A 57,671-nucleotide genomic window follows, 5' to 3' on the forward strand; every position below is an offset into this window, starting at 1 on the left:
ATCCAGAAGCTCATCATAGACCGTCTCGCCTTCTCCCATATAGAACAGGTCGAAGAACTCCGCTAACGGCTCCGGATTATACGTACACGGACCGCCGCCGATCACGATCGGATCTTCGTCCGTTCTTTCCTCTGCTGCCAGTGGGATGCCGCTCAGATCCAAAACCTGCAGGATATTGGTATAACACATCTCATACTGCAGCGTGATTCCAAGAAAATCGAATTCCTTTACCGGATCCTGGGACTCCAGTGCAAATAACGGAATCTTTCTCTCTCGCATAATCTGATCCAGATCGGTCCACGGCGAATAGACACGTTCACACCACACATCATCCCGGCGGTTGAACATGTCATAAAGGATCTGTATTCCCAGATGCGACATTCCTATTTCGTAGACATCCGGGAAGCACATGGCAAATCTAATAGACACCTTTTCAGGGTCTTTCATGACCGAGTTTACTTCATTCCCGATATAACGTGCCGGTTTCTCTATTTTTAGTAATATTTCATCATTTAACGCAAGCTTTCTCATTAAATCTCCTTGTATTTTTGTACATGTTGCACAATAATTTTCTTATTGTTTTTTTCGTAAATCTTTAATTATTTTCTTTTTTTGGGGCTTTTTTTCTGCCTGTTTTTTTACTGTTTTTCGTCGCATTTTGGGGTCAAAATCGCGAATTACTACAAAACCTGTAAAACACTAAATGCTGACTAACGTTTTGCAATGTTCAGCAATGTTTACCAATATATAATAATATATGGTAATCAGTTAGGAGTCAATCCTATTTACAAGCATCTTTTTTTGTTCTTTTTTTTAATAACTATTCCTTTGATTTCTGGTCAAAAATCACCTCAAAGATTGTTCCACCTGCAGGGTTTGACTTAATGCTGATACTGCCATCGTGCACTCTCACGATCTCATGAACCAGAGCAAGTCCAAGTCCTACACCACCAAGCTCTCGGCTTCTGGATTTATCCACGCGAAAGAATGGTTCAAATACACGTTCCCTGAGTTCTTTCGGAATTCCGCTTCCGGTATCCTCTACTGACAGGTAAATATGTTTTTGGTTTTTGTATGCATTTACTGTAACCTGTCCATCTGAATGATTGTATTTTATAGCATTCTCAACAAGATTGTATACCAGCCTATAAATAAGGATATCACTTCCAATCATCGTTATATTCTTATATTTTCCAATAAGTTTTATATTCTTTTCCTGTGCAAGAGGTTCCAAATCTTCCAATACCTCGTCAACGAGATCATTAAGGATAATTTTTTCATCCCGTCCTACAGTCTGAAGCTCACTCATGTCAAGAAGTGTTTTTACCATCTTGCCAAGCCTGTCATTTTGTTCCGTCAACATCTTTATCATCTGTACGGTGTCTGCATCACTGCCCGGATGCTGAGTGGAATGATACAAGTCAAGCTGTACCTGCATTAACGATAATGGAGTTCGAAGCTCATGTGCTGCACTCGCAGTAAATTGTCTCTGTATCTCAAATGCATCCGAAAGGCGTTCAAGCATCTTGTTATACGAAACACTAAGCTGATTCAGTTCTTTAATCTTACATTCTTCTATTCCCGAATCTGCCAGATTTTGAGCCTGCACTTCTTCAATTTTATCAGAAAACTCACGAATTGGTTTAAGCGCATGTCCACTTATAAAATATGCGGCCACTCCACCAAGGAGAGCCAATAAAGCCGAAACTATCAGACTGTTTCTTTTGTAGTCTTCTTTATTATTGTACACTTGAACAGAAAAATCATTTGAGAACTCATCCCACTTGTCCTCTGGTATGCTGATGTATATTTCTTCCGAATCACCTCCGCTGTCATCTCCCTGAGCGTCAACAGCCTTTTGCAGGGAATCCATATAATACACACCATTTTTATAGACAAACATTGTCAGGCACCCACATATAATCGCAATACACAATGTAGTTATACAAGTAAGTCTCCACTGCAGTGACATTTTTTTCATCAATCAGACTCCTCTCGTATTTTATATCCTTCTCCCACCTTATTCATAATTGCATCATATCCAAGCACTGCCTTAAGCTTTCTCCTTAGCGAAGACATATGCACCCGGATGGCTCCACTGAAGCTATCCACAGATGCATCCCAGACATGCTCCATCAATTCCTCCTGACTTACCGGTCTTCCCAGGTTAAGAAGCAAATATTCCAAAATTCCTTTTTCTTTTCTTGTCAGGGAAATCTTTGTTTCCTTTGCATATGCCTCACGTTTTATCGTGTCGAACATGATATCACCGCTTTCCAGACATACATCCTTTTGTACAAATTTCCTTCTTGTCAGACTTCTGATACGAGCCTCAAGTTCCTGTAGATGAAACGGCTTTTCCATATAATCATTCGCACCAGCATCCAACCCTTCGACTTTATCTGCAATCTGCCCTCTTGCCGATAATATAAGAACCTTTGTCTCCTCATTGCTCTGTCTGAGTTCTTTTAGAATTTCCATCCCATCCATGCCGGGCAGATTCAGATCCAGAACAATCAAATCATAATTTTCTGTCAGGATGTATTCCAATGCCTCTTCCCCATCATAACAGGTATCCACCTCGTACCCGGCATCATACAGACTTTTCGCAACCGCATCACATATTTGTTTTTCATCTTCAACTATTAATAATCTCAAAATCATTCCACCCGCTTCTTAACGAAAATTTCACACTAACTATTGTATAATACCGAAGTCAGCTGGTCAACAAATACAACCAACGAAAGGAGTAACAAAATCTTGAAGTGCAAAAAAATATTTCAATTTGTAATATTCATCACAGGTACAGCCATGATTGGCTATGGTGTGATCCGAGGTGAAGCTGCTGCCGTCTTTGGCAAAGCAATAAAATTATGTCTGGAGTGTGTTGGAATTGGATAAAAAAACGAAATTACTATCAAAAAAAGTTGCCAGAATACGGGGATGGATACAGGCAATTGCCACATTACTTACCAATATCCATATTCCCAATTTACTTAAAGGCAAAATATATCAGGGCAAGATTAAAACAGTATGTGTGCCAGGATTAAACTGCTATTCCTGTCCTGCTGCAACAGGCGCCTGCCCCATTGGAGCTTTTCAGGCGGTTATCGGATCCTCCCGATTTAAATTTTCATATTACATAACCGGGTTTTTCATTCTACTCGGTATGATACTCGGAAGATTTATCTGTGGTTTTTTATGTCCGTTTGGCTGGTTTCAGGATTTACTTCATAAAATCCCCGGAAAAAAATTTTCCACAGCCCGTCTGAAGCTGCTAAGATACTTGAAATATATGATCCTCATTGTTTTCGTTATCCTTCTGCCAATGTTTGTAACGAACTCTGTAGGAATGGGGGATCCGTTCTTCTGTAAATACATTTGCCCACAAGGTGTTTTGGAAGGAGCCATACCACTGTCACTTGGAAATACCGCTATAAGGTCTGCACTTGGAACACTTTTTTCTTTTAAATGTCTTATTTTAATTACAGTTGTTTTGTTGAGTATTTTGTTTTACAGGCCGTTCTGTAAATGGATCTGTCCTCTTGGAGCGATCTATTCATTATTTAATAAGATCAGCTTTCTTAATATTAAGGTTGAAGGCAGCAAATGTGTCGGATGCAATCAATGTTCAAAGGCATGTAAAATGGATATTGATGTGTGCAAGACTCCAAATCATCCAGAATGTATACGATGCGGGGCTTGCATCAAGGCTTGTCCAAAAGATGCGATCCAATATCAGTTTCTGGGAAAAACATGCCCCAAAAAAGAACAGCAGCAATCAACCATAACCAACCGGTAACTATTAATTTTATTACTATTATTTTAAGGAGCAATTATTTATGAAAACAAAAAGAACATTTCTCTCTATTTTAACACTTTGCATAGCATTATTATTTACAGCATGTAGCGGGAAAGGAACTGCAGACACAGAAAAATCTCAGAATACCAAGACTGAATCCGGCTCAGAATCTGCAGACGATTCCAACTCTAAACTGAATGATTTATATCAGCAGGAAAATCAGATCTTCGCAGATCACGAAGATGTATGGAACAAAGCATTTGGCATGATGAGCAAAAGTGCTGCAGATCAAAATGGAAACTATGCGGATTATCTGGCTGACACTGTTGAATCAAACAAAGACTCTTTTACAGATGACGAGCTGAAAACACTTACCGCTGATATTGAAATTATCCGAAAAATCGAGGAACAGATCGCTGAGATTGAAAAGAAAAATACAGGATCTGATAACACCGATCAGAAAAACAGTTCCAACGACACATCTCCTTTCAAGAATTTTTCTGGTCAGGATTATGATGGGAATTCTGTTGATGAAAGCCTGTTTTCCAAAAATGCAGTAACTGTCATCAATTTCTGGTTCACCGGATGCAAGCCTTGTGTTGCCGAGTTATCTAAACTTAACGAATTAAACGATGCAATCAAATCAATGGGCGGCGAAGTCGTAGGCATCAATACAGAAACCTTCGATGGAAATAAAACTGCCATAAAAGAAGCAAAGACTCTTCTCAAGAGCCAGGGTGCTAAATATCGCAATCTTTCCATTGACTCTTCTTCAGATGCAGGGAAATACGCATCCGATATCATGGCATTTCCTACAACAATACTGGTCGATAGAAATGGTAATATTGTAGGTGATCCGATGCTCGGCGGGATTGATAATCAAGACAATTATGATACTCTGATGAAACAGATTCAGTCTGTCATCGATGCTGATAGCACAAAAAAATAAAAATATGCAAAAGGCTCCCTGTGTATTCCACAGAGAGCTCTTTTGCTGCAATGAAACGATTTCGTTTAAAAGTCTGCCAACTATTGTCATACTTTTATTTATTTTTCTCTCTTCAGAATTCTTGTCTTCAGGGGTTCAAGAATCTCATTTTTCTCGCCATAAATCTCTTTTTAGGTATGGGAAGTCTTAGTAATCTTATTTTTTCTCGCTGATATTATGATAGATTTCCTTTGTTGCCGGATCATTTTCACCATTAACAACTAATATTTTTCCACCTATGTTCATCACTACATATGAATGACAAGATGAATGCGTATAACGGATATAATTTCCATAAACATCATTTCTAAAATTTCCCATAGCATATTTAAAATTCCCTAATCCATTGGTCCTATAATCATTCGAGTTCTGAAATAAATTTTCTTCATACGAGATACTGTCAATCTTCGTATAGTCTACGGTATAATCACTCCATCCCTGAGCCTTGATAGTAAAACTGTTATCTTGGAACTGAATATCAATACTTCCCCAAAACAAACTTCCTATAATGAATATAATAGTTAAAATTGTTACGATTCCGTATCTCACAATTGCCTTTTTTTTATATTGAATTTTTAATTTTTCTCCGGTTTCTATCTTTTTCTTATAAAAGAAATAGGAATAAAGAACACTGATGATTACTGCTGCCATAATGCTTACAACATACAAAACAAGTGCAGCTATGCTTTCTGCAAAAAGACCGCAAAGCATGCACAGAATACCTGATGCCACCCATATTTTCCCACTGAATCTATGCGTTGCACTCCAATTTTCTTCATCCTGCAATGTCCATACGACCCTGATTCCTATCGTATTGTTCTGTTTTACCTTTGGCAGATAATTTCCTATAACCATGAACATTAAACCTGTCCCATAATAAATGAATGCCATAAATAAATTCTCTATATCTGCTCCCATATCAACCAATCTGACAATACCATTATAAAGCAATGTAATAACAGGTATGATCCATATAGTCATCCCTATAACCTTGCGATTCTGTTGTCTGTTCCTGTTATCATAAAATATGATTGCAACAAACACACATTGCATCACTACAAAAAATAGATTTATCCACTTACCTTGTATACTCGTAAAACCCACCAGGACTCCTGCAAGAATTACCAATGCAGAGCTAATTAATGTACCTCTATATTTTCTTATCATTTCCTTCATCGTCCGCTGCTCCTTTCAAGTCTGTTATCCACAACATGACATCTTCCAGTACGGAAGTGTTTAATTCATAATAAATAAACTTTCCTTCTCTTTGATTTCGAATCAAATCAGCTTCCCTCAATATTGCCAGATGTCTTGATATAGATGCTCCCGTTACCGAAAAATGCTCACATATTTCTCCGGCTGAAAGCCGCCCTTTTTTCAACAGGTTCAAAATCTCACGTCGTATTGGATCAGCCAGTGCTTTTAATGTATCTTGTATACCCAAAAATTCATCACGACCTTTCATTTAACATTTAGCCTAATCGTTAAATGAATTGTAATCCAAGATATGCTATATGTCAAGATACTACGCTCAGAAAAGTATCCGTGTTTCCGATAATGGCTAGTCTGGTACATATTCTTTATTTTGATATTGTTAAATTTCAAATTCTTTCAATAACTTTTCCTGATATACTATTTCTGTTTTCAATATGTAATTTAGAAATGCTCAATTTTTGTGAATCTTTTACAACTCTTTCATTTTCTCAAGAATCTCCTGATAAAATGCCTCCTGATCCCCACTGTTCTTCAGATCTTCCAGTATCACACCATCTTTCAACAGGATCAACCGGCTGCAATAGCTTGCCATCTGCGGATCATGTGTGACCATAATAATCGTCTTTCCCATATGTTCATTAATGTCCTTCAATGCATCAATCACGATCTTCCCGGACTTGGAATCGAGGTTTCCGGTCGGTTCGTCCGCTAGGATCAGATCTGGATTATTGATCAGCGCACGGCAAATCGCAACTCTCTGTTTTTCTCCGCCGGATACTTCATATGGCTGCTTCTCGAGAAGGTGTGATAAACCAAATTTTTCGGCATATGTTTCTACATTCTTATAACACTTATCAACCGGTGCCTTGTCCAACACCATTGGTAGCATGATGTTCTCCTTTACAGACAGACTATTTAACAGATAAAAATCCTGAAACACGAATCCAATCTCTCTTCTGCGTATATCTGCCAGTTCATCACTCCATAATTCAGATGCATCTTTTCCAGTGAAAAATATCTTTCCGGAAGTTGGCTTATCGATCAGACCAAGCACTTTTAAAAGCGTTGTCTTACCGCATCCTGATTTTCCCATGATCCCGACAAATTCCTGTTCTTCAATGGTAAAATCCAGCCCTTTTAAAACTTTAATTTCTTCTTCACCCTGTCTGTCAGAATAGACCATTTTATAATTCCGAACAAGGTTCTCCACTTTCATAACTTCCCGTTTATTCATCTTTTCCTTCCACCTTTCGAATGATAAATCTTCCTAATATCCATGCAAATCCCCACTGTACTGCCAGATACATAAGCCATATCCAGACAGCATGTTTCAGCCATGCAATTCTGACGGCATGCGTATACATCCGAGCATGAAACGTTGCTGCTGTAAAGATACTGGTCACGACTATCGTTATCAGCTCCGGCAGCCAGTAAAAGTAATACAGTTCTCTTTTCAGGAGTGATACTCGTTCTTTCTTTCGCATTCCCATACATTTCAAAAAGTCAGCCCTTGCTTTCTTATCACTCATTTCTGATAACGATTTAATATACATCAGGAAAAGGCCGGAGATGGTCATTGTAAGCAATACGAATGTATTTATGATCAGTTTCATCATATATTCTGTCTTCAGATCATTGACTGCCGTCTTTTTTGAATACCAGCAATGTACTTCGAAATCATACTGCGCTTCATATGTATGATTCTTTTCCAGCTTTTTCATTTTCTTTTCAATTGCTTTCTGGTATTTTGGGTCTGCCTGAATCAGTACAAGCTTCGTCGGACCCTGCTTAATTGTGACACCATCTATTCGCAAGGCCTTTTCTTCTATCTTATCTCCGGTTAATATGTTCGTGTATTTCCACATTCCCTGTGCTTTTTTGAAATATGCATCCGAGAATACAACGATATTTTCCAGTTTTCCCTGACGGAAACATCCAATCAGACTTCCAATTTCTTCCCCTTCTATTGTTCTTTTCGGATATGCTTTGCTCGGCGAATATAAGGTATAATATTCACACGGAAGACCGATATGCAAAAATGGTTTCTTCTTTCCAAATGTCCAATCCACCGGCTGTGCCTTCACGGAGCAATCCTGTTGGTGCACCAGATATATCTTCTTTCCATTTCGATCAAGATGCATTGCTTCTTCCTTATACGATGGATCTACATATTTTTTCAATTGTTTGTATGTCGATTCAGAAATCCCGATCTGTTGTCCCTGCGGTCTTTTTCCTTGTTGCACGCCTTCGTTTTGTTCTGTCTTATCTGCATTTGCCACACGCACCATCGGATATTCTATGATTTTTGCCTGATAACCGTTCTTTATCCTATCAAAAATCGCATCATCTCCATCATCTGCAATACAGACAAAATCATACGGATACAGACTTTCCGGCTTCTCTGCAATCGTTACCGAAACTACCTGAAACAGAAAGTAAAACACTGCGCATACGTTCAATATTGTAAGTGCCAGCACATACCTTGCAGTTGTCTTTGATTTATAATACAAATGATTCCGGTTCAGCATCTGTGGCAGATATGCCGGTGTCTTTTTTGCACGTCTCAAATATCCGGCTCCTACAAAACGAATCAGTAAAAATATACCTGCAAAGAATGCAAAGAGCAGATACATACTTTCATGATTTCTCAACTGCCGGTATTCGAATATAGCGATCATACAGATTATGATTCCGGCTGTTATGAATAACTTTGTCCTCCTCTGCGGCATAGGTTCTTTTGCAATGTTTCTGATCGATGCCCTGACCAGATTGAAATCCGATACGATATCCCTGGTCGCCATCAATGCAATTATATACACTGCCAACACCACCAACGTACCTTTCACATAAGTAAGCCACGTCACCTTTGACAGAACAATTCCTTTTGCCAGCATTGAGAAAATCACTTTCCGGAACAGAAACATGATCATATTTCCCAATAGACCGCCGGCAATCAGCGAACACAAAAAAGCGACTGCGATCTCTATCCCAATAATCGTATACAACGCTTTTTTTCGAATTCCCAGCGTCACGAATACACTGTAATTCTGCGTCCATTTTTTCATGTAAAATACGAGAACAAACACCATCAAAAAGATGGCACATACCGCCATCGGAAGCATTGCATTCAGCAATATCCTTCCAAGTCCTTCACCCAGCAGGAAATTCTCTGCCCGGTGAGCCTTCGCCATCATCTGATATATTCCAAGTCCTGCAAAGGAGAATGCAGAAACGATTACACCACAGAACAGCAAGAGGCCGTAATCTTTCCAGTCATATTTAAAATTGTGCCAGACCATCTGATAAAAAAGTTTGGTATAATTTCCCGGAAAATATAATCTCCTGCGTTCTTCTTCTTTTTCTTCCCGTTCCTTTTCCGCAAATATTTCTGCTGATTCCTTGGCATCTTTCCATACATCAAGCATTTTACTGATCAACACTTCTGCCATAACAAATATCATGATGATTGCAGGAATCAGAATCGTTTTTGTTGAATTATCCGCAAGCATTCCAAATCCGGATTCATTCACCACAATATATACACCTAGAACAACTAACGCAGCGATATTCAGATAATATTCCTTATGCAGCCACTGCGTCACTATATGTAATACAATCACGATCTGAAATACAATAAGCAGTATTAACTGTATCCGGATTATCGTAATATTCCCATCCCAGACAGACGCTGCCATCTCCGAAAGCGCTTTTATTCCTTTTGCTTTGATTCGGAAATATGCTGCATATATACTGTAATTTTTCCCTTTCAAAACCACCCACGGAAGCTGAATAAAAATCAAAATCATACCGTACATAATTGTCGATACAATATATCTTCTTTTCTTTGTTTCTTTCATATTCACCTGCCTCCTATCCGTAAATAGTAATCACAACCTCAAACCGATCCTCCTGGCTTTTACACTGAAACATTCCATTGTATTGTTCTACAATATCCCGGATATTTTTCATTCCATAACCATGTAACACTCCATCCTTTTTTTTTGATACAAAATTTTCATCTGTCTGTATTCCCGTATTTTTAGCCGCATTTACAATCTCGATGTATAAGAGCTGATTCTTCTTTTTCATTTTTATATGTATCCAGCGTTCTCCTTCTTTGATCTGCTCACACGCTTCCAACGCATTGTCCAAAAGATTTCCAAAAAGTGAAATGATCTCTCTGTCAGAAAACGGAAGCGTTGTGAATACTTCCGTGCTGATCTGCATCTGCGTCTTTTGCTTCTCTGCCTCCTTCTCTTTCTGGTTAAGAATCATATCCAGCATATGGTTTCCTGTCCAGATCTGGTAATTGTAATCCAACATGTCCCGGCTGAGTTCGTTCAGATATTCTTCCAATCCCTTCCAGTCCTGTTCCTGCGTATATTTCTTTAATGCAAGCAAATGATTCTTCATATCATGAACAATCTTCCGGCTCTTTAACATTTCCCTATATTGTTCTTCCATCGCCTTTACTTTCATCTGGAGCATCTTCTTATCCTGCTCTTCCAGTTCAGCTCTGTGCTGTTCTGTCTCAACGTCCCATGCTTCTGCCTGAATATCAAGAAATATCCAGATTCCTATGACAGCCAGAAACAGCATCATATAACAAAACATCGGCATAGAATAAAATTCTGCAAATCCGGTAGATGCTATAGCCATAAAGATGTAAAATGCTGCAAGATAAGTAATCCAAACAAATATATGATAATTTGTTGATTGATTCCCGTTTTTTATGCACTGGTATAATTCATACAATTCTATACTCTGAAGCAAAATCAGGAATATTAACATCAGTAAAAATATAAACGCAACTACCTGTGAATGTTTCCATTTCCACATATGCTGTTTTAAAAATGTATGATTATACATCTTGATGTAATCATTTTCCTGAAAGGTCTTAATTACATACATGTGAATCGTATTCCATTTTCTATTTATGCGCATCCACGGGAAGAAACAGTACACTTGCAATAAAATCCCCATAAAAGTATCTACTTTTCTCTTTTTTGTCCATCCATTCATTTTATCGGTCTCCATCTTATTTTCACATGAAATCTTTATAGTTATTGTACCATGCCTTTTCTTCTTCCGCCTTATAATGGCCATGAATAGCGGGTTTTCTGACCATGAAATTTTAAAAATATGGATCTACCGTGGTAATTACACACAGAAAAACCGCATGTTTTCTTTCATCCCCTGCTATACGAAGAACGGTCAGACATGTCTTGATAAACATATCTGACCGTTCTTATAATATGACCATGCATTAGTATAAAGCTGCTACCCACAGAACCTGCCACTAACAATTTCTTACAGATACTTTTCGTTCTGTATCTCTTTCATAATATTCTTTAATTCTGAAATATCGATCTCTAACATTTCTGAAATTTGCTCAATCGAAAATTTATCAGACAATTTTTCTAAGAGTTCGCTTTTTCCTCTTAATTGTCCAATTTTCTCGCCTTCTATTCTTCCCTCAGTAATTCCCTCCTGCTTTATCATTATCTGTTCTTCCCATGTCTGCATATACTTCACCTCTGTCTTTTCACTTGCTTTGATCTGACAAACTCGTCTATGCATCTCTTGAATCCGCTTACTTTTACACTTCCCTGATACTTCATCCGTACTACGTTCCATATACTTCAACAATTCTATCAATTCTGGTGACACCAGCTCGGGATGTTTGCCCCTGGTATTCAGAAGTATGATATCCAACATCGTCTTTACATTTTCCGGATCATCCATCGCTTCATCGAGCAGAAATTTATCCAGCAAGTTTAATTCTTTTAATGATTTTCTTTGGTTCATAAGCAGTTCTCCTCTCTTGTACAGATATAATACCTGCAAAGAAGAACTGTTTAGCTTTATGCATATGATAACACAGAATTTATATATATACCAGTATATACCGTTATCTTCTTTTATCAGACATGTATTTATCTGTTTTTTATGATTTTCATCTTGGATTCTTACCCGATTGTTTGGGCTTGAAATAAATGAATTGGTAAATATAGATGCGTTGCAGATATTAGAATTCATCTGCGTGTTGATAGGATAACATGCTCTATTCATGCTTTCAATATATATTTTAGAAATGCTCAATTTTTGTAAATCTTCTACAAATTATCCCCGGGCAATTTTACTCCACAGACATATATTATATTGTAGACACATATATGAAAGGAAGGTTAAAAATATGGCTCAATTTACGAACCAGGCACAACTCCGTTACGGAAATTCTGTTACTAATTCAAATATTGCCGTCGGTGAGATTCTCGAAGTATTGTCAATCTCGAAAACTGCAGTAAAAAATACCTATCATCCGGGAGGGACCGTCACCTATATTATAAGTATTATTAACTCCGGTACCGCTCCGATTACAGGACTTACACTCACAGATGACCTTGGTGCGTATGCATTTTCTACTACTTCACTGACACCGTTAACGTATCTGGATAACACGGTAAAATACTATACAAACGGAACGTTACAGGCTGCACCTGCTGTAACCGCAGGTCCTCCGCTTATCTTCTCTGGATTAACTGTTCCCGCAAATGGCAATCTGACACTGGTCTATGAAACAGCTGTAAATCAATACGCTCCTCTCACCAATGAATCATTCATTACCAACACGGTCACTGCAAGTGGAGACGGCATTACTTCTATCACCGCTAAGGAAACGGTAAATGCAGAAGCCTTGCCACTCTTAGGTATCACAAAATCTATCAGTCCGGTACCTGTTACTGAAAACGGAAGCCTGACCTACACGTTCCTGATTCAGAATGAAGGAAACGTTCCTGCAAATGAATCCACGGCCGTAATCGTTACCGATACGTTTAATCCAATACTTTCTAATCTGACTGTCACCTTTAACGGAAGCACATGGACAGAAGGTGAAGACTACACTTATGATAAAACTACCGGTACTTTTGCTACTGGTGCCGGAAAAGTTACTGTTCCTGCAGCAACATTTACCGTCAACGAGACTACCGGTGAATGGAGTTCTAATCCGGGATTCAGCACTCTGACAATTACCGGAACAGTATAACCATAAAGAAATGGCAGAAGAGACCATCCGAATAATGTCAGATGGTCTCTCCCGTTGCGATTATTTTCCGATTTAATCTTCTGTATCATATTGTTCCTCAATGATATGTTTCACCTCTGAAACATCCATATCCAATACATCTGCAATTTCCTCAATGGACATCTTATGATTCATTTTTCTGAGCAATTCTCTTTTTTCTTTTTGTCTTTCCAGCAATTTTTCTTCCCATGCCTGCATATACTTCACCTCTGTTTTTTCACTTGCTTTAATCCGACAAACTCGTCTATGCATCTTTTGAATCCGTTCACTTTTGCACTGTTCTGACACTTCATCTGTACTGTGTTCCATATATTTCAAAAGTTCTATCAGTTCTTGGGATACCACCCGGCGGCAGCAGTTTACTGTCGATGATTCCCTGATACAAACGACTTCTTTTCGGAAGATTATGCGTATTTTCTTTCCGCGCCTCCACTTCGTATATCACATCATCTTCATCCATAGTATAGACATCTAACCGGATCTACCGATTATCCGTAGACGTTCTCTGTTCCTTCTCTGTCTGCGGTGGATGCTTCAGATTCGTCTTTTGACTTAATATGATGTCTAACATCGTCTTTACATTTTCGGGGTCATCCATTGCTTCATCGAATAGAAATTTGTCCAGCAAGTTTAATTCTTTTAATGATTTTCTTTTGTTCATAAACAGCTCTCCTTTCTTATACAGATATAACTCCTTTAAAAGAAAAACTGCTTATTTTTATGAATATCATAGCATACATTTTATATATATACCAGTATATATGAACAACTTTCTTTATCAGGCATGTATTTATCTGTTTTCTGTGGTTTTCATTTTTGATTAATGCCCGAATATCTGGGCTTGAAGTAAATGAATTGATAAATATAGATACGTTGCAGATGCTAGAATTTATCTGCGTGCCGCTAGAATAACATGCCTGATTTTTATTTTCAATGCAATTTCTAGAAATACTGATTTTTTGTGAACTTTCTACAACTCCTTCATCTTCCCAAGAATCTCCTGATAAAACGCTTCCTGATCCCCGCCATTTCTCATATCTTCCAGAATCATTCCATCTTTCAGAAGAATCAGCCTGCTGCAATAACTTGCCATCTTCGGATCATGTGTTACCATAACAATTGTCTTGCCAAGTTCCCGATTGATATGACTCAGTGTATGGATTACCACATCACCGGACTTAGAGTCGAGGTTTCCGGTCGGCTCATCCGCAAGTATCAGATCCGGATTGTTGATCAATGCTCTGGATATCGCCACTCGCTGCTTTTCACCTCCGGATAATTCATACGGCTTCTTGTTCATCAGATGTGTAATTCCGAACTGTTCTGCATATTTCTGCGATTCTTCCATACACTCTTTCGCACTCTTCTTATCCAGGATCTTCGGAAGCATGATATTTTCCCTGACGGACAGACTGTCCATCAAATAGAAGTCCTGGAACACGAATCCGATCTTTCTCCGTCGTATGTCCGCAAATTCATCCTTCCACAAATCTTCCGTATCATGTTCTTCAAAGAACAGCTTTCCTCCGGTCTGACGGTCTATCATACCCAATAGTTTCAAAAATGTCGTCTTTCCACATCCGGATCTTCCCATAATTCCGACAAACTCCTGTCTCTGGATAGAAAAATTTAATCCCTTCAGGACATGGATCTCTTTCTTCTTTTCACCATCTTCTCCATACTGCACATAATCACGGACCAGATTCTCTGCTCTTAATACGTCTGCCGTTTTTTTATTTTCATTCTTTTCTAATTTTTCATTCATTACAAATCTGCTCCCTTTTCAATCTTTTTCACAATCGTATCTTCCAGCCACTTCAGATTCAGCCACTGTAATATGAAATATATAATCCAAAGTACACCTGCATTTATCACATAATTCTTCACATCATTCAGATGATAATCCCTGAGTCCAAATACAATTCCAGAATACAGTACCGTAACTATAACGGCAATAACAGATGGGATCGTCACAAACCGGCTGATTTCCTTTTTCTCGATGCAGATCCGTTCCCTGCGATTCATTCCCAGACGGTTCATGAACTGATACCGTTTCCGCATATCCGGCAGTTCCATCTGAACCTTCATATGAAGTAGGAGCATACTGATCACAGATAAAATAATAAGCACAAATCCATTCATCACACATTCAAGGATTCGCTCCATCTGCCGCTTTTTCGCTGCTTCTGTCTTCGTATATGTACTTTTTACAAGCGAATCAAATGACTCATCATATGCATGTTGCTTTGCAAAATCTATTGTCAACTGATCTGCTTTTTTCTGGTATTTTTCCGGTACATTTGCAAGGACAAGTTTCGTCGGCCATTCATGGATATTTTCTTCCAATACCGCATCCGACGTTTTTATTTTTTCTCCCGTATTCATGTCTGTCGTTTTCCAATAGTCTTTTATTTTGTCAAAATATGCATCAGCAAATACAATAAGATTCTCGTATTTTCCCTGTTTGAATGCACCGATCAGACTCGAAGTCTCGGAACCTGTAATCGTCCGTACCGGATAATAAGTCTGGTGCTCCATTGTATCAAAGCCAAACAATGGCTGTCCGATATGCAGATTCGGATGTATCATCAACTGATAGTGATCAATTGGTTTCGCCTTTGTTCCCTGATCTTGCTGATACACGACATAAATTTTCTTTCCGTTCTTGTCAAGATTCAGATGCTTTTTCGGTTTTTCTCCGACTGCCTTCTTTAACTTTCGATAACTGCTCTCTGATATACCGATATTCTGGCCTTGCTGCCAGACAAGATCAAATGGTCCTTCCAGACGTTCTGTATTATCAATCGTTGTTGCCCGGACCATCGGAATACTGGTCACTTCTGCTTTGCATTCTTGCTTAAGCTTTTCGATAATCCCTGTATCATTACTATTCGCAAGCCATACATAGTCGTATGGGTACAGCGTATCCGTCTTATCTGCAATTCTGTTAGATACAACTTTTACCGAGAAAAAGGACATCACACATACATGTATCACGATCATAAGTGTCAGATACTTTACAGTTGTCTGGTATCTGTGTCGTATCATATGTTCTTCCGGAAGGGTTCGCAGGTATTGATCCATAGACGTTTCTTTTTTACGCAGGATCATGGCACCTATATTATACAGAAAAACATACAAACACAGGAAGAACCCACACAAAAGAAAGATACTCTCTGAAAATCTTCTCTGTGTATACAGATACAGGACGATTACTCCCAGCAGCCCGCTGATCAACGCCCCTGCTTTTCTGTATATTCCCGGAATCTTCTCACTTTTCACCGCTGCATTTCTGGCATCGGCGGAACGTTCTCCTGCATGGATATCCCCAGAGATACCAAAAGCAAACAAACAGATAACAGCTATCACGATTGCCGTGATCAGATACACCTTCCACGATACCTCTGATTTCATATCGATTTTAGGAAAATGCTGTATAACAGCGGCATATATGCCAAACAAAATGGCTCTTCCAATCACAAATGCCGTCACCAGTGCCACCGCAAATCCGGCAAGTAATTCTCCGATCCAGGACCAGAACACGGCATTGCTCCGCATGCCAAGTGTCCGGAAAATCCCATCATCCGCCATCCGTTTTTTCCGGTAGAATACCATGACAACCGTAATCAAAAACAATGATATCAGTACGATCACGATCAGGCAGTCCTTCATAATCTCAGTCAGCCCAAGCCCTAGTAATTCATTATCATATCCATAGCTTCCGGAAAATGCCTCTCTCATTCCAAATCCAATGAACAGAAATGCTGCCGATAACAGAACCGATACAAATAAAAAAGAAAAATCTCTCCAGTGATATTTAAAATTCTCCCACAGCACATGGTAATAAAGCTTCGAATATTTCCCTGGAAAATATAATCTTCTTTTCCGTTCCTGTTTATAATGCTTATCATTTTCCTGAGTTTTCAGGATCTGTTCACCGGATTCTTCCCATTCTTCCATGGATTTATGCATCAGTAACCGTATCCCCGTCCATATCGGAAATACTGCCAGATACCCAAGTAGATACATCGGGAACACCTGTATCGTACCCGCACTGCTCCATGAACTGTTAAGTCCAATCTCGGCCACTACCGACAGCATTGCAAATAATCCGATAAGTTCTATGATAGATAAAAATTTTATTTCCCATCCCTTGATATTACAGATAAGCCGTATTGTTTCGATTACTTCAAGAACGACATACAGCATAACACATACCGTGAATGTTTTTGCCAGTGTATGAATATCCAGTGGTAATGCATCTGCTGCTCCGTCTAAAAACGTCGTGTTATATGTATCTGCACAACTGTGATTTCTCAACACAGCAATTACATACATAATAAAATTCTTCCGTTCTCCCGTTATATTCATCCACGGAAACAGAAAATATATCTGAAGTATGATCCCCAGAATAATATTCATCCGTCTCTTTTTCTCTTCCATTCTCATTCCTCTTCCGCCCCTCTTATATCATATATCGAGATGATACAGACCAGATACTCCCCGTAAATTTTATATCGGAATATGCCGTCATATTTTCTGACAATATCCTGTATGTTCTTCATTCCATATCCATGAAGTATCTCATCTTCTTTTACTGATACAAATTCCTTCTGATTCTGCACCGGCATTTCTTTAATTGCATTTGAGGTCTCAATATATAATAAATGATTCTTCTTTTTTATCTTAATTTTTATCCAGCGCTTTTTATCTTGGATCCGTTCACAGGCTTCCAGCGCATTATCTAGAACGTTTCCAAAAAGTGAAATAATCTCCCTGTCTGAAAACGGAAGGGTTGCAAATACTTCTGTCTCAATCTGCATATCCGTCTCTTTCTCTTTTGCATCTTTCGTCTTTTGATTGAGGATCATATCCAGCATGCGGTTACCCGTCCAGATCTGATAGCTGTCATCCAGCATATCATCACTTAATTCATTCAGATACTGGTGCAGTCCTTCCCAGTCTCTCTCCTGATCGTATTTTTTCAATGCAAGCAGGTGATTTTTCATATCATGTACAACCTTCCGGCTCTTTAACATTTCCTGATATTTTTCTTCCAGCGCTTTCACTTTTACCTGCAGCAACTGTTCGTCCCGCTCTTTCAGTTCTGTCTTATGCTTTGCTGTCTCCGTATCCCATGCAGCCGCCTCGATATCCAGAAACATCCAGATTCCAATAATACCTATGAATATCACCATATACATATAGATTCTAAGCTTGAACAGCGCACTGTCATCCAGATAGATGTATGAAGCATCAAGATATAAGAAAAAAAGAACGATGGCAAGAACCCAGACATACCTGTGTATATCAAACGTTTTGATCCCTTTCATATGTCTGTACAATTGCCATAGTTCGATCATCTGCATCACAATCATAAATGCTATGATCATGGTAAATGTCACTGCCGCAAAACCGGAATATTTCCATAAGATTGGATGCCCAGATAAGAAAATATAATTATATGCCTTGATGCAGCTTTCTTTCCGGAATATCTCGATCAGATACACGTGAATCGTGTGATACCCTCCGTCTATACGGATCCATGGAAAGAAGAAATATATTTGCAGCAGAATCCCCATACAAACATCTGCTTTTCGCTTTCTCGTCCATTCTTTCATTCTACATTTCTCCAATATTCCATGATCCGTGTCTTCACATCCTGAATAGTCTCTGCCCCTGCCTGAATCTTAATCCCGTCTTCCAGATAGACTGCATCCGTCGTGATCCGATCCACATGATCGATATTGATAATATAACTTCTTCCGGCAAATATAAAAGCCGGGCTTTTCAAATCTTCAAAAATCTGATGCAGTGCCAGACGTTCTTTGTATGCGCCATTTACCATTACAAATTCAACATACTTCTGCCCTTTGACCTTGCGGATACAGATAATGTCTTTATGATATAATTTTCTCTGGTCCGTCACCCCACCGATCCAGAAGAAATTCTGGCTCTCTTTTTGCTTTTCCTGATAAATTTTCTGTAATACTGCCGGCAAACGTTCTTTCATATCTCTTTTCAAAATATACTGATATGCCTCGAGGACATAACTATCCACTGCAAATTCGGCGTACGATGTCAGGAATACCAGGCAGATATCTTTTTGTTCTGCCTTTAAAATTCTTCCCAAATCGATCCCGCTTTTCCCCGGAAGATCAATATCTGAGATAACTACATCGTAGTGCTTCTTAACTTCCAGAAATTCTTCGGCTGTTTTATATATTTCGGTGGTTATATCCTGCACCTTAAGTTTCTCGAACTCCCGGCTAATAAGTCTTTCCACTTCCTGTCTTGTATGTTCTTCATCTTCTATCATTGCTATCTGAAACATTTATATTTTCTCCGTATTTATTCACATAATTATTGCATTCATTGTACCACGATAGTTACAAATATTGTTATAACTGGCCATGAATTCCGGGATTTGTGGCCATGAATTCTTGAAAAAACGTCTGCTGATACAGAAAACTTACCATTGGCAAAGCTCCTTACAGATGTTTTGGCAGCCAAGCAACTCCTTACGAACACATGGCAACACAAAAGAACTGCTATTTTAAGACTTTACTCCTAAAACAGCAGTTCTTATTTTTTCAATCATTTACTTCTAATATTTTCAACCAGCAGCTCGTACTTTTCTCATTTCCGATAGATATTCTATCTATTCCGCTTTATTCAGTCCCATGTTCTCACTCGCTTTTGTCACAGGAACTTCCACCATCACAGAGTTGTCATCAATCTCTACCGAATATGTCTTATGGATCAGGCAGTTCACCGGATCTTCTGTTGCAACAACTACTGCAAGTCTGTGTCCCGGCTCTACGGTATATCTTGTCGCATTGAGATATACGCTGTAATCATGATATTCGCCTTTTTTAAGTTCGATACTGTTCTGTGCTGTCTCCGGCGCATAACCTGCTTCCGGATTACACAGATCGGCAAATGCACGTGTGATCACGCGGTATTTTTTATGTACAGTATTGAATTCTGCCTCATCAAATGCCGGAAGATCTCCGCCATTAATGATTCCGCCTTCTTTCACCGTTGTTACCGGAACGATATTTCTTTCCGGATCTACGGTCTGGATACTGTCGAATTCTTCGTCACATACATCACAGAGAAGCACTGCAATCTCTACATCATCCATTTTACCGGATACTTTGGAATTACCAAGCTGCATGGTCAATGTATCCACATCGTTTCTGTTTTCCGGATCGAAATCTGTTTCGATATTTCCGTCTTTTAATGCTGCCTTTAAGTTCAGGCATACCGTTCCCTGTACAGTCACTGCCTCTTCAAATGGATCTGTCACATAGCGCTGTGCCATATTCGTAGACTTCTGTGCCATCACATCATCGAAGTTTTCTGCACTGACACCGGCTTTCTCCCAATCCGTGTCGATGACGGTCTTACTCTCCTCTTTAGATGCGAGCTTCATGGTATGCTCTGTTTCCCATGCAGATTCTACTTCCCATTTTTTCTGGTCATAGTTTGTCTGCGCAAGTACTTCCGGCATCTTTTCGGCACCATTTTCTACTCCGTACAGATAATGGGATATCCATTCATTTACGATATCATCATAGAATTTTCCATCGATCAGGATTCCGTAATTCTTATTCGCCATGGTCGGTGTGATATGTGGACCCTGATGAAGGATCAGTTTCACTGTCTGTCCTGCCTGTTCGAATGCGGTATGCATCATTTCGAACTGTTTTGTAGATACATTTTCATCATTGAATCCATGTACGATCAGCGCACTGCACTTGATCTGGTCTGCATGCAGACGGTAGTTTCCGGCTCCCCAAAATTCCGGATCATAGTCGAATCCGCATTTTAACTGCTGAAGACTTAATTCATGATGGAATGCTGCAATATCATCCAACTGTTTCTCAGATAATGTCTCATCGTTATAACGGCTGGAACAGAAATATGCCAGGAAACTGTTCAGCATCTCTTTCGGCCAGTAGCGCTGTGCACCCTGCATATTCTGCTGTGTATACCAGTCTGCGATACCTGCAACCGGAACAATTGTTTTCAGGCCTTCTACGCCTGTGGTTGCAACTGCAAACGGCATGGTTCCGGCATAAGATCTTCCGGTCATGGCAACATTCCCATTCGCCCAGTCTGCCTTCGTCTCGATCTTTCCTTCACGGTCTGCGTAAGCCACTCTGTCGCCATGCAGCCATTCTACAACAGATTTGAATGCATCTCTTTCATACTCTGAACCGACATAGTTGAATCCATCTGAGCCAAGCGCTCCGAATCCGGCACTTACAACCACTGCAAAGCCGCGCACCAGATAATAATTGAAGTTATCCAGATTTTCATATACCATGCTGTTATTGTTCCCTTTATCCGGATAATACCAGTCTGCCGGATCTGCCTTTAATGCAAGATCCATGGCACTGATCATTCCTTCCGGGATACGTGCAGGCACTTCTTTGTCAAGATCTGCAAAATCAATTTTGCGGTATTCTTTGCTTTCCACTTCTTTCATATGATCGTATCCGTCTGCCTGTACACCGGCACAATACGGACGTGCCTCATATAACGTTGCCGCCTTATAATTGCCTTCTACGGCACTTCTTGGAACCTGAATGAATGCTTTAACGAGATCTCTCTTTCCGTCTCCATCCATGTCATAGTCAGATTCCACATATACACAGTATCTTACGATACTTGATGTCGCAGGATCGTATTTTTCTCCTGTCTTTCCGTCTGTGAATTTGAAAACAGGCTGTGCAAGTCCATTTTCGAATACCGGTACTTTACTGTAATTCTTTTCTTCCATTGTAAAAACCTCTCTGATTCAATATTTTACCTAAGGAATATTGTACCACGCATTTCGGAACCGGGCAAATTTTCTTTCTGAAAATATCTGGAAATGACTGATACAGAAAAATGCGTAAAAACAGTTCTTTATCTGTTTTTACGCATCTATAATATATCCAAAATCGTATCATACACTGACGGATTGTCTTTGATCACAATCGCCAGTTTTTCTTTTGCCTGATTCAGCTGATGAAAAAGAAGTCTCACATTTGATTTTCTGCCTTCACTCGTTGTTATACGGGTTATTTCATAAGAAGCTTCACTAATCTTTCCCGCACGGAGATAACCGTCCTTATCATAATAATACTGTTCATCCAGTACGGCTACCAGGCGGTTCACATCCCGCATTGCCGAATTCTGATAGCGATATCCCCGTCTCGCATAGCCTTGCATCAAACATACTGCTTCTGTATCATCATTCGCATACACCACTTCAATATTAGGATAGCCCTTCTGCCCTTTTCTCCGCGACAGATCCAGCATGTTCTGAATAAAGGAAGAAAGTTCTGCATTTGTACGGATACGGTTCGTCATATGAAAGCTCTGCACATCCGGCAGGCTCGCAAGTCTTTGCGATATTTCACGATCCAGTTCTTTAGGCGAGATCATGTCTTCCGTATCACTGGAGAAGATTATCGGAATCTGCTTTTTACATTCTTCTAATATCTTTAATTGCTCCACAGAAAGCAGATGTGCCTCATCCACCAGAATAGCACTGTATGGCTTTAAGAATGTGTCAAACGCTTCTTCCGCACACACATTTTCTGTCATCGTCTGCTTTGCTGCCTGAAGTGATAACTGACGATCCGACAGAAAATCAATCCGGCGCAGACGTTTATGTAAAATTCTCCAGTCCTCTCCTGATTCTCCGCAATGAATCATGCAGACTCTCTGACGTACCGACAACTTCATCGCAAGATCATACAGAAGCAATGTCTTTCCCGTCCCCGGAAGTCCGCTGAACCAGTAATAGTCGGAATATTTTGCTCGGATTCCTTTCAGGATCTGTCGTTCGATATCTCTTTGCTGTGCCGTCAGAAAATATTCTTTCTGTAAAAAGCGTTCCGGCTCTCTGAGCGGTGAGATCAGATAGAGTTCTGCGCGGAACAGTTCTTCGATATTCCCGTCATAATCCGGACTTTCTCTTTTCAAAGCTCTGCATAATTCGTCCCAGTCTGCCTCTGCGATATGATCATGATTCGTCAGTCTTACCAGACGGTTCTGGCTGCTGATATAAGTATACGAATGAATCGTTCTTCCAAGCACCGACAGATAATATCGATTCTGCAGAAGCTGTCTGCAGATAGCCTCATCTGATACCACACCACTTTTTAACTCAATATTTACAATCTGGTCTTCTTTGATCTGAAGAAGATCAAATTCTTTTCCCAGTCTCGGAATCTGAAACGAATAAAAGAAACGAAGTGCATATACATCCTCCATACAGGTTTCCAATTCGGCTGTCAGTGCTTTCATACTTTCCAGTTCCCATTCCCGCATTTTCAGAAAATAGTCTCTTCCGGATAACTGACGTTCCAGTTTTTGCAGCTGTTCGATATTCTGATTTCTTGTGATCGTATAAATGGATATGGATTTCATTTTTTAATCTTTAACCCTCTTAGATATTCTTTCTGCTCTGGCGTGATCCGGTAACTTTCGATAGCTTTCTGGATCGTCTTATTATGCGTCCAGACATCTAATTTTTGCTTTTCGATAAACGGGAGAATCTTATCATACTGCTTTGCAAGCGCCGTCGCAAAATACCATGCACACATCATATTTACATAATATTCTTCCGAACGGATCTGTGCCACTTTCTCCGGGTACTCCATCTGAAATGCATCTTCCAGATAATAGCGCATCAGCATACTGATACCGAACCGGATGGTATATGCATGGTCGGATTCCATCCATCGGTATACTTCATCTATAAATGTATCCAGATGTTTCTTCACTACCTTGACCGCAAGCATATCGCAGGTCGCCCAGTTATCAATATACGGAAGAAAACGTTCCAGTTCTTCCAGACATATGTCATAGTCTTTAATCTGTTCGATCAAAAGTCCGTGCAAATTATTTTCTTCGTAGTACTGATGTGGCAGTATCTGCAGATATTCTTTTGCTTCATCCGTTTTTCCATACTTCTTCGCAAATACACGAAGTGCCGGCGTCCGAACACCGATGATCTTTTCTTTGTTGACTGTCGGCATTAGTTTTGCATGGAAGTCGCGGTATTTTAAGTCTTGCAACTCAAAAAGACGGGTTTGTACGTTGGTTATGATTGTTGTTTTATTCATATTTTCATCCTTGATTCTTATATTTCCCATGTCAGGCATATGATCTTTTTATTTATTATATCGCTGTTGCGATACAATTTCTATTGTTTTAAACGCATTAAACAGCACTTCTCCTCTTTTTTCTTGCCAAAAAAACTCTCACACAAACCCCCACAATCAATCCAACAACAATTGTCGCCCAAAGCGACATCTGTTCCGACATCGGCAATGTTCCCCATTCATCTTTGCGCAAAAAGAACCATAACATATAACACAGGAAATAAATCACTGAAAACACCCCTTCGATCCAGGGATTCGAATATCTCAGCTTCCTTTCCGGGATTTTCTTATCCAGATAATATGCAGCAAAGAACAGTGCACCCCATACAGCCCAGCATATAATATTCACACACATAGGTCCGTGTGAAAAAAGAGGAACCTGCAATACCGCAACCGCTGCAATTCCTAATATATATATGATCATCTGAATTTTATACAATAACGGCTCATCCAGCGATGCAATCCAGGCTTTTTCTGTCTCTTCCTGATAGTGTTCCGGTTCAATCCTTTTTCCAAGCATGAATTCACTGACACTGATATCCAGTATCTGACACAGTGGCTCGATCAGACTGATGTCCGGGAATGATTTTCCGGTATCACATAGTTAAAGATATTGGTGTCATTTAATCAATTTTGCCGATAAAGCGGTAGAAGATTTCTACCTCCTGTTCCCGGCTTCCGTCCTCACCTTTGACCGCTTCATGGACAACGATTTTTTCAATCAGCGTATTCAAAAGTTCGGCGGTCAGTTCTGTTGGATTGACGCACTCTTTCATCAAGGCAATCCATTTTTCTGCGTCTGCGGCGTTCTGGCTTTCAGTGGCGATAGCGGATTGAAGCTGTTCAATCTTTGTGTCCAGTTCAGCCTGTTCGCTCTGGTACTTCCCGGACAGCATAGAGAAGTTGTATTCTGTGATACGCCCCGCCGCCCAGTCCTCATACATCCGGGCAAACAGGGTATCGACTTCGGCTTTCCGCTTCTCCGCTTTGTTCAACTCTGCGGCTTGCTTCTTTCTTGCGGCGGCCTGTCCCTTGTCATTGGCATTTAACAGCCGCTTCAAAAGCCGTTCTTCATCATGCTGTACCAGCCTCGACCAGTATTGCAGACGGGAGAGGACATAGGCGTAAAGCACATCATAGCGGATATAATGCATGGAGCATTGGCGTGTGCCCTGTCCGTACTTGCTACAATGATAATGGCCGTAAGGCTTGCTGTTCTGCCTGTTCTCCCCATAGGACAGCGACCAGCCGCAATCCGCACATTTTACCAATCCGGAAAAAATCTGCGTCGTACCATCCTTGCACTTCCTGCGGCGGTTTGCTATCTGCTCCTGTACCTGCCGGAAAACCTGTTCGCTGATAATCGGCTCCTGCGTGTCCTCCACCCGCACCCATTCACTTTGGGGCTTGCGTATCCTCCGCTTGTTCTTAAAAGAAATGTTTGTTTCCCGGTAGTGGATGGTATGACCGATATAGGTTTCGTCTTTCATAATGCTCTTGACCTGCGCTATCGTCCATGCGTAGCTTTTTTCCTCCGGCGCACCCGCATAGATGTTTGCGAAAGTCCCGTCACGCTGGAAGTTGATAAATCCCGGCGTAGGAACCTTTTCCTCAATCAGTATTCTTGTGATACTGGCCGCCCCTCTGCCATGAAAGGCAAGGTCAAAAATCTTCTCCACTATCCAGCGGGTTTCCTCGTCGATTATCAGCTTGTTTTTGATTTCCGGGTGTTTCCTGTACCCGATGGGAGCATAGGCGCCGATACGCTGTCCTGTGGCAAACTTTGCTTTGAAAGCGGCCTTTACCTTGCGGCTTGTATCTTTCGCAAACCATTCATTGAACAGGTTTTTGAACGGGACAAAATCGGAAAGCCCTTTCTCTGTGTCCTCATTCTCCGCAACGGCGATGTAGCGCACCCGTTTTTCCGGGAACAGAAATTCCAGATAGTAGTCCATCATCACATGTTCCCGCCCGAAACGGGAAAGGTCTTTCGTGACAATGCAGTTTACTTTTCCGGCTTCCACATCGTCCATCATGCGCTGAAAATCCGGGCGTTCAAAGTTCGTCCCCGACCAGCCATCGTCCACATATTCACCGACTACATGAAGCCCCTGTTCCTTTGCGTACTGTTGCAGGATTGTCCGCTGTGTTTCAATGCTTACGCTGTCACCATAGTTTTCATCGTCCCGGCTCAATCTCATATAAAGCGCCGTGTTGTAAATCGTAGTATTGTAAGGTTGTTTCACCGTAAAAATCCTCCTTCTAAAGAAACAACCCACGCTTACAATACTTTTGCTCTATGGCAATTATATCATAAGCGTGGGCGTGTTATCAATGATGGGCTATCAGGTTGAAGCGGCTTTTTCTGCGGTATGCCGCACCACATCTACAATCAGATCACCGAGGGGCTTCCCGCCTGCGGCGAAGTGTTCGGAGATTTTTATACGGTTGTTCCCACATACAAAATACTGCGTGCCGTTCTCTGCTTGTATGACCTGCCCTGTCCGGGGTGTAAAAATATCGCTTTCGCTTTTTGCCATCCAGTGTCCTCCATATTCAGTTTTCAAGGTACAATGCCGCACAAAGGCGGCGAAAATTTCTGCTTATATCTATCACCTTTCCTTTACCGTGTGCCGCTGCTGACGTTTCAGTTCCGCCAGTATATCCGGCGGGATACGGTCAACCAGCCGCTGTAAATTGTCCAGTTCGCTTTTCAGCTTTGCCCGTTCCATCGTATCTTTCATCTTTCCTTTTTCGCTGGCCTTTGCCCTTGCTTCCAACTTCTCATTCTCCGCCAACAGGTCATTGATTGTGACCTTGTACTTTTTCAACTGCCCGGAGAAGTTCTCCATCTGCGGGAACCACTTTTTCAGCATGGAGAGGGCTTCCTCTTTTTTCTTTCCGGCGTTCAGCGGGTTAATGCCGTCAAGGGCGGCTTCAATGGCTCTGGCCTGTTTGGAGAGGGAAACCGCCTGTTTGAAAAGCCGGGTGGGGATATGCTTCCGGCCTGTCTTGCTGGCGCTTTCCCCACGCTCCAAGTCAGGATATTTCTCCACCATATAGGCGTGAAAATCGTCCTGCCACTTCGTCAGGTTTGCCCGGTTGCCGATAATCTCCTTTGCACACAGGCGGTTGTCCTTTGTCAGCGGAACAAAGGTCAAATGCAGGTGGGGCGTTTTCTCGTCCATGTGTACCACCGCCGACACGATATTTTCCCGTCCTACCCGGCCAATGAGGAAAGCCGCCGCCCTCTGGAAAAACGCCTGTATCTCCTTTGGGGATTTCCCCTTGAAAAACTCCGGGCTGGCAGTTACCAGTGTATCGACAAACCGTGTGCTGTCTTTCCTTGTCCGGCATCCGGCCTGCTCGATACGGCTCTGAATGAAGTGGTAATAGCGTCCCTCCGGCTTGACGATATGGAAGTTGTATTTACTCCGGCTTGTGTCAATGTCGGGGTTGCTGGCGTATTGTTCTTTCTGTCTTTCGTGATGGGCTTCCAGCGGCCTTGCCGGGTTGCCCTTGTGCTTCTCAAACCGCAAAATTGCGTGTTGTGCCATTCTGCTCCTTTCCCCATTCCTTTCCTATCCGGGGTTTTCCACAGGGAAAATCCCGCCGGAATTATCTCTGATACGATAGGAATGGAATGGATATAAATAAATCATTTTAATCTTTGTATTTCTATATACCGTCCGGTTTTCGTACTTCTCAAGATTGATTTCCGTACTTCAAGGGTACGGTTTTCAGTCCTCCGGCGTACCAGAACGGGATTTCTTGAAGTCGGTGTTTGGAACCGCTTCATAGGATTTTGGGAAAATGCGGTTGGGTTTTCCACAGCCCTGCTTCTGGATCTCCACCAGTCCGGCGTATTGCAGTTCCCGCAGGGTGTTCACCGCTTTCTGCCGCCCACAGTGGAGCAGGTCAACCACTTCGCAGATAGGGTAATACAGGAAAATCCGTCCGCAGTCATCCGCCCACCCATTCTTGCGGGACAACTCTGTCCGGCGCAGGATAAAGGCGTACAGAACCTTTGCCTCGTTGGACAGGGGCCTGAATGTGGGGGCTTCAAAGAGGAAATTCGGGAGCCGGGTGAAGCTGAACGCCTTTTCCGGCTGATGGATATAGATGGTATTTGTCATAGTGCGTTTTGTGGACGGTTAGAAGCCCGTTTTCCGGGGCGGGCGATACTTTATACCACCTGCCCCGGTTTGGGGCTTGCGGAGCCTGATAAATCAAGGCTTTTTCCGCTCCTAACTGTCCACAGCAGACCTCCTTTTCCGTTCACTTTCTGTTTTCTGCCGCCTGTGAACTCTGGCGGCACAGCCGGGGCAGTATTTTGCCCGGTTGGATTTTGGGACGAACACGCCGCCGCAGACCTCACAGCGTTTCAAGTCCTTATCCCGGAAAATCCCCGCTTCCAGCGTCCCGTCCAGCGGCAAGACCGCCCAGCGGAACCACTTACAGCAGACCGAGAAAGAAACCGTCTGCGGGCAGGTGCAGGTGTCCCCATCATCAAGGGCAATGCAGTTGCCGTCCTCACAACAACAGCACTCCCGGCGTATCAGGCTGGCCGCCTGTTTCCTCTGCGCCGGTGTCATGCGGTAAAGAGAACCGTCCGGCCTGCGTTCCAGTGGCGGCAAGTCTTTATAGGGGTTATCTCTCATGCGTTCCCTCCATTTTGCTTTCCGTTGCCGTTCCTCCGAAAAGGTTTCCTGCCCCATTCCTGCGGCGTGTTCCGGCGTTGGCACGCTCCCCGCAACTTCGGGACAACTTGTCCCGAAGTGACCTCTGGACAAAGTGTCCAGAAGCTGGCTCCTTGCAGTGCTTCCCCAGCCGGGGTATTCCTTTTCGGACGGTCATTCTGTTTTCAAGGTGCCGTTCATCGATGAACTAAAATAAGTCTACACCTAAATGACCGTCCGTCCCGTATATCCATAAAGTCGGAGATCCGCCCGGAAAACTGCCTATTTCCACGCTCTCGGAATTGTGGTAAAATAAACATAAAAATTGGCTTTCAAGCCATAGGAGGACAATAATCTATGAAAATCGGAATTTTATGTGCGGGTGACGAAGAACTCGCCCCATTTTTGCCCTTGATAAGCAACTGTAAGATAACGGAAAAAGCTATGCTGAAATTCCATGCTGGACAGATTGATAGTGTAGAAGTTGTCGCCCTGTTTTCCGGCGTGTGCAAAGTAAATGCCGCCATAGCCGCTCAGCTTTTGATAGATGTATTTTGCGTGGATATAATTATCAATTCAGGGACAGCGGGCGGTATGGAGCCAGAACTTGAAATATTCGATACAGTTATCTCCACAGAAGTTTGTTACCACGATGTAGCGCCAGACATTTTAACGGAATTTCATCCGTGGATGAATTCTGTGTTTTTTGTGGCAGACCCAAAGCTGATAGATATGTCAAAGTCTGCTGTTGACAAGCTTTCAACTTCTGGAAAGGTAGTTTGGGGCCGTATGGTAACGGGAGAATCGTTTATAACCGATGAGAGCCGGCAAAAAATAAACGATGAATTTGCTCCCTTGACGGTTGACATGGAAACTGCCAGTATCGCTCATGTCTGCTATGCAAATGACATACCGTTTATCGCCATTCGGTGTGTGACCGATACTGAAAAACACAGCGGAGTTGATAATTTTGACAAAAACTGTGCAAAAGCATCAAGTATTGCCAAAGATATTACGGTTGCTTTATTAAGAGAAATCAAAAAGTCGTGGTAAGATTGGATGATATTTTAGAACAGAGGACAGAGGGGGGAGAGTATGGCCCTAACTATTCAAGAACGACTAAAAGACCTGCGTGTGGAGCGTGGCTTGACGCTGGAACAGCTTGCGGAACAGACGCACCTCTCCAAATCTGCTTTAGGCAGTTATGAGGGGGACAATCTCAAAGACATCAGCCACTATGCCCTTATTGAGTTAGCAAAGTTTTACGAAGTGACTGTTGATTATCTGCTGGGCCGTTCCCAAACAAAAAATCACCCAAACGCCGATCTTGCAGACCTGCGTTTGAGCGACGATATGATTGAACTATTGAAAAGCGGGCGGGTGGACAATTCCCTTTTGTGTGAACTGGCGACCCACCCGGATTTTCCCCGGCTCATGGCCGACCTTGAAATCTATGTGAACGGCGTGGCGGGAAAACAGGTACAGAGTGCAAACGCCATTGTGGACGCCGTGAGTGCAACGATTATGAAACAACACAATCCCGGCTTGACTGACCCGCAGTTAAGGCAGCTTATCGCCGCCCATATTGACGACGACAGCTTTTGCCGCTATGTGATACAGCAGGACATAAACAAGATAGCCCTCGACCTGCGGGAAGCCCACAAGGACGATTTTTTCAGCGTCCCGGAGGATAGCCCACTGGAAGATTTTTTGCAGGCAGCCGAGGAAACCGCTAAAGAGGACAGCGACCCGGAGCAGGCGGCTATGATGTTTATCTGCAAGCGGCTCAAACTGAATTATAAGAAGCTGTCCGAGGAAGAAAAGAAGTGGCTGAAAAAGATTGCACAGAAGTCGGACTTGCTGAAAAATCCAAAGCCGCAGCGAGGACGGAAGTAAGAGAATAATAAATCAGATTATATGGAGGTATTGGTTATGAAAAAATGGTTACTGATAATTTCAGCGACTGTTATTTGCGTTGCTGCCGCTTTTTTATATTTCTTTAGTTTAACTCCCAAAGGAGATACCATTACCAGCAGAGAAAGCATACTGAACACCGCAATTTCAAAGGGGAATGAATGGACTATTGCAAAAGAACTGGAACTTGGCGGTTATATCGTGAGTGGAGCATATAGTGCAGATAATAAATCTACACTTGCCATCTTTGAACCAACAGGAAATGGAGATTACAAATTTAGTACATCAACAAACCGAAATAGTGATGAGATTATTGTTGGTGGCGTTGCAATAAACGGAGAATGGTATGATTTAATTTGGTTTAATGGTGCTAAAACAGAGTATGCCGAAATCACTTATACAATAAATGGACAAGTGCAAGATACATTGAGATACAGCACAGATGATATGGATATTATCTCAATTAAAAACCCAGAAAAAGAGTATTCCATTCATGTGGTTTACTATGACAATGATGGAAATAAGTACGAATAAATTGTTTTTCATCGAGAAAATAGCAAAGCCAGCCGAGCCAGTCAACGGTCAAGATGAACGGCGCATTTCATGCGCCGCCGTTGACAGTCCCGCCCGTCTTTGCTAAAGGGTAATCAAGGCGGGAAAGCCCTAAAATGGTTTCACACCTATTTCAATAATTGGAGGAGATAAAAATGAGATCAGAAAAGGAAGTTTATGATATTGTTTTGAATTTTGCAAAAACAGACAAACGCATTCGCATGGTTACTTTGGAAGGATCTAGAACAAATACAAATATTCCGCCTGATGATTTTCAGGATTTTGATATTACTTTTTTTGTTACGGATATGGACAGCTTCACAAGTGATGATAAATGGCTAGATATATTTGGTGAAAGGTTGATTCTGCAAAAGCCGGAAGATATGGAATTATTTCCAGCTGTAGAAAAGGGATTTTCATATTTAATGCTGTTTACTGATGATGTTAAGATAGATTTAACTTTGCTGCCGCTGGAACTGATAGACGAGTATTTTACATGGGATAAACTGGTAAAGTTACTGTTGGATAAAGACAACCGTATCGTAAAGCCGCCAATACCAACGGATATAGACTACCACTTGCAGAAGCCTACTCAAAGAATGTTTGACGATTGCTGTAATGAATTTTGGAATACTACAACATATGTAGTAAAGGGCTTATGCCGCAAAGAAATTCTTTTTGCTATTGACCATATGAATGATATAGTACGAAAAGAATTGCTTCGCATGATTTCCTGGCTGATTGGTATCAAACAGGGATTTCATTTCAGTTTGGGAAAAAACTATAAATTTATGAAGCAATATGCCCCAGAGGAATTGTGGGAACGACTTATGTCCACTTATAATATGGATTCCTATCCCCATATGTGGGAATCCTTTGAACAATGTATGGCATTGTTCCGGGAGGTTTCGTCAGAAGTGGCATGCCAGTTGGATTACCAGTATCCACTATATGATGAAAAAATCAGTAATTATGTGATTCGGCAAAAGAAAAAATATGGCATTGAAGATGATAACAAATAAAATTTTTTCAATCGAAAAAATTTATTTTGATTATTCAATTTTGAAAAACTGAATACCTCAAAATCAGAAAGAGCGCGGACAAGCACTTTGAGGGATTGACCGCCTTGTCCACCCATTCAGTGGGACGGCGGGCGGCGGTCAAGGCCGGGTGTAAACCCGTTCATTTCAGCCTTGACGGTTACCCGCTGTCCTGTTACTTTTCCGGGAGTGTAGCCACAACTTCGGGACACTTTGTCCACAAGTCGGAGCGTAGGACGATGAACGGGGGCTTTCATATACGCCCTGTCTGCTGTTGAAACCAGACCTGCGCTTACGGCTCCACGCCACACAAGCACAGCCCTGTTTTCCTGCCGCTTCAAATGCCCTTGCCCTCCCCGGCGGCAACGGCATTTTCACGGCAACGCCGACAGAGCGTATAACACACTACACTTTGCTTCGCAAAGTCGTGTGCCAAATGGGGGCGTTGCCCCCTTTGGAAACCCCCACAAGGAAAGGCGGTACGCTACCCCTCCACGGGGCGCATACCGCCTTTTCTTGTTATCCAGCCCTCCGGCTGTATCGGTTGAGCAAAAGTCAGCGTGGGAATGGTGTGGTATCTTTATCTAAGTGAAACCCCATTCTCCCATTTTGACACAGCTCTGTCTGTCACGCCCAGTTCTTCTCCCAGCTGCTTCTGCGTCAGATTTTTTTCCTTCCTGCATGTCGATATAAACCTTCCAAGTTCTAATGGTTCAACCATATGCGTCACCTCCTGTCGGCTTTATTATGCCATATTTCTCCCAGAAAAGCACTCCACTTATGGTTGAACGCCTCTAAATACCGCTAATTCTCACTATTAGACGCATGAACTTATATTTTGTTACAGATTTTTATCTTTATTTTTTAATTTTATAGTAAGCGGCCAAATTTGTCAGCCTCTTTCGGTCATATGGCGATACAGCGAACACATCGCGATGCAAAAAACTCCCCGAGCCACCAAAGACTCCGGGAGTTTTTTATCATTATATGATATATGATATGTATGATATGTTCGAAAAAAGATCACTCTGCCGCAATCACCATCGTCCTGTGGATCTTCTTCCTTACAAACCAGAAGCAGATCACCTGCATGATGATCGTTGCAATCCAGGATACCGGATAAGACAGAAACAAGAAAGTCAGTGATCTGTGTGAAGGGAACAGTCCATAGATCCAGATAATCCGGACTCCGACCGTACCGATGATAGAAAGAATCATCGGTACCGTGGAATATCCCATTCCTCTCAGTGCTCCCGGGAACAGATCCATCAGACCGCACAGGAAATAGGTAACGGTTGTATAAGAAAAGATCTCCATACCGTATTTGATAACATCTGCCTGATTACTGTAAATATGCAGAAGTTCCGGTCCGAATATGTACACACTGCTTCCGAGGATCAAAGTTACCACAACTGAAAGGATCATACAGTCAATCAGAACCCTGTCCATACGTTTTAATTTCTTCACTCCGTAGTTCTGGCTTGTGAAGCTCATACAGGCCTGTGTGAAGGAGTTCACCGACACATATAAGAATCCGAAAATATTATTCGATGCCGTATATCCTGCCATTGCGATCGATCCAAAAGAATTGACCGATGACTGCAGCATCGCATTTGAAATATTGATTACCGTGCTCTGGATTCCCGCCGGAACCCCGACTTCAAAAATCTGCTTCAGATACACGGATCTGATCCGAAGCTTTGCAAGGTGAAGCTGATAGCTGCTCTCTGTGTGATGCAGGCACCGGAGTACCAGGATACAGGATACCAGCTGGGATATAACGGTCGCAATCCCAACGCCTGCTACATCCAGATGAAAACCGATGACCAGGAACAGATTCAATATTGCATTAATCACTCCGGATACGATCAGGAAGATCAACGGACGTTTGGTATCCCCCACTGCCCTTAATATGGCTGCTCCATAGTTATACATCATAAAAAATGGCATACCGCAGAAATAAATCCGCATATAAAGTGTGGATTTGGCAATTACATCATCCGGTGTCCCCATAATTTCCAGTGCGCCTCTGGCAAAGACCACTCCAATCACCGCCATCGCCACTCCGCTTACCAGAGCAAGTGCAATAGCCGTATGTACCGTCTCCGACATTTCTTTTGTTTTTCCGGTCGCATAATATCTCGCTGCAAGTACATTTGCTCCCAATGAGATTCCGATGAAAAGATTGGTAAACACATTGATCAGTGCCGTTGTCGAACCCACCGCTGCGAGCGCCTGACTTCCGCTGAAACGTCCCACTACCACGATATCCACCGCATTGAACATCAGCTGTAAGATTCCTGACAGCATCAGTGGTATGGAAAATGAAATCAATTTGTTCATGATGGTTCCATTGCACATATCAATCTCATATTTATTTTTCTTCAAAACAACTCTCTCCTTTTATAGTAATATCTTCAATCAAAGCATAAAGCCGTAATTTTTATTGTAGCATAGATTTATCGTTTGTGAACATTTAATTATTAATTCGTTTTATATGTGTAAAGACATTTTCCTTGACAGAACATCAAAAACAACCTATAATCACTTAGCTTATATGTTTTTATTTACATTCATTGTAAACATCCATATCAGTAAATATAAAAAACGTATCTCTGCAATGTTTCCCCACTGTCTGAAAAGGAAGCATCTCAGAGATACGTTTTTTATTTATTAGAACATCTTTTAAAAATTAATATCTTCGTTCCTAATTCTCTTCCGCATAGAACACATTCTTATCCAGTGCCTTGTTCTGGTGTGCAACGATTGTTGTACATACAGCATCACCTGTGATATTAACGGCAGTTCTTGTCATATCCAGGATACGGTCGATACCCATGATCAGACCAATTGCCTCAACCGGAAGTCCGACAGAATTGAATACCATTGTCAGTGTTACCAGACCTACACTTGGCACACCGGCCGTACCGATGGATGCAAGTGTTGCAGTTCCGATCACAGTAATATAATCTGTCATACTTAAGTGGATTCCGAATGCCTGTGCGGCAAATACAACGGCTACCCCCTGCATGATCGAAGTACCATCCATATTGATGGTCGCTCCAAGAGGAATGGTGAAAGATGATATCTTCTTAGATACACCCACCTTCTTGGACAGGGTATCGATTGACAGCGGAATCGTTGCATTTGATGTTGCTGTTGAGAATGCGAAGGCCATAACCGGGAAGAACTTCTTGATAAATTTCAGAGGATTCAGTCCGGTAAATATCTTCAGTAAGATCTGGTATACACCGAAACACTGGATTGCCAGTGCGATCAATACACCGATCATATATTTTGCCAGCGGTACAAATGCACTGAATCCGATGTTTGCAAATGTGCGGCTGATCAGGCAGAAGACACCAATTGGGGCAAGTGCCATGATCATCATCGTCATTTCCATCATGATATCATTAAACTGGCTGAAGAAGTTCGCAACTGTCTCTGCACGTTCTCCTAATTTTGCAAGGATCACACCGATGATCAATGCAAATACGATGATCTGCAGCATCTCTCCGCTTGCAAGAGAATTAATCGGGTTATCCGGGATAATATTTAACAACGTGTCTGTCAATGAAGTAGCCTTCATAGTTTCTACAGATGCTGCATTAGTCTTGATCGTGCTCATGTCCAGTCCCACACCCGGATTGATCAGGTTTCCGACAGACAATGCTACGGTAACCGCAAGTGCTGTTGTTGCCAGATAAAAGATCAGTGTTCTTGCACCGACTGTACCAAGCTTCTTCGTATCCCCGATCGACATACTTCCGCACACAAGCGAACAGAATACCAGTGGTACAACCAACATCTTCATCAGTTTGATAAAGCCTTGTCCGACCACGTACAGTACACCTTCTACGATAATGTCGTCTTTGATATGTCCACTTGGAACCGCATAACATAAAATAATTCCAAATATCGCTCCTGCAAGCAATGCAATAAAAATCTTCGTTGTAAGTCCTATTTTCTTCTTTTCCTTCTTCTGTGTCTCTCCCATATTAGTCCTCCATTCTCTCATCCATATATTCTTTCAGTGAAGCTCTCCAGTCCGGCATCTCGTATACATTGATGATACGAAGGATAAAATTATCCAGAACCGCATATGCTGGTCTTGTAGAAGAAAGATCCGATTCGCTGGTCACTACCGGGCGCAGAGTGATCCTCTTTCCTGCAAGTTTCAAAACTTCCTGCGCAAATTCATAACGATTACATACACCCTGACAGGTTGCATGGTACGTTCCGTATTCATTCGTTTTGATCAGATAAAGAATAATACGTGCCAGGTCTTTTGCACTGGTCGGAGAACCAAACTGATCTGATGCAATCAGAAGTTCATCCTTTGTATCTGCTGCATGAAGTACGCGGTTTACAAAATTATTGCCATTTCCATACACCCAGTTACTGCGCAGGATGAAATGCTTGTGTGTAAATTCCTTTACATAATTCTCCCCTGCTCTCTTGGAACGTCCGTAAACGGTCTTCGGATTTGTGTCATCGAACTCCGTATATGGGGTATGCCGGATTCCGTCAAATACATCATCCGTGGATATCTGTACCATCTTGGCCCCTGTCTTTCTTGCCACAATACTTAAATTTCTTGCTCCCAGCGCATTCACACGGTATGCAAGCTCCGGTTCTTTTTCACAGAGATCTGTATCTGTGACTGCTGCACAGTTGATGATCACATCCGGACGGTTGATCACTCCGAAATTCAGCACCTCATCGGTGTCCGTAATGTCTAATTCTTCCTTATCTGTGTTAAACACTTCCATTTCCAATGGATCCAACACTTCATTGATGGCCGATCCGATCTGTCCGGATGCACCAACAATCCATAATTTTAACATATCTGCTTCCTCCTCATCTGTCGGGACTGGCTGACGCCAGTCTCTCTGCTTTCCTTTTAATATAGCTAGTATACACAAAAAAACCGTCAGTTTCAATTCTTAACCAACGGTCTCAAATCTACTCCTCTATGGTATTTTTTTCCACACATCGGTAATGTCAGCGTTTTTACTGACCTCCTGCACCACTTTTGTGCTGCTTATATGTAGAATATCTTTCCCTTCATTCTGCATAAATACAAACACCGCAAACAGAATCATACAAATAAATGTACGGATTCCCAGGCTTCCCTGTTCTGCCTCTTCCTCACCATACAGTTCACTATAAGATGCCCTGTATCTGGGATGTATTGCCGGTATTCCGGATTCCTGATAGCTGTAACGTGTCTGTTCCAGAAGTTCTCTTCTTCGCTTTTCCGCTTCATTCACATGCGCTCACCTCTGAAACAATATATGAGATATCTGTTTCACTCATGTGCAAAACTTACTGCATACAGGCTCTTTTTCATGTTTTCTAAGAGTTTCTGCTTAACGATCTGCCAGTTCTTTTACGATGTCTTCCCATGTTAGACCTTTTTCTACCATCAGAACCATTGCATGATACAGGAAATCCGCGATCTCATATTTGACTTCTTCCGGATTCGGATTCTTTGCTGCGATCACAACTTCCGTTGCTTCTTCTCCAATTTTTTTCAGAATCTTATCAATTCCCTTATCAAACAGATAATTCGTGTAAGACCCCTCCTTTGGATTCTCTTTACGGTCTGCGATCGTGTCATATACTGATTCAAAGATCCGAAGCGGATTCGTCTCATCATAGTCAATTCCTACAAGCGGTTGGAAGAAGCAGGTCGGATTACCGGTATGGCATGCTGCTCCGATCTGATCTACTTTTGCAAGCAATGTATCCAGATCACAGTCAATCGTCAGGGATTTTACATACTGGAAATGACCGCTCGTCTCCCCCTTTACCCAGAGTTTCTGCCGGCTTCTGCTAAAATACGTCATCTTTCCTGTCTTGATCGTCTCATAGAAAGATTCCTCATTCATATATGCCAGCATCAGGATCTCCTGTGTCTTATAATGCTGGACGATGACAGGGATCAGGCCCTGATCATTGGTCTTAAACTGTGAGAACTCCATCATACTCTCAAAAGATGTCATCTTAATTCCTTCTTCCGTACACTTATCTTTGAATGCCACGCAATCAATATCTGTACGGCTTACATATCTTCCCGAAAGCCCCCGGACACCCGGGCATTTCAAAATTTTAAATAACTCTGACTCTTCTTCCGTATCCGTAATGATCACACACGGTACATCTGTTACATTCATAATGGAATTCAGATCCAGTCTGTGCATAAAGACAATTTCACTGCTGTAATCCTGGATCAGATGCTGATGTTTGAACAATGCATCAAAATCATTTAATGATACCGCAAGCTTCTCTTTTCCGAATCTTTTTGCCGCATCCTCAATCAGTTTGACACTATCCGGCTTAGAGAAATTCAGCATTGCCCGTTTTGCACCTGTATACAGAATCTTCTTAATATCTTCCTGGCGTCTGATATTGCCGCCTGCGATCATCGGGATCCTGATCACACGATTGATCCGTTTCATCAATGTGATCGTTTCATCATGTTCTTCATCCGAATCTGAGAGATCCAGCACGATCAGTTCATCTGCACCGTGATCACTGTAATATTTTGCAAGTTCAATTACGTCTTTGGATACAACAGTCGGATCATCAATCCATCTGACCGCTTTCCCGTCTTTTATGAAAATGCAAGGTATTAATCTTTTATAACTCATGTCTGTCCGTCTCCTTTTAGAGGCTTCCCTTTGTGGTCCATGCCTCTTTTATCCTTGGCTCTTCCATTGTCGCCATATCAAGTGCTTTTCCGAACGCTTTAAACAGCGCCTCCGCCTTGTGATGATCGTTGATACCATCCAGAATCTTCAGGTGGATATTCATCATTGCGCTGTAAGAAACTGCGTAAAAGAATTCCCTTACCATCTCAGTATCCATCTCACCCATCTTATCTGACACAAACTCTGCATTATAATTCAGATATGGTCTTCCGGAGAGATCCACCGCACAAAGTGCGAGTGTCTCATCCATTGGAAGCATAAAGTGGCCATAACGTTTGATTCCGGCTTTATCTCCTATTGCTTCCAGAATAGCCTGTCCAAGTACGATTCCCGTATCTTCGATGGTATGATGACTGTCCACTTCCAGATCCCCTTTCGCATGTACCGTCAGATCGAACAATCCGTGTCTTGCAAATCCATTCAACATATGATCAAAAAAACCGATTCCTGTATCAATCTCCGTCTTTCCGGTTCCATCCAGGTTCAGAGTTACCGTAATATCCGTCTCCTTTGTCGTTCTTGTCCTGGTGACTGTTCTGTTCATAGCTCCTCGCCTCCTTATTTTTCTGCTGTCTTCTACTCTTCGCCCTCAAAACGGACCTTGATAGAATTGGCATGTGCCGTCAGCTGCTCTGCCTCGGCAAATGCTTCAATATCTTTATGTATATCGCGTAATGCTTCTTCCGAATATCCGATGATACTTGATTTTTTAATGAAATCATCCACAGAAAGCGGTGAGAAAAATTTTGCTGTACCATTGGTTGGAAGAACATGGTTCGGTCCTGCAAAATAATCTCCCAGTGGTTCACTTGCGTATTCCCCGATAAAGATGGCACCGGCATTTCTTATCTTTGTCATCACATCATATGGATTCTTTGTCTGGATCTCCAGATGTTCGGATGCAATCTCATTTGCAATATCAATCACATCATTCATCGTATCTGCGACCAGGATATAACCGTAGTTGTCCAGTGATTTCCGGATGATCTCACTTCTGGAAAGTTCTTTTAAGAAGCCATCTACTTCATCCGATACCTTCCGGGCAAGTTCTTCAGATGTTGTGACCAGGATTGCAGATGCAAGTTCATCATGCTCTGCCTGTGAAAGAAGATCTGCTGCCACAAATCTTGGATTTGCCGTCTCATCTGCAATAACAAGAATCTCGCTTGGTCCGGCAATTGCATCAATGCTTACATAGCCATAAACTGCTTTTTTCGCCAGAGCAACATATATATTTCCAGGTCCTACGATCTTATCGACTTTTGGAATACTCTCTGTCCCGTATGCCAGAGCAGCAATCGCCTGTGCCCCGCCGACTTTATAGATGACATCCGCACCGGCTTCATGTGCTGCAACCAGTGTGTTTGGTGTCACTTTTCCATCTTTTCCGGGCGGTGTGACCATCACGATCTCGTCAACTCCGGCTACCTTTGCAGGTACAATGTTCATCAATACAGAAGATGGATATACCGCTTTCCCGCCCGGCACATATACACCAACTCTGTGAAGTGGTGTGACCTTCTGTCCCAGGATTGTTCCGTCCGGTTTGCTGTCGAACCAGCTGTACTGTCTCTGTTTTTCATGATACGTACGGATGTTCAGAAGAGCTTTGCGGATGATCTCCACCAGTTTTGGATCTACTTCTTTATATGCCTCTTCGATCTCCTCTTCTGTAACCTTAATATTGTCTGCAGTGATATCTGCATGATCAAATTTCTTCGTATATGCAAATACTGCCTGATCCTTTTCTTCTTTTACATGAGCGAGGATTTCCTGAACTCCCTGTTCATACTGACCGTAATTATTCGGGCTTCTCTTCAGAAGATCCTCCAGTAAGTTCTCTTTTGCATCTTTTGTCAAACGCTGTATTCTCATAGCCTTAACCGCCATCCTCTCATTTTATTTTCTCTCTGTCTGTACAGTATTATACCTGCTCCCGCAGTCTTGTCAGCAGGTCTTTGATCCTTGCGCTTTCCATACGCATACTGACCGGATTCACGATCATCCTAGCAGACAACGGACATACTTCCTCCAACACTTCCAGACCATTTTCACGGAGGGTTGACCCTGTCTCTACAATATCCACGATCACTTCGGACAGTCCGACGATCGGTGCAAGTTCAATGGAACCATTTAACTTAATGATCTCTACAGTCTGATGCTTCGTGTTATAGAAATAATCTTTTGCAATATTCGGATATTTTGTTGCTACCCGGATCAGTTCATGATGCTGCAGAAGTGGTGCGGCATCTTTGTATCCGCATACACACATCTTACATTTCCCATATCCAAGATCCAGTACTTCATGTACCTTACGTCCTTCTTCCAGGATTGTATCTTTTCCAACGACTCCGATATCCGCTGCGCCATATTCTACATATGTCGGAACATCCGGTCCTTTTGCAAGAAAGAAACGGAGTTTCAATTCTTCATTGGTGAAAATCAGCTTCCTGGAATCTTTATCTTTCATCTCTTCACAGGTAATCCCGATTTTCTCAAATAATTCTAATGTCTGTTTTGCCAGACGTCCTTTTCCCAGGGCAAATGTCAGGTATCTCATAATGTCTAACTCCTATCTGTACTATTCACGATCTTCTGCTCTCCGGTAACGAGATTGACCATCGTTACTTCTCCGGTCTCCTCGATATATACCAGACTTCCGGCATAATAATCATTTCCGTAACGGATATAATCTTCCAATCCACTGTTTTCATCCTTCTTCAGAAGTTCTGCATTCTTGGCTTTTCTACGGAAATCCTTCGCAAGGCGGATTGCTTCAAGCTGTCTTCCTTCCGCATATATGATGATCGTATTCTTTCTTGGATATACGATGCGGATCTTCTGACGGGTCAGTGCACTCACCAGTTCATCAATTACAATCGCAAAACCGATAGATGGTGATTTCTTACCGAACTTTTCGATCAGATGGTCATAACGTCCACCCTTTACAACTGCATCCCCGGTTCCGTAAGTATAACCACGGAACACGATTCCTGTATAGTATCCATAGGTTCCTGTCATACTCAGGTCAAAAGTGACAAATTTTTCCACTCCGTAATAGCGCAGGATGTGGTATATCTTCTCCAGGCGTCTGATTGCCATCACACCTTTGGAGTTCGGCGCAAGGTTTTCCGCTTTTTCCAGGATATCAATTCCTCCGATCAGTTCATTCAATGCTGAAAATGCTTCTTTGGAGCTTCTCTTTGCCTGAATACTGTCCAGAAATTCTTCTACACCGAAGTAATTGCGGTTACCGATCAGTTCTCTTACCCTTTCTTCCGCCTCTTCATCCAGACTTGCATCTTCGATCAGGCTCTGGAAGAAATCAACATTGCCGACGCAGAGCTGGAATTCTTTCAGGCCGATTGTCAGCATTGATTCGATCACCAGAGCAAGCATCTCTGCATCTGCTTCTACTGAATCATCTCCGACAAATTCCGCACCCATCTGCGTTGTCTCTCTTAAACGTCCCTGATAGCTGGAATGGTTCACGAATGTATTCCCTGTATAGCACAGACGGATCGGAAGATTCTCATCTTTAAACAACGTTGCCGATGCTCTTGCGATCGACGGTGTGATATCCGGTCTTAATACCAGTGTGTTTCCGTCTTTATCAAAGAATTTATAAAGATCATTGGCCGGTGTCGTTCCGATCTCTTCACGGAACACATCAAAATATTCGATCGTCGGAGTCTGGATATCATGATATCCATATAAATGAAATACTTTTTTCAATCTGCTTTCCAACGCAAGTTTCTTACCACATTCTACGTTATATATATCCCGTACTCCCTCCGGAGTGTGTAATTTCTTCTTCATATGTCCTCCAAGTAGTAATGTTCTTTTTGGTACTTTAGTGTGCTACCATGTTAAAAAATCACTTTGCATTATACGCAGTTTCATCCGTTTTGTCAAGTTCATCCCGAAGTTCCAGATCAAGATTCAGTGCATCCAGATACGGAACATAGCATCCACGGAAAAATTTCATAAAAAAGCGCTCATCCAGCTCATCAAAACGGAAGCTCTTTCGACCCCCGTTCTGCGCCCGCATCCAAAACTTATACAGTTCTTCAAAACGCATATAATATAAGATATTTCTGGAAGAATAGTAGATCAGGATAAATGCGATTCCCTGCTGTTTTTCAAAGTTCTTCATAAACTCTACCTGATGTTCATGAATATTCTGAAGCGGAAATGTCTCCGCCACACATTCTTTTGCATCAAAACACACCGGAATTCCCTGTACCGCTCCAATATAGTCGATCGTACTGCGCTGCTCAAAATAAGCGAGCGTGATCTGTCTGTGTTCTTTATCCATCCGCACCGGTGTGATCGGGGTCGGAATCTTCTGCATCAGTGCCAGATTCTTTTCCAGATACCACTCATTGGTACGGTTGACCATATCTTCTAATGTAGAACCTCTAAGGCCTCTCGAGTTCCATGTTCCCATGCTGTCTCCTTTATCAGTTTCCAGAAAACCTCCGGTACCTTTGCATAAAATGTCTTTCCGGAAAGATTCTCCAGTTCTTTCTTCATCCCTGGCATTGTAAGCTGATAAGCATGCAGTACCTGGTCTTCGATCTTCCATTCTTTTTTATAGCGGTCATTCCATTTCTTAGAGCCGTATTTGTAATCTCCGAGAAGCGGATGTCCGGTACTCGCCAGATGTGCACGGATCTGATGGGTACGTCCGGTGATCAGATGTACCTTCAGAAGCGTCATCTCTTCATTCCACGCGATCGGGACATATTCTGTTTCTATAGGAAGGCCTTTTGCATCTTTGGAAAAGCCTCCCTTTGAAAGGCTGACACGGTTCGTCTTCTCGTCTTTCACAAGATACCCCCTGATGTGTGCCGGCTCCGTGATCCTGCCCTTTACAATACACAGATAATATTTTTTCAGTGTACGTTTCTTGAATAATTCTCCCATCTGCTGTAAGCCTGCCAGACTCTTCCCGGCAACGATCAGACCGCTGGTATTCCGGTCCAAACGGTTGCAGATCGACGGGCGGAAGGTCTTAAGATTCTCTCTAGTGAGCTGCCCGGATTCCAGAAGATATGCTGTCACATTTTCCACTACCGATACATCTGTTTCCTTCGCCTTCTGCGACAGCATTCCGGACGGTTTATTGATAAATATCACATTCTGATCTTCATAGATCACGTCCAGCTTCACCGTATTCTTTATGCTTTCTTCCACCGTCTTTCCAGCTGCCTGAAATTTGGCAATGGTATCATCTGCCAGAAACAGTTTCACGCTGTCTCCTTTTTTCAGATGTTCGTTCCCGGTTGCTTTCTTTCCATTCAGCACAATATTCTTTTTACGCAGCATTTTATAAATAAAGCTTCCCGGTGCTTCGCTCAGATATTTGCGCAGCAGTTTATCCAGGCGTTGTCCCGCCTCATTGTCATGAATGATCAGTTCTTTCATATTCTCTTCTAACTCCCGCTGTTTTCTACATAGAAATGTTTAAGATGATCTTCCGGATCTTTTTTTCTCTTCGTAATGATTCTTTCTGTTCTACCGCTGCCATATTATTCATGCCCTCCGCACGCGATAAAAATGCAGTATAGTCATGGAAAATCTTCACCGTCATCTTATCATAATGATTGTCTTTCAAAATATCTTTGATATGACGGGCAAGTGCCGCCTCATCGGTCTTCGGATTGCTTGCATATCCGCAGACAATGTGCCCGGATACAACCACTGCATCCAGAGGCATAACCTTCTGTGAACTGGTAATGATCATATCATATGCCTTCAGGATCAGAGGTGCTTTTTCCTCCAGCTCCTGGTATTTTGCTTCTTCAATACTCTTATATGGTGCCATTGTGATAAATTCCACCAACATCTTTGCTGCCGGAAGGCATCCGACTACCGCTACAACGGTAAGCAGATTCAGTCTGGATCCGGTCTGAATATATCCGGTTACAAAGATTGCGATCACAATTGCAAATTCTACGACCGCTCCCAGAAGATATTTCTGTTTTCTTGCCTTTACATATCCCGGCTGTCCTTTTTCTGTTCTCATATTGTCTGTCCTTTTTGTTTTCTATTTATAATTTTTCTGCAATCGTTTTTTTCTATCATGAAAAAAACATTTTCCCAAGCTCATAGACATTCCGTATATGCCTTTATATATCCGCATGGTTGATCTTCATCATCCCCCATACAAGCAGGCGATCCGGAAGGATCTTGGAAAGGATTCTGGAACCTTTCATTGCTGCTCCATATACCGAAACGCGTCTTCCACGCACGCTGTCTGTAAGTGCCTGTGTCACCACCGCTTCCGGTTCGGCACAGAGTGCTTCTTTTTCACTTGCCGCAAGCGCACCGGCCCGGTCAAAGAATTCTGTACGTACCGGTCCCGGACACACTGCCGTTACCAGGATTCCCCGTTTCTTCAATTCTGCTGCCAGTCCCTGTGAAAAACGCAGTACATATGCTTTGGAAGCCGCATATACACAGAATCCCGGCTGTGCACAGAACGAAGCTGCCGAAGCCAGATTGACAATCCGGCTGCCTTTCGACAGATATGGCAGGCAGATTCCTGTCATTCTGGTGAGTGCTGTACAATTCAGATCAACCATGCCGCACTGTTCTTTCAGATCAATGTCACTGACGTTACCGATTTTTCCATATCCTGCCGCATTTACAAGCATCCTTACATCTGCCTGCCGGCGATCCAGTTCTCTTTGCAGTTTTTCAAAAATATAGTCTCTCTGCATATCCCCGTCGAAGATCCTGACCGGGATCTTTACCTGTTCCTGCAGATTTTTCAAACGGTCTGTCCGTCTTGCCACTACCCATAATTCATCCAGGTTCTTATACAGCTGCGGGATCTGAAGCGCAAATTCCCTGCCCATTCCCGACGATGCTCCTGTAACGATCGCTATTTTCAACTTTAACACCTCTCTACATCCATCCTGCTGCCGGTTTTTCATCATTTTCCCTTTATGCTATTTCTCTTGCTGTTATTTCTTCTTATGCACATTCCGGATCGATTTCTTTTTCTGTCTGCTTCTATCCGTTCCTGTATTCTGTCTGCTGTTCTGTCTGTCACTTTGCACAGTATTTCTTCTGGAATGCTCGTTTTTGTTTTTCCCACGGTCATTCCGTCCCGGTTTTCCGGAAGACTTCTGATTCTGCGTTTTCTGTCCCGGTACTTTCTGCTGTGATCTGCCTTCGAATTTTCTCGGGCGTATCAGACAGTGTTTATCAAATCCTACCAGATCCATGCGGTGTGCCTTCTTCAGAGCCTCCATGACCAGATCATAATTCTTCGGATCCCGGTACTGGATCAGAGCTCTCTGCATTGCCTTTTCATGCGGATTCTTCGGCACATAGACCGGCTGCATCGTTCTTGGATCCACGCCTGTATAATACATACACGTCGAGATCGTTGACGGTGTCGGATAGAAATCCTGTACCTGTTCCGGCATATATCCAAGATCCCGGATATGCTCTGCAAGTTCTACCGCATCTTTCATTCTGGATCCCGGATGCGAAGACATCAGATACGGCACAAGATACTGATCTTTGTGGATCTTCTGATTCATCTTATTGTACTTTTTCACAAATTCCTGATATACACTGTTCTCTGGTTTTCCCATCAGTGTAAGAACATCATCCGATACATGCTCCGGTGCAACCTTTAACTGTCCGCTTACATGATAACGGCAGAGTTCCTCCAGAAATGCATCACTTTTATCCGCAACAACATAATCGAACCGGATTCCCGAACGGATGAATACCTTCTTCACTTTTGGAATGTCACGCAGTTCTTTCAGAAGTTTAATATAGTCTCTGTGATCTACTTTCAGATTCGGACACGGCTTCGGGAACAGGCACTGGCGGTTCTTACACACGCCACGTGTAAGCTGTTTTTCGCAGGATGGCTGGCGGAAGTTCGCCGTCGGACCTCCTACGTCGTGGATATAGCCTTTGAAGTCCTTTTCCTGCGTAATCATCTTCGCCTCATCTAACAGCGAATCGTGGCTTCTCACCTGCATGATCCTTCCCTGATGGAAGGTAAGTGCACAGAAGCTGCAGCCGCCAAAGCAGCCACGGTTGCTGATCAGACTGAACTTGACCTCTGAGATTGCAGGTACGCCGCCGTCCTTCTCATAAGAAGGATGGTAGGTCCGCATATAAGGCAGTCCGTAGACATCGTCCATTTCCCCTTCCGAAAGCGGAAGTGCCGGTGGATTCTGTACTACATACAGATGATCATTATATGGCTCTACCAGCCTTTTCCCGGCAAATGGATCGGTATTGCAGTACTGTGTATAAAAGCTTCTTGCATACTCCAGCTTATCCTGCTTCATATCTTCGTATCCCGGAAGAATCTCCGCGTCATAGACACTGTCCAGACTCTTCGTCTTATAAACCGTTCCAGCGATAAATGTGATATCACTGACCGCAATACCGCTGTCCAGAGCTTCTGCGATCTCAATGATCGAATGTTCTCCCATTCCATAAGATATCAGATCTGCACCGGAATCCAGCAGGATCGAACGTTTTAATTTGTCTGACCAGTAATCATAATGTGCCAGTCGTCTGAGACTTGCCTCGATCCCTCCGAGGATGATCGGTGTCTTCTTATATACCTGACGGATCAGGTTACTGTATACAACCGCTGCGTAATCCGGACGCTTTCCCATCACGCCTCCCGGCGTATAAGCATCCGTTCTGCGGTGCTTTTTCGACACGGAATAATGATTCACCATCGAATCCATATTTCCCGCAGAAACAAGGAATCCCAGTCTCGGTTCTCCAAGGATCGTAATGCTGTTCTTATCTTTCCAGTCCGGCTGCGCAATGATACCGACTTTAAATCCATGCGCTTCCAAAAGTCTCGTAATGATCGCATGTCCGAAAGACGGATGGTCTACATAAGCATCTCCGGAAATATAGACAAAATCCAGCTGTTCCCATCCCCGTTCTTCCATATCCTTTTTGCAAATCGGTAAAAATTTATTTTCTGACATTCTCTATCTCCTCTTCTGTCAGCAGCCGGTATTCTCCGGGCTTCAGATTTTCATCCAGGCACAGGGGTCCCATGCGTTCTCGCTTCAGATAAGTAACTTCTTTACCCACTGCAAGGAACATCCGCTTCACCTGATGGAACTTTCCTTCATGGATCGTAAGGCGGATCTCAGATTCTTCCGCGCTCTTCATAATGTCAAGTTTTGCAGGTCTTGTCATCTCTTCTTCCTCTGCGCCGATATCGATTCCTTCTGCGAACCGCTTTACATCCTCTTCTGTAACCATTCCATCTATTTTTGCATAATAGACTTTATCCACATGCTTTTTCGGTGCCAGCAGACGGTGTGCCAGATCTCCGTCATTCGTAATCAGAAGTAATCCTTCCGTATCTTTATCCAGTCGTCCGACCGGGAAAAGATCCTTTCGTTTCTTGTCTTTGATCAGATCGATCACCGTAGTATCTCTCCGGTCCTCGGTCGCCGATACCACGCCGCCCGGCTTGTTCAGCATATAATATTCATACGACACATAAGAAATGTTACGGCCGCCTATTGTAACTTCATCGCATGTCTCATCAATCTTCGTATCTGCTGCTTTTACCACCGTCCCGTTAACGGTAACTTTCCCCTGACGGATCTGCTTCTTTACCTCCTGGCGGGTACCCACACCCATCTCTGCCAGATATTTATCCAGACGCATCATCTTAACACAGCCTCCATCCCGGCAGATATTTGTTCTTCAACGTACCATTCGATACCTTTCCCCATCCAAGCGGGAATCCGTCTACACAGACCAGATACCAGCCTTTTGCCTTTCTCTCTGTCAGATCATCTACATCCAGCGTCTCCCCTTTCAGATAACGTCTGACTCTTTCATCTTCGCATGGAAGATCGATGATCTGTGCATATTCATCCTTTTTCAGGCACATGGCAAATGCCTGGCTCGGTTCAAAACGGTTCTTCTTCAGTTCTCCAAGCAGCAGTCCGGTTCTCAAGAAACGGATTCCTCTCACATCCGGAAGCCCTTCCGGCATATAGTAAATGCGCTCTCCATGGATATCCAGTCTGGAACCATCCAGTTTCCATGTTACCTGTTTCATGAATTCTTCCAGATCTGCCGGGATTTTTCCTGATTTCTTCTTTGGTTTCAGCTCTTTTGCCGGCAATGGTTCTCCCTTTTGCAGAAGGGCAACGTAATGTCCCTCCCCTTTCATCTTGTGCGGGAAGATGCGGACTGTTTTTTTCAGTTCTTCATCCTTTTCTTCTGTCACTTCCGGTATTCCCGGGCAGAATCCCTCATAGTTTTCCATCGGAAGTACATGGAATTCCGGATATTCTTTTTTCAGGTGTTCAATGATTCTCTCATTTTCACTTGGATCAAATGTACACGTCGAATACAGCATGAGACCGCCCGGCTTTAACATTCTTGCAGCCTGCAGGATGATATTTCTCTGCAGATTACTGAAGAATTCCGGTCCGTGTTCTTCCCATGCTTTTACCATCTTTTTATCTTTTCGGAACATTCCTTCTCCGGAACATGGTGCATCGATCAGGATCTTGTCAAAATATTCCGTAAAATAATTCTCCAGACGTCCTGGTTCCTCACTTAACACCAGAACATTTCCGATTCCGAATACCTCAATATTCTTAAGCAGTCCCTTGGCTCTCGAACTGCTGATATCGTTGGCAATCAGCACGCCTTCTCCCTGTAATTTTGCTCCTAATTCTGTCGCCTTTCCTCCCGGAGCCGCACATACATCCAGAACCTTATCTCCCGGCTCTACCGGAAGACGGTTCGCCGGTGTCATGGCACTCGGCTCCTGAAGATAATAAAGGCCGGCAAAATAATACGGATGCTTTGCAGGAGACACTTTGTCCCCGTCATAATAGAATCCATTTTCGATCCACGGGATCTTTCTAATCTCAAACGGACATATCTTTTCAAACTCTTCTACCGAGATCTTGCCTGTATTCACTCGCATGCCATAATATCTTGGTTCTTCATAACAGGCAATATATTCGTCAAATTCATCTCCGAGAAGTGCACGCATCTTTTCTTCAAATGCTGCTGGCAGATTCATATATTTCTCCTCCGTCGTTATTATTTACAATTTTTAAGTACCAGTTTCAGGAATTCCCAGCTTCTCTGCGTAGACGCAATATCCAGACGTTCATTATAAGAATGAATATCCAGAACATCCGGTCCGCAGGATACGCAGTCCAGATCCGGACGTTTTCCGAGGAAGATTCCACACTCCAGTCCACCGTGGATAATGCAGATCTCCGGCTCTTTTCCATAAACTTCTTTGTATGCTTCTACCATGACCGGACGGAGTTCTGACTGTGGCTTGTACTGCCATGCCTGATATTCGCTGGAAAGCGAACCGCTTCCTCCGAATGCTTTTGTCACAGCCTCTACTTCTTCCAGCACCTGCTGCTTTCTGCTGTCTACTGCACTTCTGATTAGGAATGCTACCTCCACTCCATTTTCTTTCATAGATACCACACCGAGATTTAAAGAGGTCTCTGTCGCGCCGGCTACTTTACGGCTGTATTCTTTTAATCCATTCGGGCATGCCGTCAGGTATCCTACTACTTTTTGCGTAGTATCTTTTGAGAACACTACTATATTTTCTACTTTTTCAGTTTCTGTTTTTACAGTCAGGCCTGGTTCTTCTCCCATGAATTCTGCATTCCATATACTTTCCATGTCCCGGATCATAGCAAGGATCTCTTCGCAGTCTTCCGGTTCTGCAAGGATAGACGCGTGTGCTTCCATCGCAATAACGTTGTCTTTCGAGCCGCCATAGATTTCGCTCAGACGGTAATTCTTCTCTCCTGCAATATGATACAGCAGACGTGCCATCATCTTATTCGCATTACCACGTTGTCTGTGGATTTCTTCGCCGGAATGTCCGCCCAGAAGCCCCTGGATCGTAATCTTGATCACCTCTCCGGATGCAGTCTTCTTTTCTACCGGGATCAGTCCCTGATAACGGACTCCGCCCGCACATCCAACCGTCAGAGTCTTCTCTTCTTCCGAATCCAGGTTGATGAGTTTCTTTCCTTTTAATACTGACAGGTCGATAGCCTCGGCACCTTCCATTCCAAGCTCTTCATCTACAGTAAATACTGCTTCGATTGGTGGATGTGGAATATCTTCGCTGTCCATCAGTGCAAGCGCCATTGCAACCGCAACTCCGTCATCTCCTCCAAGCGTGGTATCTTTCGCCTTTAAAAATCCATCTTCTACATATAATTCCAGTCCGTCATTTTTAAAATCATGTGTGGAATCCGATGTCTTTTCGCATACCATATCCATATGTCCCTGCAGGATCACCGGTTCACTTTCTTCATATCCAGGTGTTCCAGGCTGGAATATGATCACGTTATTCACTTCATCCTGAATCACTTTTAAGTCTCTTTCCTTTGCAAATGCCACCAGATAATCACTGATACGTTTTGTATCGCGGCTTCCTCTCGGGATCGCACTTATTTCTTCAAAAAACCGGAAGACTTCTTTCGGTTCTAATTCATTTAATACTGCCATTTTCCTACACTCCTTCTATATTACACTGTTATCTATTATCTAACAGTCTTCATAAAAAATCAACCTTATCCATACAATGAATTAACAAGGTCCTCCGGGAGATTCCTATGTCCAGACGTCATTTCCTTACCATTCCGATACTGATTTTTTTCTTATGTATGCTGTCATTTCCACAGACAGTCTTTGCCGGTGCCAGTTACGGACTCCTCCTGTGGTTCCGGCATGTCCTTCCCACATTACTTCCCTATATGGTCCTGATCAATATTCTGATCCGCACCCCTGCACTTCACTGGATCTGCCACATCACATCACCGTTTCTATGTCCGCTCCTTGGCACTTCTTATTATGGCACATTTGCAGTACTCACCGGCTTCTTATGCGGATATCCGATGGGTGCCAAGACAGCCTCCGACCTTCTGGACGCTCAGAAAATTTCGCGTTCGGAAGCCTCTTACCTTTTGTCTTTCTGCAACAATACAAGCCCTGCTTTCATCTTAAACTATGTTGTCATTCAGAATCTGAAAAAGGATTCTATTTCCATTCCGTTTCTTCTTATTCTTACACTTACGCCTCTTATGATGAGCTTTGTCTTTCGTCTTTTCTACCGCGCAAAAGACCATATCCATCCATTTTCACACTTGATGCAGGTTTCTTCTTCAACTGCTTCACAGTCTGAAAATTTATCCGGTAATTACTTCGACCGTTGTATCATGAATGCATTCGAATCCATCACAAAGGTCGGTGGATATATAATGATGTTCTCTGTCCTGATTCAACTGCTTGCATCTGCTCTTCCAGACAATACAGCCTCTCTTCTTCTGTATTCCAGCCTGGAGATCAGCACCGGAATCCGACGGCTTGCGTCATCCGCACTGTATACCTCCCATAAGATTATTCTGTGCGCTGCACTTACCTCTTTCGGCGGCTGGTGCTGTATTGCCCAGACATATTCCATGATCTCCGGCAATCACTTACCAATCCTGCCCTATATAGCAGAAAAACTGGCCACCGCATTGGTAACCAGTCTTCTTATCTCCGCTTACATATATGCTATTTGATTGTATCTTAATCCAGTGTGTCATCTTCCTGAATATCATAACCAGAAACTGACATATCATTCGGATACTGATTCTCATCATCCAGATAATCATCCTGTCCATAAGCATCCTGCTCATAATTATTCTGCGGATATTCTTCTGCAGGATATTCATCCTGTGGATACTCCGACTGTACACTCTGTTCTGTCTCCGGCGGAACATCCAGCTCTGCTCTGTTGTTACGCACCATGTCATAACATTCCTGAAGAGAATTTACAAGACTGTCATACTTCGATGTATACGTATCCAAGGTACGTCCGATCGCACTCTCTGCCTGAGAAAGAAGATCATCTGTATAATGAATGGCTCCGATACGAATCTGGTTTGCATCATTTGTTGCATTATCCAGAATCTGCTGTGCCTGTGCAGTTGCTGCAGTTACGATCTCATTTGCCTGCGCATACGCCTGCTGCATGATCTCATGTTCACTTACCAGCTCATTTGTCTGAATCTGTGCTTCCTGAATCATTCCGTCTGCTTTTGCCTGTGCATCAGCCAGAATTGCGTCTTTGTTCGCAATAATCTTCTGATAACGCTTGATCTCATCCGGTGTCTTCATACGAAGTTCTCTTAACAGTTCATCCATCTGGTCTTTATTTACAATAATTTTTGTTGTCGACAGCGGCTGGAATTTACAACTGTCAATATACTCTTCAATTTCCTCTATGATCTGCTCAATACGGCTGCTCATAATATTTACACTCTCCTTTTATGTTTCATTTTCCCCCAGACTTTCTGCTCTATGTAATCCGGCACAAACTGGGATATATCTCCTCCGAAGGCTGCCACTTCTTTTACCGTGGTAGAACTCAAATACGAATACTGCAGATTCGTGATCAGAAATATCGTCTCCACATCTGACGCAAGTTTATGATTGGTCTGCGCCATCTGTAATTCATATTCAAAATCAGTGATTGCCCGAAGTCCCCTTATTACAATCTTCGCATTCAGCTTATGGGCAAAATCCACCAATAATCCTTCAAATGGAATAATCTTAACATTTGGTATGTCTTTCGTTACTTCCTCTAACATTTTAACACGTTCTTCTACGGAAAACAACGGGGTTTTTGCTTTATTATTCAGCACTCCGACTACCAGTTCATCTACCATTTCAGCAGAACGTTTTATGATATCCAGATGTCCGTATGTGACCGGGTCAAAGCTTCCCGGATAGATTCCTGTTAACATATTTCTTTCCTTCCCGCAGGTTCCAAAAATACATGCTTATTTGTCTTATATTCTTTTTCTTTGATAATGTTATATCCAAGATCTTCTGCATAATCAAAGTCTGTCTCTTTAGAAGCCTCTACAATGATGATTCCTTCCTCTGCCAGCAGCGATGATTCTGCCAGATAAGTCAGCACACTTTTTTCCAGTTCATGATTATACGGTGGATCCATAAAAATATAATCAAACTGTTTTTCTCCTTCTAATTTATAGAGTGCTGTCATCACATCCATCTGCATGGTCATCCCTTTTCTTTCAAAATGTGTCTTCTGAAGGTTCTCTTTGACACACGCCATGGCTTTCGGATTCTTCTCTACAAATACCGCTTCCATTGCTCCCCTGCTCAGAGCTTCGATCCCGATCCCGCCGCTTCCGGCAAACAGATCCAGAAAGATACTGTCGTACAGATATGGAGCGATCATGTTAAATAATGTCTCCTTGATCCTGTCTGTTGTTGGTCTGGTATCCATGCCTTCCAACGTCTTTAACTGTGTTCTTCTTGCACTTCCTGCAATGACTCTCATATTCTATCCCCTCTCTTTCCTGTCTGTTCCAAGCTTTCTGTAACGGTTCATACAGGCATAGATTTCCTGTATACGCGGTCTTGCAAGATTTCCCGGTACGGTATTTCCTTCGCACACACCGGCAAGCCCTTTTTTATCCAGAACGTTCTCTACCTGTTCTATGGCCTGTCCAAGTGTCTTCCTGCCATCAAATATCTCCTCTTCCAGGAAACGTACGATCTGCCCCAGTGTATTTAACTGCTCACTGTCCACAAGCTGTTCCACATACCGCAGATCAATCGTCTCATGACCGATCATGACCGCATCGCGTCCCATTGTTTTTAATTTCACCCTGCCTTTCTGGCGGATGCCCGGATTCTTACGCACCTTCCGGTCAAACGATGGCTGTTCCGGCTTTTCTTCCGGAAACTTCAATGCCGGATAGTCTGAAGCCGCTTCCTTTGCCAGTTCCGTGATTTCTCTCGGAACATACTTATCCATCTGAATGATCTGATCCGCGATCTGGAAATAGGCTCCGGAGCTTCCAGCTACCAGCACCGTCGATATTCCATATTCCTGATAAAGATCCCGCACACGCTCAATAAACGGTGTAATCGGCTCCATGTCACGGTGGATCACCTGCTGCATCAGCTCATCTCTCACCATAAAATTCGTTGCACTCGTATCTTCATCGATCAGAAATACCTGTGTTCCTGCTTCCATACTTTCTATCACATTCGCCGCCTGTGACGTACTTCCGCTTGCATCTTCCGTGTCGAACGCATACGTATCTTTTCCGTTCGGCAGATCATTGATAAACATGGAAATGTCTGTATGCCGGATGCTTCTGCCGTCTTCTGCGCGGATCTTCATTGCAGTATCATCTGTGACTACATATTCCCTGCCATCTCCTGCAATATGAGGATATACACCACTCTCCAGTGCTTTCAAAAGCGTTGATTTACCATGATAGCCGCCACCTACAACCAGAGTGATTCCCTTTCGTATTCCCATTCCGGTGAGCACTCCTTTATATGGAAGCTTCATCGTAACTTTCATAGAATCCGGCGAGACAAACGGCACCGCATCCTTCATCGGTCTCTGGGAAACGCCCGATTCTCTCGGAAGGATCGAACCGTCAGCAACAAATGCTATCAGTCCCTCTTTTTTCAGCTGTTCCCGGATATATTCCTGATCCACGGCAAGTTCTGCCGCCTGCTTCACTGCATTCTGGTCCATATTCTTATAATACAAGGCTTTCTCCACACACGCCGGCAGATACTGATACAGAATCTTAATCAGCTCTCCTGCCTGGATCGTACGTCCTCTTGCCGGGAATCCGACCTCAAACCGGACAATAATATTCCCTGTCTTTTCCTCTATCTCACAGGCCGTACGTTCCAGCACTTCCTGACCACATCGTGTCACCTGGATGATCCCGCTTTTTCCGGAACCGTGTGCCTGAAACGAGTACCGTTCCAGTTGCTTTGCAAAATTCCGCAGCAGATAATCTGCCACAGCCATCTTTTTACATTTGCTGTCATATAGATTTCCCGGAATCCGGGCCGCTCTTCCTGCCACCTGTATATGCAACCTGGACGGTGCCGCAAACGGATCTCCCTGTACATGATCAATCCCCAGTATATATGTTCCAAACTGGTATGCGCCTCTGGTATCCTTATATGCCGGATATCCTCTGTGATCAATGCGCTCCAGTATCTGTTTTAAATCTTCTGATGTCTTCATATTTATAATGTTACTGTTCCTTTTTATTCTCTATTCTATCCTTTACAGATCTGTCTATCTTATTCACTATTCTCTTTCTCGCAGATCTGCTTTTCTTATTCGCTTCTCTCTTTCCCGCAGATCTGCTTCTCTTATTCGCTTCTCTGGATTCTACAGATCCACAATTCTTGCTCTGTGATGGATCGCCGGAAGATACTTCTGAAGCAGATCTTTCGTTTTAAATTTCAAATGGCTGGTGTTGATTCCCGGGTTGCAGCCGAACCATTCTGCCTCTGCAACTTCCTTATCTATAATTACCTGCACATAATCATCTTCATCGGTCAGAAGCCCTGCAACACTTGCTGATCCCGGTGTTGTGCCAAGATGTTCCAGCATCTTCTCCGGCGGCGCAAATGACATATGGGACACGCCCAGTTTTTTACTGAATGAAGAAGTGTCAAATGCTTTGTCTGCCGGCATTACCAGCAAAAAGAAGGTTGTCTTCTTCTGGTTACAGAGGAAGACATTCTTCCGGATCTCTGTTCCGATCGCTTTATCCACTTCTGCACATTCTTCCATCGAAGATGCCGGATCATTATCCACCTGTTCATATGGTATTTTTAATTTTTCCAATGTATCGTAGAATTTCCGCTCTAACGGCATTCTTTCGTCTGCCGGTGCTTTCGTTCTTATTTCACTGATATACATAACAATAAACCTCCGTTTCCGATATTTATACTTGTTAACATTATATCGAATCTGCACAGTGATTGCAATTTTTACATTACAATTTTATCCGTTATGAATTTCTGTTTTTTTCATTCTATGTTATACTATAGTTGGTATTTTATATATTTTCAAAAGGTCATAAAGGAGAAAAAAGACATGAAATACGTATTAGCATCAGCTTCTCCCAGACGGCAGGAGCTGCTTACCCAGGCAGGATTCACATTCGACGTAATCCCGTCTGCAGTCGATGAAAAGATCACCAAAGATATTCCGTCCGATGTCGTGATGGAACTGGCGCACCAGAAAGCTCTTGATGTATATGAATCAAAGATAAAAGACAATCCCGCATATCAGGGTGAAGACTGTATCGTCATCGGTGCCGACACCATTGTGTCTTATCGCGGTGAGATTCTTGGGAAACCAGCAGATAACGAAGAAGCCTTTGATATGCTTTCCATGCTCGCAGACCGCACACATCAGGTCTATACCGGAGTTACATTTGCAGGGTGTATCCGTGGGCAGCAGATCTTACATACATTCTACGAAAAAACGGATGTCACCTTTTATCCGGTCACAAAAGAGGATCTTCATGCTTATGTTGACAGCGGTGATTCTCTTGACAAAGCCGGCGCTTACGGCATCCAGGGCGCATTTGCCATCCACGTAAAAGGGATCGAAGGTGATTATAATAA

The 57,671-nt window shown here is 42.6% G+C and carries 58 protein-coding genes (2 of these 58 running past the window's edge); 10 read left to right on the plus strand and 48 right to left on the minus strand.

Annotated elements, in window-relative coordinates; translation table 11 throughout:
* The 3 genes from NQ508_RS07205 to NQ508_RS07215 all read right to left on the minus strand — a co-directional run.
* Positions 1–531, minus strand: partial view of a TIGR03960 family B12-binding radical SAM protein gene (locus NQ508_RS07205; protein ID WP_006426541.1) — the beginning only. The gene continues 1,335 nt to the left of window position 1, outside the view; only the first 531 of its 1,866 coding nucleotides appear in the window; its start codon is at positions 529–531; the stop codon falls past the left edge of the window.
* A 289-nt stretch (positions 532–820) separates the two neighbouring features.
* Complete coding sequence (locus NQ508_RS07210; RefSeq protein WP_006426540.1) at positions 821–1,981, minus strand: HAMP domain-containing sensor histidine kinase; 1,161 nt, start codon at positions 1,979–1,981, stop codon at positions 821–823.
* Positions 1,981–2,664: a response regulator transcription factor gene (locus tag NQ508_RS07215; RefSeq protein ID WP_006426539.1), complete on the minus strand. Its 684-nt coding sequence runs from the start codon at positions 2,662–2,664 to the stop codon at positions 1,981–1,983. Before NQ508_RS07215 ends, NQ508_RS07210 begins: the two co-directional genes overlap by 1 nt.
* 93 nt (positions 2,665–2,757) lie before the next feature.
* Between NQ508_RS07215 and NQ508_RS07220 the strand changes: the two genes are divergently transcribed.
* The 3 genes from NQ508_RS07220 to NQ508_RS07230 are packed head-to-tail and all read left to right on the plus strand — an operon-like array spanning position 2,758 to position 4,751.
* Complete coding sequence (locus NQ508_RS07220) at positions 2,758–2,901, plus strand: CD1871A family CXXC motif-containing protein (RefSeq protein WP_044919706.1); 144 nt, start codon at positions 2,758–2,760, stop codon at positions 2,899–2,901.
* Positions 2,894–3,802, plus strand: coding sequence for a 4Fe-4S binding protein (locus tag NQ508_RS07225; protein ID WP_044919558.1), 909 nt, complete (start codon positions 2,894–2,896; stop codon positions 3,800–3,802). Before NQ508_RS07220 ends, NQ508_RS07225 begins: the two co-directional genes overlap by 8 nt.
* 40 nt (positions 3,803–3,842) lie before the next feature.
* Positions 3,843–4,751, plus strand: a complete 909-nt coding sequence (locus NQ508_RS07230) for a TlpA disulfide reductase family protein (protein ID WP_006426537.1) — start codon at positions 3,843–3,845, stop codon at positions 4,749–4,751.
* Between the two features lie 195 nt (positions 4,752–4,946).
* Here NQ508_RS07230 and NQ508_RS07235 read toward each other — a convergent pair whose 3' ends face one another.
* The 6 genes from NQ508_RS07235 to NQ508_RS07260 all read right to left on the minus strand — a co-directional run bounded on the left by NQ508_RS07235 (position 4,947) and on the right by NQ508_RS07260 (position 11,813).
* Positions 4,947–5,966, minus strand: coding sequence for an SdpI family protein (locus tag NQ508_RS07235; protein WP_006426536.1), 1,020 nt, complete (start codon positions 5,964–5,966; stop codon positions 4,947–4,949).
* Positions 5,941–6,255, minus strand: a complete 315-nt coding sequence (locus NQ508_RS07240; protein WP_006426535.1) for an autorepressor SdpR family transcription factor — start codon at positions 6,253–6,255, stop codon at positions 5,941–5,943. Before NQ508_RS07240 ends, NQ508_RS07235 begins: the two co-directional genes overlap by 26 nt.
* Positions 6,256–6,474: 219 nt before the next feature.
* On the minus strand, positions 6,475–7,239 hold the full coding sequence (locus NQ508_RS07245; protein ID WP_006426534.1) for an ABC transporter ATP-binding protein: 765 nt from the start codon (positions 7,237–7,239) through the stop codon (positions 6,475–6,477).
* Positions 7,232–9,862 (minus strand): ABC transporter permease family protein, encoded by a 2,631-nt coding sequence (locus tag NQ508_RS07250; RefSeq protein WP_006426533.1) that lies wholly within the window; start codon positions 9,860–9,862, stop codon positions 7,232–7,234. Before NQ508_RS07250 ends, NQ508_RS07245 begins: the two co-directional genes overlap by 8 nt.
* Positions 9,863–9,875: 13 nt before the next feature.
* Positions 9,876–11,027, minus strand: coding sequence for a sensor histidine kinase (locus NQ508_RS07255; protein WP_044919555.1), 1,152 nt, complete (start codon positions 11,025–11,027; stop codon positions 9,876–9,878).
* A gap of 288 nt (positions 11,028–11,315) precedes the next feature.
* Positions 11,316–11,813 carry an RpnC/YadD family protein gene (locus NQ508_RS07260; protein WP_242654650.1) on the minus strand — a complete coding sequence of 166 codons (498 nt, stop codon included), beginning with the start codon at positions 11,811–11,813 and terminating at the stop codon, positions 11,316–11,318.
* 388 nt (positions 11,814–12,201) lie between these two features.
* Here NQ508_RS07260 and NQ508_RS07265 point away from each other — a divergent pair, with 388 nt between their 5' ends.
* On the plus strand, positions 12,202–13,053 hold the full coding sequence (locus tag NQ508_RS07265) for a COG1361 family protein (RefSeq protein WP_006426530.1): 852 nt from the start codon (positions 12,202–12,204) through the stop codon (positions 13,051–13,053).
* A 72-nt stretch (positions 13,054–13,125) separates the two neighbouring features.
* Here the strand turns inward: NQ508_RS07265 and NQ508_RS07270 are convergent, their stop codons facing one another.
* The 16 genes from NQ508_RS07270 to NQ508_RS07345 all read right to left on the minus strand — a co-directional run bounded on the left by NQ508_RS07270 (position 13,126) and on the right by NQ508_RS07345 (position 28,921).
* Complete coding sequence (locus NQ508_RS07270) at positions 13,126–13,290, minus strand: sigma-70 domain-containing protein (protein WP_022416331.1); 165 nt, start codon at positions 13,288–13,290, stop codon at positions 13,126–13,128.
* A 91-nt stretch (positions 13,291–13,381) separates the two neighbouring features.
* Entirely contained in the window at positions 13,382–13,552 is a 171-nt protein-coding gene (locus tag NQ508_RS07275; RefSeq protein WP_006426528.1) for a hypothetical protein, read from the minus strand.
* 21 nt (positions 13,553–13,573) lie between these two features.
* Complete coding sequence (locus NQ508_RS07280; RefSeq protein ID WP_006426526.1) at positions 13,574–13,753, minus strand: hypothetical protein; 180 nt, start codon at positions 13,751–13,753, stop codon at positions 13,574–13,576.
* Between the two features lie 309 nt (positions 13,754–14,062).
* A complete protein-coding gene (locus tag NQ508_RS07285; protein WP_006426525.1) occupies positions 14,063–14,857 on the minus strand; it encodes an ABC transporter ATP-binding protein in 795 nt (264 codons plus the stop codon).
* A complete protein-coding gene (locus NQ508_RS07290) occupies positions 14,857–17,535 on the minus strand; it encodes an FtsX-like permease family protein (protein ID WP_044919553.1) in 2,679 nt (892 codons plus the stop codon). Before NQ508_RS07290 ends, NQ508_RS07285 begins: the two co-directional genes overlap by 1 nt.
* Positions 17,536–17,537: 2 nt before the next feature.
* Complete coding sequence (locus NQ508_RS07295) at positions 17,538–18,713, minus strand: sensor histidine kinase (RefSeq protein ID WP_006426523.1); 1,176 nt, start codon at positions 18,711–18,713, stop codon at positions 17,538–17,540.
* Positions 18,710–19,426 carry a LytR/AlgR family response regulator transcription factor gene (locus NQ508_RS07300; protein ID WP_006426522.1) on the minus strand — a complete coding sequence of 239 codons (717 nt, stop codon included), beginning with the start codon at positions 19,424–19,426 and terminating at the stop codon, positions 18,710–18,712. The genes NQ508_RS07295 and NQ508_RS07300 overlap by 4 nt, the downstream gene beginning before the upstream one ends.
* A gap of 327 nt (positions 19,427–19,753) precedes the next feature.
* Positions 19,754–21,883, minus strand: a complete 2,130-nt coding sequence (locus tag NQ508_RS07305) for a CocE/NonD family hydrolase (RefSeq protein ID WP_006426521.1) — start codon at positions 21,881–21,883, stop codon at positions 19,754–19,756.
* Positions 21,884–22,029: 146 nt separating this feature from the next.
* A complete protein-coding gene (locus NQ508_RS07310) occupies positions 22,030–23,523 on the minus strand; it encodes an ATP-binding protein (RefSeq protein WP_006426520.1) in 1,494 nt (497 codons plus the stop codon).
* Complete coding sequence (locus NQ508_RS07315) at positions 23,520–24,221, minus strand: DNA alkylation repair protein (RefSeq protein WP_044919700.1); 702 nt, start codon at positions 24,219–24,221, stop codon at positions 23,520–23,522. Before NQ508_RS07315 ends, NQ508_RS07310 begins: the two co-directional genes overlap by 4 nt.
* A gap of 97 nt (positions 24,222–24,318) precedes the next feature.
* On the minus strand, positions 24,319–24,780 hold the full coding sequence (locus NQ508_RS07320) for a hypothetical protein (protein ID WP_006426518.1): 462 nt from the start codon (positions 24,778–24,780) through the stop codon (positions 24,319–24,321).
* A 103-nt stretch (positions 24,781–24,883) separates the two neighbouring features.
* Complete coding sequence (locus tag NQ508_RS07325; protein ID WP_006426517.1) at positions 24,884–26,461, minus strand: recombinase family protein; 1,578 nt, start codon at positions 26,459–26,461, stop codon at positions 24,884–24,886.
* A gap of 144 nt (positions 26,462–26,605) precedes the next feature.
* Positions 26,606–26,800 (minus strand): hypothetical protein, encoded by a 195-nt coding sequence (locus NQ508_RS07330; RefSeq protein ID WP_002334813.1) that lies wholly within the window; start codon positions 26,798–26,800, stop codon positions 26,606–26,608.
* Between the two features lie 72 nt (positions 26,801–26,872).
* Positions 26,873–27,817, minus strand: a complete 945-nt coding sequence (mobV, locus tag NQ508_RS07335) for a MobV family relaxase (protein WP_006426516.1) — start codon at positions 27,815–27,817, stop codon at positions 26,873–26,875.
* Positions 27,818–28,000: 183 nt separating this feature from the next.
* Positions 28,001–28,396, minus strand: coding sequence for a replication initiator protein A (locus tag NQ508_RS07340; RefSeq protein ID WP_006426515.1), 396 nt, complete (start codon positions 28,394–28,396; stop codon positions 28,001–28,003).
* A gap of 111 nt (positions 28,397–28,507) precedes the next feature.
* Positions 28,508–28,921, minus strand: a complete 414-nt coding sequence (locus NQ508_RS07345) for a cysteine-rich VLP domain-containing protein (protein ID WP_015541386.1) — start codon at positions 28,919–28,921, stop codon at positions 28,508–28,510.
* A 375-nt stretch (positions 28,922–29,296) separates the two neighbouring features.
* On the opposite strand from NQ508_RS07345, the gene NQ508_RS07350 reads away from it, so the two are divergent.
* From NQ508_RS07350 to ant(6), 4 genes are all read left to right on the plus strand, one after another.
* Positions 29,297–29,992: a 5'-methylthioadenosine/adenosylhomocysteine nucleosidase gene (locus NQ508_RS07350; RefSeq protein ID WP_006426512.1), complete on the plus strand. Its 696-nt coding sequence runs from the start codon at positions 29,297–29,299 to the stop codon at positions 29,990–29,992.
* A 42-nt stretch (positions 29,993–30,034) separates the two neighbouring features.
* A complete protein-coding gene (locus tag NQ508_RS07355) occupies positions 30,035–30,835 on the plus strand; it encodes a helix-turn-helix domain-containing protein (RefSeq protein WP_006426511.1) in 801 nt (266 codons plus the stop codon).
* A gap of 36 nt (positions 30,836–30,871) precedes the next feature.
* A complete protein-coding gene (locus tag NQ508_RS07360; RefSeq protein WP_015541387.1) occupies positions 30,872–31,387 on the plus strand; it encodes a hypothetical protein in 516 nt (171 codons plus the stop codon).
* A gap of 173 nt (positions 31,388–31,560) precedes the next feature.
* Positions 31,561–32,427, plus strand: coding sequence for an aminoglycoside 6-adenylyltransferase (gene ant(6) / locus NQ508_RS07365; protein ID WP_006426509.1), 867 nt, complete (start codon positions 31,561–31,563; stop codon positions 32,425–32,427).
* Positions 32,428–33,025: 598 nt separating this feature from the next.
* Here ant(6) and NQ508_RS07370 read toward each other — a convergent pair.
* The 18 genes from NQ508_RS07370 to NQ508_RS07455 all read right to left on the minus strand — a co-directional run bounded on the left by NQ508_RS07370 (position 33,026) and on the right by NQ508_RS07455 (position 51,698).
* On the minus strand, positions 33,026–33,166 hold the full coding sequence (locus NQ508_RS07370; RefSeq protein WP_006426508.1) for a helix-turn-helix domain-containing protein: 141 nt from the start codon (positions 33,164–33,166) through the stop codon (positions 33,026–33,028).
* Positions 33,167–33,468: 302 nt separating this feature from the next.
* Entirely contained in the window at positions 33,469–34,806 is a 1,338-nt protein-coding gene (locus NQ508_RS07375; protein WP_044919698.1) for an MATE family efflux transporter, read from the minus strand.
* A 346-nt stretch (positions 34,807–35,152) separates the two neighbouring features.
* Positions 35,153–36,442: a dicarboxylate/amino acid:cation symporter gene (locus NQ508_RS07380; RefSeq protein WP_044919544.1), complete on the minus strand. Its 1,290-nt coding sequence runs from the start codon at positions 36,440–36,442 to the stop codon at positions 35,153–35,155.
* A 1-nt stretch (position 36,443) separates the two neighbouring features.
* Positions 36,444–37,292 carry a dTDP-4-dehydrorhamnose reductase gene (rfbD, locus tag NQ508_RS07385; protein ID WP_006426505.1) on the minus strand — a complete coding sequence of 283 codons (849 nt, stop codon included), beginning with the start codon at positions 37,290–37,292 and terminating at the stop codon, positions 36,444–36,446.
* A 126-nt stretch (positions 37,293–37,418) separates the two neighbouring features.
* Entirely contained in the window at positions 37,419–37,718 is a 300-nt protein-coding gene (locus NQ508_RS07390; RefSeq protein ID WP_022415495.1) for a hypothetical protein, read from the minus strand.
* Between the two features lie 99 nt (positions 37,719–37,817).
* The gene (hisIE, locus tag NQ508_RS07395) at positions 37,818–39,101 is read right to left on the minus strand and encodes a bifunctional phosphoribosyl-AMP cyclohydrolase/phosphoribosyl-ATP diphosphatase HisIE (protein WP_006426502.1); all 1,284 of its coding nucleotides are present in this window, start codon (positions 39,099–39,101) and stop codon (positions 37,818–37,820) included.
* Positions 39,102–39,117: 16 nt separating this feature from the next.
* On the minus strand, positions 39,118–39,705 hold the full coding sequence (gene hisB, locus NQ508_RS07400) for an imidazoleglycerol-phosphate dehydratase HisB (protein WP_006426501.1): 588 nt from the start codon (positions 39,703–39,705) through the stop codon (positions 39,118–39,120).
* Positions 39,706–39,737: 32 nt separating this feature from the next.
* Entirely contained in the window at positions 39,738–41,036 is a 1,299-nt protein-coding gene (gene hisD / locus NQ508_RS07405; protein ID WP_044919542.1) for a histidinol dehydrogenase, read from the minus strand.
* A gap of 49 nt (positions 41,037–41,085) precedes the next feature.
* Positions 41,086–41,721 (minus strand): ATP phosphoribosyltransferase, encoded by a 636-nt coding sequence (gene hisG, locus NQ508_RS07410; protein ID WP_006426498.1) that lies wholly within the window; start codon positions 41,719–41,721, stop codon positions 41,086–41,088.
* Positions 41,722–41,726: 5 nt separating this feature from the next.
* Entirely contained in the window at positions 41,727–42,980 is a 1,254-nt protein-coding gene (hisZ, locus tag NQ508_RS07415; protein ID WP_006426497.1) for an ATP phosphoribosyltransferase regulatory subunit, read from the minus strand.
* 58 nt (positions 42,981–43,038) lie between these two features.
* Positions 43,039–43,611 carry a Holliday junction resolvase RecU gene (locus NQ508_RS07420; protein WP_044919540.1) on the minus strand — a complete coding sequence of 191 codons (573 nt, stop codon included), beginning with the start codon at positions 43,609–43,611 and terminating at the stop codon, positions 43,039–43,041.
* Positions 43,569–44,591: an RluA family pseudouridine synthase gene (locus tag NQ508_RS07425; protein WP_006426495.1), complete on the minus strand. Its 1,023-nt coding sequence runs from the start codon at positions 44,589–44,591 to the stop codon at positions 43,569–43,571. Before NQ508_RS07425 ends, NQ508_RS07420 begins: the two co-directional genes overlap by 43 nt.
* Positions 44,592–44,616: 25 nt before the next feature.
* Positions 44,617–45,192, minus strand: coding sequence for a hypothetical protein (locus NQ508_RS07430; RefSeq protein ID WP_006426494.1), 576 nt, complete (start codon positions 45,190–45,192; stop codon positions 44,617–44,619).
* A gap of 103 nt (positions 45,193–45,295) precedes the next feature.
* Entirely contained in the window at positions 45,296–46,108 is an 813-nt protein-coding gene (locus NQ508_RS07435; RefSeq protein WP_006426493.1) for an SDR family NAD(P)-dependent oxidoreductase, read from the minus strand.
* Positions 46,109–46,135: 27 nt separating this feature from the next.
* A complete protein-coding gene (locus NQ508_RS07440; RefSeq protein WP_006426492.1) occupies positions 46,136–48,151 on the minus strand; it encodes a YgiQ family radical SAM protein in 2,016 nt (671 codons plus the stop codon).
* Positions 48,138–48,851 (minus strand): pseudouridine synthase, encoded by a 714-nt coding sequence (locus NQ508_RS07445; protein WP_006426491.1) that lies wholly within the window; start codon positions 48,849–48,851, stop codon positions 48,138–48,140. Before NQ508_RS07445 ends, NQ508_RS07440 begins: the two co-directional genes overlap by 14 nt.
* A 1-nt stretch (position 48,852) precedes the next feature.
* Positions 48,853–50,229, minus strand: coding sequence for an RsmF rRNA methyltransferase first C-terminal domain-containing protein (locus NQ508_RS07450; RefSeq protein ID WP_006426490.1), 1,377 nt, complete (start codon positions 50,227–50,229; stop codon positions 48,853–48,855).
* Positions 50,230–50,249: 20 nt separating this feature from the next.
* Positions 50,250–51,698 (minus strand): aminoacyl-histidine dipeptidase, encoded by a 1,449-nt coding sequence (locus tag NQ508_RS07455; RefSeq protein ID WP_006426489.1) that lies wholly within the window; start codon positions 51,696–51,698, stop codon positions 50,250–50,252.
* 107 nt (positions 51,699–51,805) lie between these two features.
* On the opposite strand from NQ508_RS07455, the gene NQ508_RS07460 reads away from it, so the two are divergent.
* Positions 51,806–52,756, plus strand: coding sequence for a nucleoside recognition domain-containing protein (locus NQ508_RS07460; protein WP_044919538.1), 951 nt, complete (start codon positions 51,806–51,808; stop codon positions 52,754–52,756).
* Between the two features lie 7 nt (positions 52,757–52,763).
* On the opposite strand, the gene NQ508_RS07465 is transcribed toward NQ508_RS07460, so the two are convergent.
* The 5 genes from NQ508_RS07465 to NQ508_RS07485 all read right to left on the minus strand — a co-directional run bounded on the left by NQ508_RS07465 (position 52,764) and on the right by NQ508_RS07485 (position 56,958).
* Positions 52,764–53,486 carry a hypothetical protein gene (locus NQ508_RS07465; protein WP_006426485.1) on the minus strand — a complete coding sequence of 241 codons (723 nt, stop codon included), beginning with the start codon at positions 53,484–53,486 and terminating at the stop codon, positions 52,764–52,766.
* A 5-nt stretch (positions 53,487–53,491) separates the two neighbouring features.
* Complete coding sequence (gene coaD, locus NQ508_RS07470; RefSeq protein WP_006426484.1) at positions 53,492–53,983, minus strand: pantetheine-phosphate adenylyltransferase; 492 nt, start codon at positions 53,981–53,983, stop codon at positions 53,492–53,494.
* Entirely contained in the window at positions 53,977–54,546 is a 570-nt protein-coding gene (rsmD, locus tag NQ508_RS07475) for a 16S rRNA (guanine(966)-N(2))-methyltransferase RsmD (RefSeq protein WP_006426483.1), read from the minus strand. The genes coaD and rsmD overlap by 7 nt, the downstream gene beginning before the upstream one ends.
* Before the next feature lie 3 nt (positions 54,547–54,549).
* Positions 54,550–56,271 carry an ABC-ATPase domain-containing protein gene (locus tag NQ508_RS07480; protein ID WP_006426482.1) on the minus strand — a complete coding sequence of 574 codons (1,722 nt, stop codon included), beginning with the start codon at positions 56,269–56,271 and terminating at the stop codon, positions 54,550–54,552.
* Between the two features lie 150 nt (positions 56,272–56,421).
* Entirely contained in the window at positions 56,422–56,958 is a 537-nt protein-coding gene (locus tag NQ508_RS07485) for a prolyl-tRNA synthetase associated domain-containing protein (protein WP_006426481.1), read from the minus strand.
* Positions 56,959–57,135: 177 nt separating this feature from the next.
* On the opposite strand from NQ508_RS07485, the gene NQ508_RS07490 reads away from it, so the two are divergent.
* Positions 57,136–57,671, plus strand: partial view of a Maf family protein gene (locus NQ508_RS07490; protein ID WP_022415509.1) — the 5' portion only. 82 nt of this gene lie beyond the right edge of the window; only the first 536 of its 618 coding nucleotides appear in the window; it begins with the start codon at positions 57,136–57,138; its stop codon lies off the right edge, out of view.

This window comes from Dorea longicatena (assembly GCF_025150085.1).
GTDB lineage: Bacteria > Bacillota > Clostridia > Lachnospirales > Lachnospiraceae > Dorea_A > Dorea_A longicatena.

Bases quoted from the DNA above. Each gene is read 5' to 3' on its own strand.
- NQ508_RS07210 (WP_006426540.1), bottom strand. From the start codon at position 1,981: ATGAAAAAAATGTCACTGCAGTGGAGACTTACTTGTATAACTACATTG.
- NQ508_RS07215 (WP_006426539.1), bottom strand. From the start codon at position 2,664: ATGATTTTGAGATTATTAATAGTTGAAGATGAAAAACAAATATGTGAT.
- NQ508_RS07230 (WP_006426537.1), top strand. From the start codon at position 3,843: ATGAAAACAAAAAGAACATTTCTCTCTATTTTAACACTTTGCATAGCA.
- NQ508_RS07235 (WP_006426536.1), bottom strand. From the start codon at position 5,966: ATGAAGGAAATGATAAGAAAATATAGAGGTACATTAATTAGCTCTGCA.
- NQ508_RS07240 (WP_006426535.1), bottom strand. From the start codon at position 6,255: ATGAAAGGTCGTGATGAATTTTTGGGTATACAAGATACATTAAAAGCA.
- NQ508_RS07245 (WP_006426534.1), bottom strand. From the start codon at position 7,239: ATGAATAAACGGGAAGTTATGAAAGTGGAGAACCTTGTTCGGAATTAT.
- NQ508_RS07250 (WP_006426533.1), bottom strand. From the start codon at position 9,862: ATGAAAGAAACAAAGAAAAGAAGATATATTGTATCGACAATTATGTAC.
- NQ508_RS07255 (WP_044919555.1), bottom strand. From the start codon at position 11,027: ATGAATGGATGGACAAAAAAGAGAAAAGTAGATACTTTTATGGGGATT.
- NQ508_RS07260 (WP_242654650.1), bottom strand. From the start codon at position 11,813: ATGAACCAAAGAAAATCATTAAAAGAATTAAACTTGCTGGATAAATTT.
- NQ508_RS07265 (WP_006426530.1), top strand. From the start codon at position 12,202: ATGGCTCAATTTACGAACCAGGCACAACTCCGTTACGGAAATTCTGTT.
- NQ508_RS07270 (WP_022416331.1), bottom strand. From the start codon at position 13,290: ATGCAGGCATGGGAAGAAAAATTGCTGGAAAGACAAAAAGAAAAAAGA.
- NQ508_RS07275 (WP_006426528.1), bottom strand. From the start codon at position 13,552: ATGGATGAAGATGATGTGATATACGAAGTGGAGGCGCGGAAAGAAAAT.
- NQ508_RS07280 (WP_006426526.1), bottom strand. From the start codon at position 13,753: ATGAACAAAAGAAAATCATTAAAAGAATTAAACTTGCTGGACAAATTT.
- NQ508_RS07285 (WP_006426525.1), bottom strand. From the start codon at position 14,857: ATGAATGAAAAATTAGAAAAGAATGAAAATAAAAAAACGGCAGACGTA.
- NQ508_RS07290 (WP_044919553.1), bottom strand. From the start codon at position 17,535: ATGGAAGAGAAAAAGAGACGGATGAATATTATTCTGGGGATCATACTT.
- NQ508_RS07295 (WP_006426523.1), bottom strand. From the start codon at position 18,713: ATGAAAGAATGGACGAGAAAGCGAAAAGCAGATGTTTGTATGGGGATT.
- NQ508_RS07300 (WP_006426522.1), bottom strand. From the start codon at position 19,426: ATGTTTCAGATAGCAATGATAGAAGATGAAGAACATACAAGACAGGAA.
- NQ508_RS07305 (WP_006426521.1), bottom strand. From the start codon at position 21,883: ATGGAAGAAAAGAATTACAGTAAAGTACCGGTATTCGAAAATGGACTT.
- NQ508_RS07310 (WP_006426520.1), bottom strand. From the start codon at position 23,523: ATGAAATCCATATCCATTTATACGATCACAAGAAATCAGAATATCGAA.
- NQ508_RS07315 (WP_044919700.1), bottom strand. From the start codon at position 24,221: ATGAATAAAACAACAATCATAACCAACGTACAAACCCGTCTTTTTGAG.
- NQ508_RS07320 (WP_006426518.1), bottom strand. From the start codon at position 24,780: ATGCTTGGAAAAAGGATTGAACCGGAACACTATCAGGAAGAGACAGAA.
- NQ508_RS07325 (WP_006426517.1), bottom strand. From the start codon at position 26,461: ATGAGATTGAGCCGGGACGATGAAAACTATGGTGACAGCGTAAGCATT.
- NQ508_RS07330 (WP_002334813.1), bottom strand. From the start codon at position 26,800: ATGGCAAAAAGCGAAAGCGATATTTTTACACCCCGGACAGGGCAGGTC.
- mobV (WP_006426516.1), bottom strand. From the start codon at position 27,817: ATGGCACAACACGCAATTTTGCGGTTTGAGAAGCACAAGGGCAACCCG.
- NQ508_RS07340 (WP_006426515.1), bottom strand. From the start codon at position 28,396: ATGACAAATACCATCTATATCCATCAGCCGGAAAAGGCGTTCAGCTTC.
- NQ508_RS07345 (WP_015541386.1), bottom strand. From the start codon at position 28,921: ATGAGAGATAACCCCTATAAAGACTTGCCGCCACTGGAACGCAGGCCG.
- NQ508_RS07350 (WP_006426512.1), top strand. From the start codon at position 29,297: ATGAAAATCGGAATTTTATGTGCGGGTGACGAAGAACTCGCCCCATTT.
- NQ508_RS07355 (WP_006426511.1), top strand. From the start codon at position 30,035: ATGGCCCTAACTATTCAAGAACGACTAAAAGACCTGCGTGTGGAGCGT.
- NQ508_RS07360 (WP_015541387.1), top strand. From the start codon at position 30,872: ATGAAAAAATGGTTACTGATAATTTCAGCGACTGTTATTTGCGTTGCT.
- NQ508_RS07370 (WP_006426508.1), bottom strand. From the start codon at position 33,166: ATGGTTGAACCATTAGAACTTGGAAGGTTTATATCGACATGCAGGAAG.
- NQ508_RS07375 (WP_044919698.1), bottom strand. From the start codon at position 34,806: ATGTGCAATGGAACCATCATGAACAAATTGATTTCATTTTCCATACCA.
- NQ508_RS07380 (WP_044919544.1), bottom strand. From the start codon at position 36,442: ATGGGAGAGACACAGAAGAAGGAAAAGAAGAAAATAGGACTTACAACG.
- rfbD (WP_006426505.1), bottom strand. From the start codon at position 37,292: ATGTTAAAATTATGGATTGTTGGTGCATCCGGACAGATCGGATCGGCC.
- hisIE (WP_006426502.1), bottom strand. From the start codon at position 39,101: ATGAGTTATAAAAGATTAATACCTTGCATTTTCATAAAAGACGGGAAA.
- hisB (WP_006426501.1), bottom strand. From the start codon at position 39,705: ATGAACAGAACAGTCACCAGGACAAGAACGACAAAGGAGACGGATATT.
- hisD (WP_044919542.1), bottom strand. From the start codon at position 41,036: ATGAGAATACAGCGTTTGACAAAAGATGCAAAAGAGAACTTACTGGAG.
- hisG (WP_006426498.1), bottom strand. From the start codon at position 41,721: ATGAGATACCTGACATTTGCCCTGGGAAAAGGACGTCTGGCAAAACAG.
- hisZ (WP_006426497.1), bottom strand. From the start codon at position 42,980: ATGAAGAAGAAATTACACACTCCGGAGGGAGTACGGGATATATATAAC.
- NQ508_RS07420 (WP_044919540.1), bottom strand. From the start codon at position 43,611: ATGGGAACATGGAACTCGAGAGGCCTTAGAGGTTCTACATTAGAAGAT.
- NQ508_RS07425 (WP_006426495.1), bottom strand. From the start codon at position 44,591: ATGAAAGAACTGATCATTCATGACAATGAGGCGGGACAACGCCTGGAT.
- NQ508_RS07430 (WP_006426494.1), bottom strand. From the start codon at position 45,192: ATGAGAACAGAAAAAGGACAGCCGGGATATGTAAAGGCAAGAAAACAG.
- NQ508_RS07435 (WP_006426493.1), bottom strand. From the start codon at position 46,108: ATGATGAAAAACCGGCAGCAGGATGGATGTAGAGAGGTGTTAAAGTTG.
- NQ508_RS07440 (WP_006426492.1), bottom strand. From the start codon at position 48,151: ATGTCAGAAAATAAATTTTTACCGATTTGCAAAAAGGATATGGAAGAA.
- NQ508_RS07445 (WP_006426491.1), bottom strand. From the start codon at position 48,851: ATGATGCGTCTGGATAAATATCTGGCAGAGATGGGTGTGGGTACCCGC.
- NQ508_RS07450 (WP_006426490.1), bottom strand. From the start codon at position 50,229: ATGAATCTGCCAGCAGCATTTGAAGAAAAGATGCGTGCACTTCTCGGA.
- NQ508_RS07455 (WP_006426489.1), bottom strand. From the start codon at position 51,698: ATGGCAGTATTAAATGAATTAGAACCGAAAGAAGTCTTCCGGTTTTTT.
- NQ508_RS07460 (WP_044919538.1), top strand. From the start codon at position 51,806: ATGTCCAGACGTCATTTCCTTACCATTCCGATACTGATTTTTTTCTTA.
- NQ508_RS07465 (WP_006426485.1), bottom strand. From the start codon at position 53,486: ATGAGCAGCCGTATTGAGCAGATCATAGAGGAAATTGAAGAGTATATT.
- coaD (WP_006426484.1), bottom strand. From the start codon at position 53,983: ATGTTAACAGGAATCTATCCGGGAAGCTTTGACCCGGTCACATACGGA.
- rsmD (WP_006426483.1), bottom strand. From the start codon at position 54,546: ATGAGAGTCATTGCAGGAAGTGCAAGAAGAACACAGTTAAAGACGTTG.
- NQ508_RS07480 (WP_006426482.1), bottom strand. From the start codon at position 56,271: ATGAAGACATCAGAAGATTTAAAACAGATACTGGAGCGCATTGATCAC.
- NQ508_RS07485 (WP_006426481.1), bottom strand. From the start codon at position 56,958: ATGTATATCAGTGAAATAAGAACGAAAGCACCGGCAGACGAAAGAATG.